The following is a 57,671-nucleotide window of genomic DNA, read 5'->3' as shown; positions in this document are numbered from 1 at the left end:
AATAAAAAAGCTTATAATGCAGGTTTAGCAGCATTGTTAATGAGTAGAGGAATTCCAAATATATACTATGGAACAGAGCAATATATTATACCTAGCGATGCAAGTGATGTATCCGGACGTGTATTCTTGGAAACTGAAAGCAGTTTTAATACAGATACTGAGGCTTATCAATTAATTAAAAAAGCGTCAGATTTGAGAATTCATAATGATGCTCTAGCATACGGGGAAACTAACGTTATGTATAGTGATAATGACGTTATTGTATTTGAAAGGAAATTTTTTGATAATATTGTCTTAGTAGCAATAAATAGGCAGCCAGACAAATCCTTTACGATTTCAAATATTCCGACAAACCTTCCGAATGGAGAATACCAAGATGAGTTAAACGGATTGTTGGGTGGTTCAAAAACTTTTGTTGAAGGTGGGGTAATTGGAAACATTGAATTAAGTGGGGGAGAAGTTAGTGTTTGGAGTAAAACAGTTGACAATTACGATACTGTGCAAATTGGTGATGTGACTTCTACAATGGGTAGAGTCGGAAATATGGTATATATCTACGGTAGTGGCTTTGATTCTGCTACATCTGTTCAATTTGATGATATTGAAACACCAATTATTAATAAAACAAATAATCAAATAACAGTAATGGTTCCAGAAGGTGTAGAGCCTGGTTATAATTCTATTACAGTTATAGGTCAGAATGGGATAAGTAATCCATTTGAATATAATGTGTTATCTGGTGATCAAAATCAAATAATTTTCCATGTAAAAGCTGAAACTAAACTTGGAGAAAATATTTATGTAGTCGGTAACATTCCTGAATTAGGAAACTGGGATGTTAATAAAGCTTCTGAGGCTTTTATGACACCAAACTATCCAGATTGGTATTTGCCAGTCAGTGTTCCTGTTGGAAAAGAAATAGAATTTAAATTTATTAAAAAAGATGCAAATGGAAATGTTGTATGGGAAGATAGCATACAAAATAGAAAAGTCACATCATCAGTGGACAGTACTGGTGTAGTTGATACGGACTATTATATTTGGAATCAATAAGAATAGGAGTAAAATAATGAGAAGAAATATTAAAAAAACTGCTACTGTTACATTAATGGCAGCAACTGTTTTATCACTTGTCGCTTGTAAATCAGAAGAAAAAAAAGTAGAGGAATCAACAGAGAATAGTGTATTAACTGTTGCTGTCGATAAACTTTATGTAGACTATATTAATGGAATTAAAGGAGATTTTGAAAAAGAACATAATGTTACTTTAGAAGTAAAAGAAGTTGACCAGAGTGATGTTCTAACTAACCTACCTATTGATGGACCTACTGGTACTTCACCAGATGTAATGATGGCACCATATGATAGAGTAGGAGGGTTAGGATCTGAAGGTCATATTGCAGAAGTTAGCTTGGGGAATGAAGATGAATTTGATGAAACTGTAAAAAGTTTAGTGGAACTTGACGGTGTAGCTTATGGTGAGCCATCTGTTATTGAAACACTTGTTTTGTACTATAACAAGGATAAGGTAAATGAGGAACCGAAAACGTTTGCAGATTTAGAGAAGTTACAAGACAACCCTGAGTTTGATTTTCCAACAGAAGAAGGAACCGCAACTGGTTTCTTGGCGAACTGGACTAATTTTTATTACGCATATGGTTTGACAGCAGGATATGGTGGATATGCATTTGGAAATAATGGAACTGATCCAAGTGATGTTGGTATTGCATCAGGAGATGCTCTTAAAGCCCTAGAATATGCTAAGTCATGGTATGCAATGTGGCCTAAAGGGATGCAAGACATGACCAAAGCAGGTAGTTTTGCATCGGATCAATTTATCCAAGGGAAAGTTGGTGCACTAATCGATGGTCCATGGGTTGCTGCTTCTTTTAAAGAAGCTGGAATTAACTACGGTGTTGCTAAAATCCCTACACTACCGAATGGCAATGAATATAGTCCGTTTGCAGGCGGTAAGGCTTGGGTAATTTCAAATTATTCAAAAAATAAAGAAGTGGCTCAAGATTTTCTTGATTATGTAACAAATAGCGAAAATCAAAAACAATTCTTTGAGGAAACTCAAGAAATACCTGCAAATACTGTTGCACGAGAATTTGCTTCTGAAAAAGGAAATGACTTAACAAAAGCTGTAATCAATCAATTTACTAGTTCAAAACCAATGCCAAATATTCCTCAAATGGCAGAAGTTTGGGAACCTTCAGCATCTATGTACTTTGATGTAGTATCTGGTTCTAAAACTCCTGAAGAAGCATCCGCTGATGCATTAAAAACAATCAAGGATGCAATTGAGCAAAAATACGGTGAATAATAATCGTAATCCTGGGCATTTGATATAAAAGTGCCCAGTTTTTTTATAAGTGTAAGGGGGTAATTATGGAGACTAGAAAAAAACAGAACGAAAAATTTGCATTGTTATTGTCAATAATACCCGGACTTGGTCAATTTTATAACAGGCAGTATGTAAAAGGGACAGCATTGCTTTTATTATTTGGTCTTGAGCTCTTTGAAATAATAACTTTTGGGATTCCGGCACTAATTGGGTTAGTAACATTAGGTTCGACTCCGATGGAAGACCATTCATTGTTTTTATTGATTGAAGGAGCAATTCAAATAATTGTAATTTTTTTAATGATAGCATTTCATTTTTTAAGTATGCTTGATGCAAAACATACTGCCAGTCAAATAAATTTGGGTATTAAAGTACCAACTACTTTAAAAGATACTATACTAAATCTTTATAATAAGGGGTTTGCATATTTATTGATCGTACCTTCTTATTTAGCTATGATATTTGCAATCGTTTTTCCTGTAATTGTCACTCTTTTGATTGCATTTACAAATTACGATTTCAGACATATACCACCAAATAAGTTACTGGACTGGATCGGATTTAAAAATTTTTTAAATATTGTCCAATTGAGCACTTTTAAAAGTGCGTTCACTTCTGTTTTGTCATGGACATTTATTTGGACTATAGTAGCGTCTAGCTTGCAAATAATCATTGGGGTAATAATTGCGATAGTTTACAATCAACCAAATATCAAATTTAAAAGGATTTTTGGAGTTATTTTCTTGTTGCCTTGGGCAGTACCGGGATTTGTTTCAATAATGAGTTTTAGTAATTTTTTTAATGATTCAATTGGTGCGATGAATATGCAAGTATTGCCATTTATAGAAAAAATACTACCATTCATTGATTTTGGATTAATTCCTTGGAAGACTGATCCATTTTGGACAAAAGTAGCAATCATCATGATTCAAGGATGGCTAGGGTTTCCATATATATATGTACTGACTTCAGGTATATTACAATCCATCCCGCAAGATTTGTATGAGGCGGCTACGGTTGATGGAGCAACAGCTTTGCAAAAGTTTAATAATATAACATTACCAATGATATTAACAGTAGCTGCTCCAACGTTTATTTCGCAGTATACTTTTAATTTTAATAATTTTTCAATCATTTATTTATTTAATAACGGAGGACCGAGCAGTGTAGGTGGGGGGGCAGGCTCTACTGATATTTTGATTTCTTGGATTTATAAACTAACGACTCAAAATGCTCCTCAATTCTCGATTGCTGCAGCTGTAACTTTGGTAATATCTTTCATTGTTATTTCTGTATCACTAATCACTTTTAAAAAGTTTAATGCTTTCAATATGGAGGAAAATTAAATGAATAAATCAACTTTTAGATTAGGTATGAAACGCAGGAAAGCATTATCGACAACAGCTACATATTTATTTTTAATACTAGTTTCCATAATAATTTTATTTCCAATTTTGGTTACAATTAGTTCAGCTTTTAAATTCGGAAATAATATTGCTTTCACATTAAATTTAAATTCAAACTGGACATTTAGTAACTTCAATAGACTTTTTCATGAGACAGACTATCTAAATTGGTACAAAAATACTTTAATAGTTGCTTTTTGGACTATGGTTGTACAAGTCTCAATCGTGACACTTACTGGCTATTCATATAGTAGATATCAATTTGTTGGTAAAAAAAATAGTTTACTATTCTTTTTAATCATCCAAATGGTGCCTACGACTGCATCATTAACAGCCTTTTTCGTTGTTGCGTGGCTATTTAATGCATTAAATCAATATTGGTTTTTAATCATGATTTATGTTGGTGCGGGAATTCCGATGAATGCATGGCTGATGAAGGGATATTTCGATACAGTTCCATATGATTTAGATGAATCAGCTAAACTAGATGGAGCTGGACATTTAAAAATATTTTATAGGGTTGTATTACCACTTGTCAAACCAATGATTGCTGTACAAGCGTTATGGGCTTTTATGGGGCCATTTGGTGACTTTATGTTAGCAAAATTTTTACTAAGGAAGCCAGAGTATTATACAGTTGCAATTGGTTTACAAACATTTATCTCTGATTCAAAAAAACAAGAAGTTACACTTTTTGCTTCAGGTGCTATTCTAGTGGCGATTCCAATCTCAATTTTATTCTTCTTTTTGCAAAAAAACTTTGTATCTGGTTTGACTGCAGGAGGAACAAAAGGTTAATTTTTGTTTTTATTTATTTTATGTCAATATTTTTTTGTTCATTAAACTCATTTTGGCTTCTAAGTTTAAGGGTAGATCGATATATAAGGATAATACGAATCACTAGAATGAAATTGAATTGAGAGGCGATTCACTGGCTAAATAATATACTAAGAGTACAAATGTAGCTGGCCACTGCATAAAAAAATTAATAATCCACTTTTAATATTAATTACTGTAAATGTGTGGAAGCATGACAATTCCATTAAATGTACCTTTTATGAATGAATCTATGATAAGATGGACATCAAATTTAATAAAGGTTTCAGTATTCTTCTTTTATCATAAAGAAACAACCACTCGAAAACATTTTTAAAATTGTTTTTGAGTGGTTGTTTAACATTATGTAGTAGAATTCTTTTTGGATAAGTATTGCTTGAGGCTGGGCAGAAAGTCCAGCCTCGCTTCTCAGAGTTTGTGCCAACATCTCAGCGCAGTGGTTGATTGGCAGATTTGTTCGTGTTTCACACTCCAAATCTGACCATTACGACTGTTGCGAACAAAGTTCGCTCCATTTCCAACCTCCAACAGTCACTACTCTGACTTAACGACTGATGCGAACTTTGTTCGCTATATCTCCAGCCTCCAAAGGTTCCCCGAACCTTTGGAGCTATGCGGGGGTGGGAGTTTAAAAGGTCTGGGAGACCTTTTAAAGTGGGAGATATAAGCTGACGGCAGTCAGCTCACATAAATTGAAGTCTGGGGATAGACTGTTTCAGCTCAACAACTAGAAATAAAGACTTGTTGACGAACTCTTTTTAGACTGGTTGAGTTCTTTCCCACTCCCATCGTTGTTTTTGAGAGTGTTGGAAATTCTCCTTTGTAAGAATATTTAATGTTATGATTTATTCATTTGATACCAATTCCCTTAAACAATATCTATTGACAAAAAATTACTACTGAATTTTTATGACAACTGTGTATGGAAAAATATAAAAATTTTGGTAAGTGTATTAACTTAGAAGAAAATCACTCAGTTCAGCTACATTCTTTACAATACAAGTAGCACCTGCTTTTTCAAACTCTTCGATACTTCCATAGCCGTAAAGAACTCCGATGGCAGGAAGTTGGTTCATGTGAGCACCTTCTATATCATGCTCTCTGTCACCGACCATGACTGCAGGTTGAGGAAAATTGCCTAATTGTTTCAGCGCATATGCAATCACATCTGCCTTAGTGATACGACTATTGTCCAGACTTGCTCCCGCAATCACATCAAAAAAATGATCAATTTCAAAATGTTTAAGGATTTGTTTTGCGAATAATTCGGGTTTCGAAGTAGCAATCACAAGGGTTTTGCCGGCAGTCTTTAACTTTTCAAGAAGTGGAACAATTCCAGGATAAAGTTGGTTTTCAAACATTCCCTTTTCTTTAAAATAAATGCGAAAAGCATCGACTGCAGCCTGTGTTTCTTCAGGGTTCAATTGATAGAACTGTGAAAAAGATTCATAGAGTGGTGGTCCGATGAACCGTCTCAAATGATCTGGCTTTGTTTCTTCAATCCCCATTTTTTCGAGTGCAAAGGCAACGGAATTTAAAATGCCTTGACCAGAATCTGTTAATGTTCCATCTAAATCAAATAATATAGTTTGATACATAGCTGCCTCCTTTCTTTCAGTATATCATACTCTTTTAAAATCTGATAAGACTTATTGAAAGCTTCTTTTGGGAATGGTATACTAATAATATAAAGGAGGTTGGTCCACTATGCATATTCTCATAGCGCCAGATTCGTTTAAAGAATCTCTTTCAGCAACACATGTCGCTGAAGCGATTAAACTTGGATTTTCAAAGGTTTATCCTCATGCAAGCTATGACTTACTTCCCTTGGGTGATGGTGGGGAAGGTACAGTTGAGAGTTTGACAGCTGCCTTATCGCTGGTTGTGAAACATACCTATGTTACTGGTCCATTTGGAGACAAAGTCAAGGTTTCCTATGCGATGAAAGATGACCTTGCAGTGTTTGAAATGGCTGCAATAGTTGGCCTTGGCAGTATTCCACACGAAAAAAGAAATCCGCTTTTGCTCAAAACAGAAGGAATTGGAGAGCTAATCGTTGAACTGGTGCAAAATGGAGCTCAGAGAATTTTAATTGGTGTTGGCGGATCTGCTAGTCATGATGGTGGCATTGGTATGGCATCAGGTCTTGGTGTTAGATTTTATGACCGTGATGGAGATGAGGTCGAGGCTATTGGGGCTCATTTGGGAAAGATAGTACGCTATTCAACAGACGAAATGTTGGTGGACTTATCCCAAGTTAGGATTGACTTGGTTACGGATGTGAATAATCCACTTTGTGGGCCTTTGGGTGCAACTTATGTTTTTGCGGGTCAGAAAGGTCTAGCGGCTGAAGAGTTTGAACGGATTGATGAGGAAATGGCTGGGTTTTATAGTAATGTGAATCCCGAAATACTTGCTGTAAGTGGAGCAGGTGCTGGTGGTGGTATGGCTGCAGGATTGGTCCAATTTGCTGGTGCACATATCCAAAAGGGTGTAGATTTTGTCATGGATCAATTGAATTTTGATCACCGAGTTGCTGAGGTTGATCTTGTCATTGTAGGTGAGGGTCGGATGGATGTCCAGAGTCTAGCAGGGAAAACTCCGATAGGAGTGGCTCGACGAACACCAGTTGGAGTTCCTATCATTGCGATATGTGGCAGTCTCAAAGATGACCTACCAGATTTTCCTTTTGAAAATATCTGCGCCGCATTTCCTATCATTGCAAGTGTTGACAGTTTAGAACACACGCTCCAAAATGCAGAAAAAAACCTGATCCGTACAGCAGAACAGGTGGCAAGAGTCATTCAATTAGGAGGAACTGTAAGATGGAATGGATGAAATCAATAGCAATTATCTTATTTATTCTAATTTGTCTTGCAAAGCTGCAAACCCTTGTAAGACTTTCTAAGAATGAAAGAGGGACGGAATCGAATGTATTGAAAGGAAATGGAACTATTTTCTTTTTCAATGAAAAAAATGATATAGGCAGATTGCTAGGAATTCTGTGTTTATTAAGTATAATTATTTGTCTTGTACTTATTTTAGTTCATTGGTAAATCAGTCTATCCAAATAATTTTTTCCAGAAGGAAGTTTTTGTATCTTCCTTTTTTTCTTTTATTAAGAAAATATTTGGAAATACTGATTCTAAGGTAACATCTTCATTATCTACAGCATGGTCAGTATGAAAAATCAAAGCATATGGTGATTGACCAACTTTCTCGTCGATAATAGCTGTAGTAATGCTGTGTGTTTGTGCCATTTTCATCAGCGAAATCTGTTGCTTATCCGATAGAGAGGGGGATAGTTTAAGAAAGAGCGGTTGGTAGTTACTAACTAATTTTTGGCAAATCTGATTAAAGTCTTGAGAGACCTGTTCCTTTGCCAATTCGTCAAAAGTAAGTAGGAGAACAACCCTCTCCCGGTAGGTTCCCATGTACAGACGTTGTTCATCCGGATTTAGACGAGTTTCCCCGGAAGCCTTTCTTAAAATGCTTGTATTTATATCGTTATTCATACTATTAGTATAACATAAAACTATGTAAGAAAAAAGGAAGACGTTTACATTACTTCTTTCTGTAAAAATACCGACTTTTTCTTGAAAAATAACGTATTTTAGGGTATGATAGCAATGTAACAATTTTAAACTCAAAGGAGAGTAATATAATGTCAATTATTACTGATGTTTACGCTCGCGAAGTCCTTGACTCACGCGGTAACCCTACACTTGAAGTTGAAGTTTATACTGAATCAGGTGCTTTCGGACGTGGTATGGTTCCTTCAGGAGCTTCTACTGGTGAGCACGAAGCAGTTGAGCTTCGCGACGGTGACAAATCTCGTTACCTTGGTCTTGGTACTCAAAAAGCTGTTGACAACGTGAACAACGTGATTGCTGACGCTATCATCGGTTTCGACGTTCGTGATCAACAAGCTATCGACCGCGCTATGATCGCTCTTGACGGTACTCCTAACAAAGGTAAATTGGGTGCAAACGCAATTCTTGGTGTTTCTATCGCTGTAGCTCGTGCTGCTGCTGACTACCTTGAAGTGCCACTTTACACTTACCTTGGCGGATTCAATACTAAAGTATTGCCAACTCCAATGATGAACATCATCAACGGTGGTTCTCACTCTGACGCTCCAATCGCATTCCAAGAATTCATGATCGTACCAGTTGGTGCTCCATCATTCAAAGAAGGTCTTCGTTGGGGTGCTGAAGTATTCCACGCTTTGAAAAAAATCTTGAAAGCTCGTGGTTTGGTAACAGCTGTTGGTGACGAAGGTGGTTTCGCTCCTAAATTTGAAGGTACTGAAGATGGCGTTGAAACAATCATCGAAGCTATCGAAGCTGCTGGATACGAAGCTGGCGAAAACGGCATCATGATCGGTTTCGACTGTGCATCATCTGAATTCTTCGACAAAGAACGTAAAGTTTACGATTACACTAAATTCGAAGGTGAAGGCGCTGCTGTTCGTACATCTGCTGAACAAATCGACTACCTTGAAGAATTGGTTAACAAATACCCAATCATCACTATCGAAGATGGTATGGATGAAAACGACTGGGATGGCTGGAAAGCTCTTACTGAGCGTCTTGGCAAACGCGTTCAATTGGTTGGTGACGACTTCTTCGTAACAAACACTGACTACCTTGCACGTGGTATCAAAGAAGGTGCTGCTAACTCAATCCTTATCAAAGTTAACCAAATCGGTACTCTTACTGAAACATTTGAAGCTATCGAAATGGCTAAAGAAGCTGGTTACACTGCCGTTGTATCACACCGTTCAGGTGAAACTGAAGATTCAACAATCGCTGACATCGCAGTTGCAACTAACGCTGGCCAAATCAAAACAGGTTCATTGTCACGTACAGACCGTATTGCTAAATACAACCAATTGCTTCGTATCGAAGATCAATTGGGTGAAGTTGCAGTCTACAAAGGCTTGAACTCATTCTACAACCTTAGAAAATAAATTAGTACAGTGTACTAATTTATCCCCGAGTTAGTATAACGAGGGTTATAGTTAGAACAAGTCCGAAAATATTCGGACTTGTTTTACAATGTCTGGGCGACTGTTTTATTCCCGAGCTAGCATAGCGAGGGTCATAGTAAGAACAAGTCTGGAAATATTAAGACTTGTTCTTCGCGAGGCTGGGCAAAAAGCCTAGCACCACTCTTCAGAGTTCGTGTCAACATCTCAGCGCAGTGGTTGATTGGCAGATTTGTTCGTGTTTTACACTCCAAATCTGACCATTACGACTGTTGCGAACAAAGTTCGCTCCATTTCCAACCTCAAACTGTCTCCCAGACAGTTTGAGCTGTGCGGGGGTGGGAGTGAAACAGTCTGGGAATAGACTGTTTCAGCTCAACAACTTGAAATAAAGACTTGTTGACGAACTCTTTTTTTACTAGTCGAGTTCTTTCTCACGCCCAATTTATCCTCGAGTTAGTATAACGAGGGTTATAATATGGTTCTTTTGGTTTTTCCTAGGGAGTTTTCTTTGCCTTGAAATTGATAAAATGATATTCTAAAAAGACTAATCAACTTAAGTATTCTCATGTTGAAAAGTGATGGAGAATGGAATGATAGAATGGATATTTTTTGATTTGGGTTCAACTCTTTTGGATGAAGAAGATGCTTATGTTCATTATATAAATCAATGTGTGAGGACATTAAACTTACTTGGTTTAAAGGTCACAGTAGAATCTTACAGCGAGAAAATGGAAGAATTTGCTAGTAAGGGGAAAGATCCAATTCGTGCAACTTGGCACTATTTTGCACCTACTGAGCTGCGACCTTTGTGGACAAATAAAGGTGTAAAACTTTATCCTGAAGCAAAGGTAGTTCTTGAAACCTTATCAAAACACTATCAATTAGGGATTATTGCCAATCAATCTGCTACGGTAAGGGCTTTGTTGGAGGAATGGGGAATTGAGTCATACTTTCAACTAATTATCCTCTCTGAAGAAGTCGGACTATCCAAGCCAGATTCAACTATTTTCAAACTTGCCTTGCAAAAAGCAAACACCACAGCAAATAGAGTTGTCTATGTTGGAGATAGGTACGATAATGACATTGTACCAGCTAAATCGCTAGGTATGAGGGCTGTTCGCATATTGACAGGAATGGGAAGATTTGCTGTTGAGGATATGGAGTGGAAGAGTGACTGGCAACTGCATTCAATCCAAGAACTTTCAACCATTTTCAAAGAAAAAAGAAAACTAGACTGAAAATCAGCCTAGTTTTTCCTATCTTAGAACAAGCCTTTTACCTTGTCCAAAATACCATTAACGCCTTCAGAACCTGATAACAAGCCTTTTGCTTGTTCCAAATATTCACCGAAGTTATCTTTGTTTTCCTCGATAAATTGTTTTGCACCGTCAAAGTCTTTGTTTGCGATTAAGTCTTTTACTTGGTTGAAAAGATCCACTGGATTCATGTTGAATTCACCTCCTATGGAACTATTAAACCAAAATTGACTCTATTTCACAACTAAAATGTCTTATTAAAATGTAACGCAGACAGCTTCAGGAACATAGAAATCATGAGATAGCTCTGTTAAACTACCAGTTTCTGTATCTCTCGCAAAGACTGTCGCATTGTCAGAGTCTTGGTGAACGACAATTAAGTGGTTTTCATCAGGACTAAGAGTGAAGTCACGAGGAGTTTTACCATTAGTTGGAACGATTTCAACCAACTCTAAGCTAGCGTCACCGAGGGTTTTGTATACTGCGATAGAGTCGTTGCCACGGTTTGAACCATATACAAATTGACCATCTTTCGTGATACGAATAGCAGCTGTACCATTGAAACCAGTGTGGTCCTCTGGAAGGGTTGAGATGGTTTGCATCAGTTCAAATTGACCCCAGCCATCATAGATGAGTACTTCAATAGTAGAGTTCAGTTCACAGATGAGATAGGCAATTTTTGCAACTGGATGGAAAACGATATGGCGTGGTCCGCTACCCGGTGTAGCTTGATAAGTTGCTACTTTTTCTAATTGTCCTTGATTGTCCACTTTATATGTAACCACTTGGTCACATCCCAAATCACAGGCTACTAGAAATTTATCTGGTGTTAAATCAGAGAAATGAACGTGAGCAGAAGCTTGGTTTTCATGTGGACCAGAGCCCTCGTGCTGTGCAACATCTGCAAGTTCAAGAGAACCATCAGTCAAACGCTTGTAGACCAGCAATTGCCCTTTGTGGTAATTTGAACCATAGACCAAGTCTTTTTCTTCATCAACGGAAACATAGCAAAGTGGTGCACCTTCAGCTACCACGTGATTTAGTGGAGTAAAGTCAGCAGAAAAGGCAGCGACACCACCTTGGCCATTTTCAGACCCTACTGAATAGAGATGACCAGCTTGATCAAAAGCTAGATAGGTAGGATTTGGTTCTTCCGCAACCAATTCTAAATTGCTAAGTTGACCTGAGGTTGCGTCAAATTGTGCTTTATAGATACCTTTTGATTCGCGTTTGGTATACGTACCGAAATAGATCGTCATGGGCTTCTCCTTTTGGAAATGATTGATAAAATTATACCACTTTTTTCTGATAAAGTCGCATAAATTCTGTAGTTGATTATTACAAAATTCTTTTCTACATGATACAATAGATAAAAAGAAAAGGAGTGAGTATCGTGGACGACAAAGATCAAAAATTTAGTTTTAGCTGGTTCTTCCGTTGGTTTTTGAATAATCAAGCCGTTACCATTTTGCTAGTAATCCTATTGACTTTTTTGACCATTCTAGTGTTTAGTAAGATTAGCTTTTTGTTTAGACCGATTGGAAGTTTTCTGGAAATTTTACTATTACCGATGATTCTGACGGGGCTCCTGTATTATTTATTAAATCCAATAGTTGATTGGATGGAGAAACATAATATTTCTCGAACAATCGGCATTTCGATACTGTTTGTATTGATTGCTCTTTTGATTGTTTGGGGACTTGCTGTAGCTATTCCAAGTATTCAAGTACAAGTTACATCATTTGCACAAAATCTTCCTTCAAATATTCAAAAAATCGAAGGGAGTGTAACGGGCTTATTACAAGATCAGCGGTTTGAACAATTCAGGCCAACTGCATTGGAAGTCTTAAATAAAGTGAATGATCAAATAGTGACTTTTGCGCAGAAATTTTCTTCAAGTGCTGTTAACTGGGCAAGTAACTTAATTTCGACAGCATCGCAGATTGTTGTAGCTGTACTGATTATGCCATTTATTCTCTTCTATCTTTTACGAGACGGACAATATCTGAAAAAACATATCACTCAATATCTACCGACTAAGTGGAGGGAGCCAATCGGAACAGTTTTATCCGATGTAAATAGTCAATTATCAAATTATGTTCGAGGTCAGGTGACCGTTGCGATTATCGTTGCAATTATGTTCTCTGTCATGTTTTCCATTATTGGGCTTAGCTACCCTATAACCTTAGGGGTGATGGCTGGATTCCTTAATTTAATTCCGTATTTGGGATCATTCTTAGCCATGATTCCAGCAATTATTTTAAGTTTGATTGCAGGTCCAATCATGTTGATTAAAGTCTTGGTTGTCTTTATGATTGAACAGACCATAGAGGGCCGTTTTGTGACTCCACTTATTATTGGTAGCTCACTCAGTATTCACCCGATAACTATTTTGTTTGTACTCCTAACTGCTGGTCAAATGTACGGTGTGCTTGGGGTGCTATTAGGGATTCCAATTTATGCTTCTATCAAGGTTTTGGTGAAAGCAATCTTTGAATGGTACAAAGACCATAGTGCTTTATATAATGAGGAATCTAATGAGGTAAAGAATGAACAATAGTGAAAAAATGGTGGCTTGTATCAGTCAGCAGGATTTAGAGAAAGCCAATAAGTATTTTAAACGAGCATTGGCTGAAGATGATGTAGAGACTTTGTTGTCTCTAGCGGAATATTTGGAGGGAATTGGTTTTTTCCCGCAGGCTAGTCAAATCTATGCTCAAGTGAAAGATGATTTTCCTGAAGTAGGCCTGAATTTGGCTCAAATTGCCTTTGAAGATGGTTTGGTTGAAGAAGCCTTTGCCTATTTGGAGGAAATTCCAGAGGATAGTCCTGTTTATGTGGAGGCTTTGTTGGTCAAGGCGGACCTGTATCAGGCAGAAGGCTTGTCGGATGTGGCGCGTGAAAAAATGTTGGAAGCAAGTTACTTGTCCGATGAGCCGATTATTCTTTTTGGATTGGCTGAATTGGATATGGAATTGGAATTGTTTGACGAGGCCATTTCTTATTATGCACAGCTAGACAATCGTGACATCTATGAACTAACTGGAGTTTCTACCTATCAGAGAATAGGTATTGCCTATGCCAGTTTAGGGAAATTTGAAGCGGCCATTGAATTTTTGGAAAAAGCTGTTGAGTTGGAATACGATGACCAGACTGTTTTTGAATTGGCTGCTCTGCTATTTGAAAGTGAAGAATACCAGAAGGCAAATCTCTACTTTAAGCAACTGGATACGATTAATCCTGATTTTGATGGCTACGAGTATGCCTATGGTCAGTCGCTTCATGCCGAGCATAAGATTGAAGAAGCCTTGGCTATGACGGAAAAAGGCTTGGCGAAAAATGATTTTGATGCCAATCTCTTACTTCAAGCTTCTCAGTATGCCTATGAATTACATGATGAGGCGAGAGCAGAAGACTATCTGCTCCGAGCAAAAGAGGTGGCAGACGACGGGAATGAGCTCGCTTTGCGCTTGTCTAATTTGTATCTTGAGCAGGAACGATTTGAAGAGGTTGTGGCTTTATTCGATGAAGAGGTTGAGAATGTCTTGGCTCGATGGAATATTGCAAAAGCTTACCAGGCATTGGAGCAGGAAGATGTGGCTATTCAATTGTATGATGAATTGGCCCTTGATCTAGTTGAGAACCCAGAATTTTTGGCTGATTATATAGAAGTGTTGCGCCAACTTGGTCGTTTGGATGAGGCAAAAGAGCAAGCTAGTCGGTATATCCAATTGGTTCCGGATGATTTGGCCATGCAAGAATTTTTGAATGAAGAGTAGGTTATGCAAGTAAATCGATTATTTCAATACAATACCTTAGGTGCCTTGATGGCGGGGCTGTATGGCGGTTCTTTAACGGTTGGTGAATTGTTGGAACATGGTGATTTGGGGTTGGGAACCCTGGATTCCATTGATGGAGAGCTGATTGTTTTAGATGGAAAGGCCTATCAGGCCAAGGGAGCAGGGGAAAAACCAGAAGTGGTTGAAGTTCCAGCTGATATGAAAGTTCCCTATGCGGCGGTTATTTTTCACGAAGCAGAAGTCATTTTCAAACAACGCTTTGAAATGACTAACGATGAATTGCATCAGCGGATTGAGTCATATTATGATGGTGAAAATCTCTTTCGTTCCATCAAAATAAAAGGGACGTTTTCGCATATGCATGTGCGTATGATTCCAAAGTCGGCCTCTGATGTTCGTTTTGCGGAGGTGGCAAGTCGCCAGCCTGAGTATACCGCTGAGAATATTTCAGGTACCATTGTTGGTATTTGGACGCCAGAGATTTTCCATGGTGTCAGTGTGGCTGGCTATCATTTGCATTTTATTTCGGATGATTTGGCCTTCGGTGGTCATGTTATGGATTATGTTATTTCAGAAGGAATGGTGGAAGTGGGACCAGTAGATCAACTAGACCAGCGTTTTCCAATCCAAGACCGCCAGTATCTTTTCGCTAAGTTCAATGCTAAGGAAGTTAGAGAAGATATTGATAAGGCAGAATAGATCTAGCAATTGAGCCTAAAAAGAGAGAAGTTTCTTATTGGAACTACTCTCTTTTTTTATATTTTCTTACAATTTTACAAAAACTTTACAAAAAATAGGCAATATATTTGATAAAGAATTTGTAAAATGTGTTCATAAAGAAAAGGAGTTATCTATGAAACACACATTTCGTTTTGCAAAAATTGCTGCAGTAGGTTTGGCTAGTTTGGGTCTTCTTGCTGCTTGTGGACAATCTTCAACTGATACAGCTGATCAACCAATCACGGTAGTTTCGCGTGAAGAAGGTTCAGGGACTCGTGGTGCCTTTATTGAATTGTTTGGAGTAGAATCCAAAGATGCAAATGGTGAAAAAGTTGATAACACAACAAATCAAGCTATTGTAACAAATTCAACAGCTGTTATGTTACAAACTGTAGCTGGGGACAATACTGCAATCGGTTATGCTTCACTTGGTGCCTTGGATGGAAATAGTAAAACACTTGAGATTGATGGCGTTGCTGCAAGTGTTGATACCATCAAATCTGGTGAATACAAAATTGCCCGTCCTTTCAATATTGTTACACAGGCAAGTGTCTCAGAAACAGCTCAAGACTTTATCAATTTCATTTTAAGTACAGAAGGTCAAGCAGTAGTTGAGAAAGCTGGCTATATTCCTGTCGATGCTCAAGGTGAATACAAGGCTAGTGTTACTTCTGGTAAGGTAACTGTTTCAGGTTCAAGTTCAGTCAACCCAGTGATGGAAAAACTGAAAGAAGCATATCAAAAAGTTAATGCTGGTGTAACTGTTGAAGTTCAGCAAAGTGATTCATCGACAGGTGTTACAAACGCTATTGAAGGTAGTGCAGACATCGGTATGGCTTCACGTGAATTAAAAGATTCTGAAACGTCGGCTGGTGTATCAGCAACAGCGATTGCTATCGATGGCATCGCAGTGATTGTGAACAAGGATAATCCAATTAATGGATTAACAAGTCAAGAAGTACAGGACATCTTTACTGGTAAAGAAACTAAGTGGTCAGCCTTTACTTCAAACTAAGGGGAGTTTCATGCGTCAATTCAGAGAAACCGGTATGCAAGCAGTCTTTTTTCTGGCTGCCTGCATTTCCGTTTTATCAGTTATTTTTATTTGTGCCTTTCTATTTTCAGCAGGTTTACCAGCTATTCAAGAAATTGGATGGGGCAATTTTCTATTTGGTCTAGAGTGGAGACCTTCTAATCAAATTTTTGGTATTTTGCCAATGATTATTGGGTCTGTTTATGTTACTTTTGGTGCCTTACTGATTGGGGTTCCAATTGGTATCTTAACAGCACTCTTTCTTGCTTTCTTTTGTAAGGAAAAATGGTACCCCATTTTTAAACGAGCAGTTAGTTTGATGGCAGGAATTCCCTCAGTTGTATATGGATTCTTCGGTTTGGTAGTTTTAGTGCCATTTGTTCGGAATTATGTTGGTGGGCATGGTATGGGAGTGTTGACGGCATCCATTCTCTTGGGCATCATGATTTTGCCAACCATTATCAGTGTATCCGAAGCATCGCTACGTGCTGTTCCAGAATCTTATTATCAAGGTGGGCTTGCTTTAGGTGCATCGCATGAACGGAGTATTTTTTTCGTCGTTCTACCTGCAGCACGTAGAGGCATTTTAGCCAGCGTCATTTTAGGTTTGGGTCGTGCTATGGGGGAAACAATGGCTGTCATTATGGTAGCCGGTAACCAAGCGTTGATTCCAACTTCCATTACATCAGGTGTACGGACATTGACAACAAACATCGTAATGGAAATGGGATATTCAACTGATTTACATCGTGAAGCCTTGATTGGTACGGCAGTCATCTTGTTTGTATTTATTTTAATCATCAATTTGGCTTTCTATCTCTTATATAAAAAGGAGGACTAAGTAGTGTCATTTTTTAAGAAACAAGATAGTGATGACCGCTTGTCGCTCTTTTTGAGACTGGTAGTCTATCTATCTGCTAGCCTTGCTGGATTAGCAACCGTATTTATTGTGGGCTATATTTTACTGAAAGGGATTCCTTTTCTTAGACCAGAATTATTTTCCTGGACCTATAATAGTGAAAATGTTTCAATGTTACCAGCCTTACTAAATACGATTTTAATGGCTATTTTAGCCTTGTTGATTGCCCTACCCATTGGTATCGGTGCTTCTGTTTACCTAACGGAATATGCTAAGTCAGGTAATCCACTTGTCACAGTTGTTCGGCTGGCAACAGAAACCTTATCCGGAATACCCTCTATTATTTATGGATTGTTTGGAGCGCTCTTCTTTGTAAAATTTTTAAATCTAGGCTTATCGATTATTGCTGGTGCAGCGACGTTAAGTATTATGATTTTACCTTTGATAATGCGTACAACAGAAGAAGCTTTATTATCAGTTGAAGATGGGTATCGTGAAGGTAGTTTCGCACTTGGGGCTGGAAAGTTACGTACAATTTTTCAAGTTGTTCTACCATCAGCCTTGCCTGGTATTTTTTCAGGTGTTGTTTTGGCCTTGGGGCGAGTGATTGGTGAGTCTGCAGCTCTTATCTTCACTGCAGGTACAGTGGCGGAAGTTGCTAAGAGTTTAACAAGTTCAGGACGAACATTGGCTGTACATATGTACTTGATTTCTGGCGAAGGTATTTATGTCAATCAAACCTACGCTACAGCAGTTATTCTCTTGATTCTCGTTATCGTGATGAACCTTTTATCCGAATGGATTGCAAATAAATTAGGAAGAAATAAGCATGAGTAAATTTAGCATTCAGGACTTGGATCTGTATTATGGAGAATTTCAAGCCTTGAAAAATATCAACTTGGATATTCCAAGTAATCAAATCACTGCCTTCATTGGCCCATCTGGTTGTGGTAAGTCAACACTCTTGAAAAGTCTGAACCGGATGAACGATTTAGTGAAAAATTGCCGTATCACTGGTAAAGTATTATTGGACCAGGAAGATATTTATACGGATATGAAAACAACAGTACTTCGTAAAAAAGTGGGAATGGTTTTCCAGAAACCAAATCCTTTCCCGATGAGCATTTATGATAACGTGGCTTACGGTCCTCGAACTCACGGAATTCACAATAAATTAGAGTTGGATAAAATTGTTGAAAAATCATTGCGTCAAGCAGCTATCTGGGATGAGGTAAAAGACCGTCTTAACAAGTCGGCTTTAGGTTTGTCTGGTGGCCAGCAGCAACGTCTCTGCATTGCGCGTGCGCTTGCTATTGAGCCAGAAGTTTTGTTGATGGATGAACCAACCAGTGCTCTTGACCCAATTTCTACAGCTAAAATTGAGGAATTAGTGCTGGAATTGAAAAAAGATTATACCATTATCATGGTGACGCACAACATGCAGCAGGCTTTGAGGGTTTCAGACCAAACAGCTTTCTTCTTGTTGGGTGAAGTTGTGGAATGCAATAAAACCAGCGCTCTCTTCAGTATGCCTGAAGATCCACGTACAGAAGACTACATTACAGGGAGGTTTGGCTAATGCGGTCACGATTCGAAAGTCAGTTAGAAGATTTGCAAAAAGATATGGTCTTTATGGGGGCCCTCTGCGAAGAGATTATCAATCGTTCACTCGAAGGGCTCAATGGTTCTGAAAGTCTCGATCAAGAGCGTATTCAGCAAACCTACCTGCAAATTGAGGAGTTAGAGCGAGATATTGAAGCACGTTGTATTAAATTGCTCTTGCGCCAACAGCCAGTTGCTAGAGACCTACGAACTGTTTCCTCAGCCCTAAAAATGGTGTATGATATGAAACGGATTGGAGCCCAATCCTCTGAAATTGCGGATCTAATCAGCCGTAACACAATTGATTTGGTGGATGAAATTCCTTTGGTTAAAAAAATGGCAGAGCAGGTTACCCAGATGGTTGTTGGTAGTTTGGATGCCTTTGTAAAGGAAAGCGATCGATTAGCACATGAAGTGATTGAAAAAGACGATACAGTTGACCAATATTTTGGTACAATAAAAGAAAAACTAGCCAATTATTTAGGGAACCATTCTGCAAATGGGGACCAGGCCATTGACCTGTTGATGATTGCTAAGTATTTAGAACGCATTGGGGATCACGCTGTAAATATCGCTAAATGGGTTCATTACGCTATCACAGGTCAATTAGAAGGGTAAAATAAATGATCTACTGTGTTGAAGATGATGATGCCATTCGTGAATTAATGATCTATAGCCTCAAGACCGCTGGTTTTGAGGCTAGAGGTTTTGCTGATGCTGAAGCTTTTTGGCCAGTCATTGAACAAGAATTACCAGACTTGGTTTTATTAGATGTAATGATGCCAGGGCAGGATGGAATTTCCATTTTACAGGAACTAAGAAGTCAGTCCTACACACGCGATCTCCCTGTTGTGATGGCAACGGCTAGAGGAACGGAAATCGATAAGGTTCAAAGCCTGGATCTTGGTGCTGATGATTACCTGGTCAAACCCTTTGGAATGATGGAAATGATTTCACGTATTAAGGCTGTTTTACGGCGAAGTCAGCGAAATCAACCATCGGATCTTTGTTGCTTTGGCGATATACAGATGGATGTAGAGCGACATAAAGTATCGGTTAGAAATCGGAAAGTTGAACTGACATTGAAGGAGTTTGAATTGCTCCATTTGCTCCTAAAAGCACCTCAGAAAGTATTTAGTCGTCAAGAATTATTGGACAGGGTTTGGGGACAGGACTTTCTCGGAGAAACCCGTACAGTTGATGTGCATGTTGGAACCTTACGTCAGAAACTGGGGAGTGCAGGTGGGTACATAAAGACTGTTAGAGGTGTTGGTTACCAACTGGAGGAAGAAGATGACTAAGAAAATTTTTCGAACAGTTTTGCTGTCTTCGATGTCCATCTTCTTAGGTACCATTATCCTTATCTTAGGGTATTTATATCACTACTTTACAAATTCACAGTTAGATCAATTAAGGCTCCAAACCAGTCTCATTACACAAGCAGTTGAGGAGGATGGACAGACCTATCTGGATCAAATTGATTTGCAAGATTTGCGTGTTACCTGGATTGCACATGACGGTCAAGTGCTTTATGATTCTGAAAAAGATGTCAAACAATTAGACAACCACAGCAATCGTGAAGAAGTGGTGGAAGCACTCGAAACTGGTTATGGTGAGAGTATTCGACAATCAGCCACTTTAACCCAGCGATTGCTCTATACTTCTCAACGCTTAAATGATGGTACAGTGATTCGCTTAGCTATCGCACAGAAAACGATTGTTGTTTTATTATGGAATTTAGCACCATGGGTTAGTCTACTATTTTTGATTTCTGTTTTTGCAGCAATCCTCCTAGCAAGACTAACCTCAAAAAAACTACTTGCACCTTTAGAAGCAATTGATTTGGATAAACCATTAGACAATGAAGTCTACGCGGAACTCCACCCTTTGCTGAAACGTCTGGATTACCATCAATCACAACTTGCTGAAAAAGAAACCTTATTGCAACAAAAGCAAGATGAGTTTGACACCATTATCTCCAAGATAAGAGAAGGAATGGTTATTGTGGATGCCAAGGGGCATTTGGTTAGTTACAATGGAGCAGCCAGCCAACTACTTGATTTTCAATCTGATGATTTTGGCCAATCCTTGCCTTTCTTTCAACGGAATCTTGGCCTGAAAAGTCTGATGGATACCGTTTTGAATGGGCAAAAAGTGGAGTCCATTTGTGAAATAAAAGATAGTCAGTACAAGGTTATTGCCAGACCTATTTTGACAGACAAACTCCAATCCGGAGCAGTTTTTCTATTTTTTGATGTGACTGAACAATATTATCTTGATAAGTTACGGAGAGAATTCACAGCAACAGTATCACACGAATTGCGGACGCCTTTGCATATTTTATCAGGCTATTCTGAAATTCTCAGGGCTAATGTGGTTTCTCCTGAAAATGTACAATTATTTTCTGAAAAAATTTATCAAGAGTCACAGCGGATGATCCAATTGGTTGAAGATATTCTTCAATTGACGCAACTAGACGAGGGGCGGACAATCAGTAAAGAACCGATCCACTTCAAAGGAGTGATCCAACAGGTGGTTGCTAGTCTACAAGAAAAAGCAGATCAGCGAGGGATCTCATTTCAATTTAATGGGGATGAGGTTGATTTTACCGGCAATCCCGCTCTCATACAATCCATTGTGTATAATTTATGTGACAATGCTATCAAATATAATAGAGATGGTGGTCAGGTCACAATTGATCTATATCAAGATCAAGAACACATTAATCTAGAGGTTCGAGATACCGGCATTGGTATTTCGCAAGCTGATCAGGAACGTATTTTTGAACGTTTTTATCGTGTGGATAAAAGTCGTTCAAAACAAGTGGGGGGGACAGGCCTTGGACTATCAATAGTGAAACATGCCTTACAGGTTCATGGTGCCAGTGTCCAAGTATCTAGTCAACTAGGTCAAGGCACCACAATGACTGTTCACTTTCCAAAAAATGGGTAAACGAAAAGATCCATGAAAATCAATTGATTTTCATGGTCTTTATTTTTTCTTCTGTTGGGGTGACGCGGAGGGTCTTCTGACCGCGGTAGGTCACAAAACCTGGCTTGCTACCTGTTGGTTTATGGAGTTTTTTGGCTTCAATCATATCGACTTGAACCAAGTTAGAATGCCTTGCCTTGGAGAAGTAGGCAGCCAGCTCGGCCGCGTCTGTCTTGACCTCGTCGCTTGGGTCCAAGTTGTCTGTGATGACCACGTGACTGCCTGGAATGTCTTTGGCATGGAACCAGAGTTCGCCTTTTTTGGCCATTTTGAAGGTCAACTCATCATTTTGCAGGTTATTTTTTCCGACCAGAATAATGGTTTTTCCGTCCGTCGCCAAGTAACGCTCAGGTTTTTGGCGTTTATGGATTTTCTCACGGTGGCGACGCTTGAGGTAACCTGTTTCAATCAATTCCTCGCGGATTTCGTCGATTTCAGGCAGACTAGCCTGCCCCAGCATGGTGTCAACGGACTCCAGATAGACAATGGTCGCCTTGGTCTCCTCAATCAAGTTGGTCAGGTGCTTGACCGCCTCCTTGAGTTTCTGATACTTCTTGAAGTAACGCTGGGCATTTTGGCTAGGAGTGAGAGCCACGTCCAACTCTATCACCAGCTCCTGGCCCGTATAGTAGTTGTCTAACCGCACGCTCGGCTGGTCGTTGGGTACCTGATGCAGATAGGTGGTCAGGAGCTCACCCTTTTGCCGCACCAACTCCGCCGTCTCCGTATCCGCCAATTCCTGCTCCTGCTTGACCAGCTTCTTGCGATTCTTCTCTAACTCACTCGCCACCCGCTTGATCAGCTCATTGGCCTGTTGGGCCACCCGATCCCGCTCCGCCTTGTCCTGATAGTAGAAGTCCAGCAGACTGCTCAGGCTCTCAAAGTGTGGCTGGTTTTCAGGGCTATTGGCAAATGGCAGAGCAGCATAGGACTTGTCTGTCAGGCTAGGCTGTGTAGCCTGGTCAAAAAAGGCACGGAAGTTCTTCAGGCGGTCTGTCTGCAAATGACTGGCCAGTTCAGAAGCCGTGTCCCGACCCAAACCTTGAAAGATTTGTTGCAGATTTTTCGGAGACAAATCTTGCGTGGACAAAATTTCAAACAATTTCTCATCAGACACCGTGTAAGGATTGAGAGAATGCATCTCCGGTGGACGAATGTAGGTCGAGCCAGGCAAGATAGTTCGGTAGGAATTTTGCGAGAAACCGACATGCTTGATAGCCTCGATAATCTTCTGTTCAGACTTATCTACCAAGATAATATTGCTATGTTTCCCCATAATTTCTACGATCAAGGTAGCTTGGATATGGTCTCCAATCTCATCTTTGTTGGACACCGAAAACTCTAAGATGCGATCGTTTTCTAACTGTTTAATTTCCTCGATAACCGCACCTTGTAAATACTTCCTCAGAATCATGGTAAAGGTATTAGGCACCTTAGGATTTGTAAATTCTGTTTGAGTGAGCTGGACACGGCCAAAAACTGAATGTGCAGACAAGAGTAATTTATGGCTCTGGCGGTTGCTTCGGATGTTCAGAACAATTTCCTGTTCAAAGGGCTGGTTGATTTTCTGAATCCGCCCACCTTCTAAATTGGCCCTTAACTCAGCCGTCATGTGATGTAAAAAAAATCCGTCAAAAGACATGGTTTTCCTCTTTCTAATCGCTATAACTCAGTCTAGTATATCATATTTCATAGATTTTTTGATGAGACCCAGCACGGAGCCGGAAGAAAAATTTTCAGAAAATTTAATCAAAAGTATTGACAAAGATTGATGGATGCCGTATAATCGTCTGTAATCAGAAGAAGTAGTAAAGCAGAAGTCTTCAGGGAGCCTGTGGTACTGGGAACGGGTGGCGGAGTTTTATGAAATGGGCTGATGTGCATTTATGTCTATTTTATGACCTCGTTAGTCGGTCTTGCCGTACCACCAGTACTGCCTTCACTCGACTGCCTAGTCCTAAAATGCCCTAAATTCACAAGGATTGTTTGGCATAACATACTTTGCGTAGACTGTTTTGGCTGAGTACGAGGCAGGTCGACGCAGCTTATACTAGCGGTATAGCAAGGAGAGCTAACGAAGTAATCAGCCAAAACAGTCACGCAAATGAACTTAAAACAATGATAGTTCGGTTGGCACACCTTACAGTGCAACTCCTTGTTAGAGGAGATGAGATATGGGAGGATTCTAGACAATTCCCATAAGTGAGGTGGCACCGTGTCATTGACGCCCTCGCAGGTTTTTCCTGCGGGGGCTTTTTCCTTTTAGTCATTCAGTTTATCTTTTATTACGTCGACGAATGAGGAAACTTCGTTTCCATATTTCCAACTTCAAATAATTTCATCATTATTTGAACTCGCTTTGCCGTACTTTGCAGGGGTGACTTGCTCCACAAGTGCTATTTCCAACCTTGTACAGTCACTCGACTGTACAAGCTGACTGCAGCTCGTTGCCTTGTACTAAAAGCAAACTGAAAGACTATTATCTAAACGAGGTATTTATGATGAAACGATGGCGATGGTGGAAAAGTATACTGATGGTGTAGGATTTGTTTATTAAAAAGGAGAATTAGAAATGATGAAAAATAAGAATTTGCTTGCTACAATTATTGCCCTTACTGTGATGGTGGTTGCTGCCTTGTTTTTGACGCAAAAAGAACAGAACAATTCAACGAATAGCACAGAAAAAGTTAAAATTGGGGTTCTCCAATTTGTCACACATGATTCACTAGACGAAATTTACAAGGGAATCAAAGCAGGACTTGAAGAAGGTGGCTATACAACAACTGAGAATCTCTCCATTGATTTTATGAATGCAGAAGGTGATCAGTCACAGGTTCAAACCATGAGTAAAAAATTGGTGGACAATGGCAATGAGCTATTGATTGGTATTGCGACACCTGCTGCACAGGGATTAGCAAACGCTACGACAGAATTACCTATCATCATGGGGGCTGTAACAGATCCTGTTGGGGCTAACTTGGTAACTGACTTGAAAAATCCTGGTGGAAATATTACAGGAGTATCTGACCAAACACCAGTAGCAGATACAGTTTCTCTCATTAAAGAAATTACACCAAATGCAAAAACAATCGGTGTTCTTTACTCCTCAAACGAAGACAATTCAAAAATTCAAGTTGCTGAATTTAAGGCAGCAGCAGAAGAGGCTGGCTATACAGTTCTTGAATATGCAGTTGCTTCAAGCAATGAATTGGCTTCTACTGTAGAGGTGGCAAGCAGCAAGGTAGACGCCCTCTTCACCCCTGTAGATAATACGGTTGCATCTGCCTTTTCAACTGTCGTATCTGTGGCAAATAAAACCAAAACACCGATTTTCACAAGCGTAGAAGACATGGTCGAAGGTGGCGGTATTGCATCTGTTACCCTCAGTCAATATGACTTGGGTGTTGCAACTGGTAAAATGGCTGCAAAAATTCTTGATGGTGCCAATCCAGCGGACACACCTGTGCAAATCTTTAACGAGGGTACCATTGTAGTCAACCAAAAAGTTGCTAAAGAATTAGGAATTACCTTGTCAGATGATGTGATCAATCAGGCAAGTAAAGTTATTGAATAAAACAAAGGATAGTTATGATTGTATCAACAGTTTCACAGGCTCTTTTATGGGCTGTACTTGGTATAGGAATATTCGTCACGTTTAGAATATTGAATTTTCCAGATATGACGACCGAAGGCTCTTTCCCTCTAGGTGGTGCAGTTGCTGTTACCTTGCTCACTCAGGGAGTTCATCCTGTTTTGGCAACTTTGGCAGCTGTATTGGCAGGGTGCATGGCAGGCTTGGTTACAGGCTTGTTATATACCAAGGGGAAAATCCCTACACTTTTGGCTGGTATTTTAGTGATGTCTTCCTGCCACTCTGTTATATTATTTATCATGGGTCGTGCTAATTTGGGCTTGTTGAATACGAATCGTTTACAAGATTTACTTCCTTTTTCTGATCAGGTCAATAGCTTGTTGTTAGGTTTGGGAAGTGTTGCCTTAGTGATTGCAGCCTTGATGTTCTTCCTATATACAAAACTTGGACAAGCTTTTATCGCGACAGGGGACAATCCAGATATGGCGCGTAGTTTTGGGATCCACACCAGCAGAATGGAATTGCTCGGTTTAGTACTTTCAAACGGGATTATTGCTCTTGCTGGCGCCTTAATTGCACAACAGGAAGGCTATGCGGATGTTTCTCGTGGTATTGGTGTCATTGTGGTCGGAATGGCAAGTCTAATCATCGGTGAAGTTCTTTATGGAAATCTGACCATGCTAGAGCGATTATTGGCCATTGCTGTAGGTGCTATCTTTTATCAATTCTTAATTCTCGGTGTTATTTCACTAGGAATCAATACTAGCTACCTTCGTATCTTCTCTGCTATGATTTTGGCAATCTGTCTCATGGTTCCCGAGTTGAAAAATAAAGTGTTGAAAGGAGCTAGTTTGTCAAGATGAAAGCAATTGTAGAATTAAAAAATGCTACTAAAGTAGTGACCAATGGATTTAATGAAGAGCGTGTCATCTTAGATAAGGTAAATCTGACCATCTACCAAGGGGATTTTATTACCATTTTAGGTGGTAATGGAGCTGGAAAGTCAACACTTTTTAATGTCATTGCAGGAACCTTGCCCTTGACCAGTGGTTCAGTTCATATTCTTGGTGAGGATGTAACCAATTGGCCTGCAGAGAAACGGGCAAAATACTTAGCTCGTGTCTTTCAAGATCCGAAAATGGGAACAGCTCCTCGTATGACGGTGGCTGAAAACTTGCTCATCGCAAAATACCGTGGCGAGGGACGGGGTTTGGTACCACGTAAATTATCTCAACAGATAGAGGAATTTGCTCAACTCTTACCGCGAGTTGGAAATGGTTTGGAAAAACATTTGGAAACGCCAGCAGGGCTTTTATCAGGTGGTCAACGTCAGGCATTGAGTCTCTTGATGGCGAGTTTGAAACAACCAGAATTATTGTTATTGGATGAGCATACTGCTGCACTTGACCCCAAAACCAGTCAATCCTTGATGCAGTTAACGGATGAATTGATTGCGACCAAGGGAATGACTGCGCTTATGGTCACTCATCAGATGGAAGATGCGTTGCGTCACGGCAATCGACTGATTGTCATGAAAAATGGTCAGATCATTCAGGATCAGACTGCTGAAGAAAAATCTAAGATGAAACTGGAAGATTATTATAAGTTGTTTGATTAAGAACCTGTAGTCATAGTTCAGTACTTCTAAGTCTAGTTTTAGCACAAAAATAGACTTAACTCAGTGCATTTCACTTGTGAATACAGGTCCCTATAGTCTGGAGCAATCCAGGCTTTTCTTTTCCTTTGAGCGGTATAAAAAAATGAAGTATACTATACTTATATAAAGTCATTTGAATTAGCTTTGATACATCGTCACTTTGGGTTTGTCATACTCTACGAAAGTGGCTTGTTTCGCAAGTCTTATTTCCAACCTAGAACAGCCCATTAGTCTGTTCTAGCTACCTGCATCTCAATTTCTTGTCTGAAAGCGAATTCATTCGACTATACATAGAGAGGTAGCGTCATGGAAAACCTTGTTTTTAATAAACTGGCAGAATTAGGAATTGATTACGAGTTTATTGAACATCCAGCTGCTTTGACCACAGAAGATGCGGACCGCTATATAGAAGGATTAGAAGGAGTCCGCACCAAGTCTATGTTTCTGACAAACAAAAAGAAAACAGCTTTCTATTTGTTGATTATGGATGACCAGAAGCAGTTGGATATGAACCATTTTCGTGATTTGGTGGGAGCCAACCGCATCCGGATGGCCTCCAGTGATAGTTTGATGGAAAAGATGCACTTGCCAGCTGGAGTGGTTTCTATTTTTGGTTTGTTGCATAATGTTGAAAAGGATATTCAAGTCTATTTTGACAAAGAAATTTTAGCTCAACCCATACTAACCTTCCATCCAAATGTGAATACCAAAACAATTTTTGTCAAGACTGAAGATGTTTTACGTTTTGTTGAGGAAATTGGTTTTTCAGTCCATATCGTTGAATTGTGATGTAGTATGAAATAGTTAGTTTTTCAATTTTGTAAGAATGTTTATGGACTTGGTTCGCATGGACGTCATCAAATGGAGACAAAAGTGATTTTGTTACAAATTTATTTATAGGAACTTCGTTGATTTTCAGCGGAGTTTTTGTAAATTTTCTTGAAAAAATGTATAATAGAAACGATAGCTAAAATATAGTCTTTTAGTTTACTTTTAGTACTCGCTCCAACTATCTGGGAGATAGTTGGAGGTTGGAAATAGAGCGAACAAAGTTCGCATCAAAAGCCGCAGGCATAACTCAATGCTTTCTTGTTTCTAGGTGACCAGCTGGTGTACTTCGCTTTTTTGTTTTCAGGCTCAGGTACGAATAGTCCACCGGACTATTCGTATCCCCCAGACTGTTTCAATCAGGCAAGGCGAGTTCAAATACTCCTGTGGAGTGTTTGAAGTTGGAAATAGGGAAACGAAGTTTCCTCGTACGTCGAAGTAATAAAAGAAAAACTAAATGACGATAAATAGCAGACTGTAATTCGACTTGGGCATCCCAAGGACCGTTGGTAAGAAAAATAAAATGGACACCTGTGGGATGTCCAAAAGGAGTAAAGATGAGCACAATTAAAATTATGGCTCTTGGTGGTGTTCGGGAAAATGGGAAAAACCTCTATATTGCCGAAGTAAATGAGCATATTTTTGTTTTGGATGCGGGTGCAAAGTATCCAGAAAATGAACAACTTGGTGTGGATGTTGTCGTTCCGAACTTTGAATATTTGGAAGAAAATAAGCACCGTGTAGCAGGAGTCTTTTTATCGCATGGGCATGCGGATGCTATTGGGGCGCTTCCTTACCTTCTGGAAAAAGTGAAGGTACCGGTATTTGGTTCGCATTTGACGATTGAATTAGCAAAATTGATTGTTAAAAATAATAATGCAACGAAAAAATTCAATGATTTTCATGTAATCAATGAGAAGACTGAAATAGATTTTGGGGATTCGGTTGTTTCTTTCTTCCAAACAACTCACTCCATTCCTGAAAGCTTGGGAGTGGTGATTAAAACGGATCAAGGTAATATTGTTTATACAGGTGATTTTAAATTTGACCAAGCGGCAGATAAATTCTACAAGACTGATTTTAGTCGCTTAGCTGAGATTGGTAATGAGGGAGTTTTAGCGCTCTTGTCTGATTCTGCCAATGCTGACAGCAGTGAACAGGGTGCAAGTATGCATGAAGCAAGGGAAGAAATTCTAAATACAATTGCCGATTGGGATGGCCGTGTCATTGTTGCAGCAGTTGCCAGCAATATTGTCCGTATCCAACAAATTTTTGATGCAGCGGAAAAAACAGGTCGCCGTATTGTCCTAACGGGTCATGACGTGGAGAACATTGTCCGTACAGCAATTCAACTGAAGAAGTTGCATCTTGTCAGTGAAAAATTACTTGTGAAGCCGAAAGACATTGCGAAGTATGAGGACCATGAGCTCATTATTCTTGAAACAGGTCGTATGGGTGAGCCTTTGAATGGCTTGAGAAAAATGGCTATCGGTAGACACAGGTATGTTGAAATCAAAGATGGAGATCTAGTTTATATTGTTACGACTCCAAGTATTTCAAAAGAAGCGGTGGTAGCCCGTGTTGAAAACTTAGTGTATAAAGCTGGTGGGATTGTACAGTCTATAGCGAAGAAGTTGCGCGTGTCAGGTCATGGGAATTCTAGAGATCTTCAATTGATGATGAATATCATGAAGCCCAAATATCTTTTCCCTATCCAAGGGGAATACCGTCAATTAGAAGCTCATGCAAAAGCTGCTCTTGAAATCGGTATGTACCCAGAGAATATTATCATCGTCAAACGCGGTGATGTGATGTCCTTCGAAGATGGAGACTTTGTTCACAATGGTGCCGTACCTTCTGGTGATGTGATGATTGATGGTAATGCAATCGGTGATGTTGGAAATATTGTTCTGCGTGATCGTAAAATTCTCTCTGAAGATGGCATCTTTATTGTAGCTATCACAGTCAATCGTCGTGAAAAGAAAATTATTTCTAAGGCTAAAGTCAATACCCGAGGATTTGTCTATGTCAAGAAGAGTAAGGATATCTTGCGTGAGTCCTCAGAGTTAGTGAATGCAACAGTTGAAAATTACTTTACAAAAGATAGTTTTGACTGGACAGAGTTGAAAACTGCTGTTCGCGACGACCTCGCTAAATTCCTATTTGAACAGACTAAACGTCGCCCAGCTATTTTGCCAGTGATTATGGAAGTTAAATGAAATTAATAAATTTGTGAAGAGCCGAGGATAACTCAGGCTCTTTCCAATAAGGAGAAATATATGGCTATTATGAAAATAGAATATCACTCGGAAGTATTGGATATGTCTAGGCAGGTCAATGTCCTTTATCCAGACCGGAATCGGGTTGAAAATCCAGATGATAAAGACATTCCTGTTTTGTATCTCCTACATGGAATGGGAGGGAACCACGACTCTTGGCTCAATCGGTCGACAATTGAACGACTGGTTCGCTATACCAATCTCATTGTTGTTATGGTCAATACAGATAAGGGCTGGTATACCAATACTACTTATGGTATGAATTACTATGACGCCTTTGCGATTGAATTGCCTCAGATTTTGAAACGCTTCTTCCCAAATATGTCTAATCAGCGCGAAAAGAACTTTATAGCTGGTTTGTCAATGGGTGGTTATGGTGCTTTTAAATTGGCACTGGGGACAAATCGTTTTTCTTACGCAGCATCTTTGTCAGGAGCTCTCCAGTTTGATTTTGACAATCCCGCCTCAGCGTCCTTGGGAAATATGGCCTACTGGCAGGGAGTCTTTGGGGATATTTCTGACACAAAAAATCCAAATAGCTTGCTAGAAATGGTCAAACAATCGGATAAAAAAACAAAGTTCTATGCCTGGTGTGGGGAAGAAGATTTTCTCTTTGATGGCCATCAAAAGGCGGTTGATGCTTTAAAAAATGCGGGTCTGGATATTGAAGCAAGTGTTGGTCCTGGCAAACACGAATGGTATTATTGGAACCAGCAGATTGAAAAGGTTTTATCTTGGTTACCAATTGATTTTGAATTAGAAGAAAGATTATCTTAAGTTTTAAGAAAAGATTTAGAAAATTTAGCTATACTGAAGCCTATTTCCAGGTAGAGGTGTAGTATATGAATATTATTAAAAGTATTTTTCGGTGGATTTGGCGAACGTTTTGGGGCTTAGTTTGGTTATCAATGGTGGTCATCACCTGTGGTTTGGGATTGCTGTTCTATTTTCAAAAAGATGCGGCCCCTCAAATGCTTCAAACATTGGCACAAGAAGTTCAATTGATGGTCAATGGACAATCAGAGGTATCTTTAGAAGAAGGTGTTGATACCATTAAACACCTCACAACTGATACGGTGAATACAGCCGATCATGGCCGTTGGGAAAGTAATACTGCGACGGTCTATATTGAAACCCAAAACCCGACTTTTATGGCTGCCTATGAGACAGCCATTGCTAATTGGAATGCGACAGGTGCCTTTACCCTTGTCCTTACTACTGACCCCAGTCAGGCCGATATTATTGCAACAGAGATGAATGATGGAAATACGCAGGCAGCAGGCGAAGCCAATTCAACAACGAACTTACTTACGAATTATTATAGTTCAGTAACGGTTCGCTTAAATAGTTATTATTTGTTAAAAGAACAATATGGTTATGATATGGATCGGATTGTTCACACAGCTGAACACGAATTAGGACACGCGATTGGTCTAGACCATGAAGATAATCAGACCTCTGTCATGGAGTCAGCGGGTTCCAATCATGGTATTCAGCAGGCAGATATTGATGCAGTTGTCCAGCTTTATACTACGTATTGACTGATATACGAATCATAAAATAAATAAAGGAGTCTATCTTAACATGTTTCGCAATTTATTAAAGCGGTATCCTGAGCAAGCTCTGCTATTTCTCTATAATGCCGGCATTTTTGCATGGCTGAAGACAAGTGGGCAGTCAATTATGAATCAATTGGGTGTATCATCGGACTGGGTGGAAAAAATTCCTGCCCCGGTGCGTGATTTGGCGGGGAACAGTCTTGCTGGAATGGAATCATTATTGAATTCCTCTGCATGGGGATGGTTGATTGTCTCGATGATATTGCTAGTCATCATTCGATTTGTGAAAGGCTTGATTAAGTTTATGATCATGGTCATCATTATTGTTGGTGGACTTTACCTGCTTTGGCAGAATAAGGAACTACTGAATGGCTTAGGTTAGAAAATGTGAAAATCACATGAAAAACAGCAACTGAAAAGTCGCTGTTTTTTGTTGAAATCAGAAAAAGGATTCCGCACTGTTACCCTAAATTATGGTACAATATTGCTATGATTATTCTAAGTGGAAACAAGATTGAACGCTCTTTTGCGGGCGAAGTTTTATTTAACAATATCAACATTCAAGTAGATGAACGGGATCGGATTGCCCTTGTCGGAAAAAATGGCGCAGGCAAGTCTACTCTGCTCAAAATCCTTGTCGGAGAAGAAGCAGCGACTAGCGGTGAGATTTCTACCAAACGGGATCTATCCCTTTCTTATCTGGCGCAGGACAGTCGATTCCAGTCGGAAAATACCATTTACGATGAAATGCTCCATGTCTTTGACGACTTGCGGACGACAGAAAAACGTCTACGTGGTATGGAAGAGCAAATGGGCAGTCTTTCTGGTAATGAACTCGACCAGCTGATGAAGACCTATGATAGTCTGTCGGAAGAATATCGTCTGGCCGGTGGTTTTAACTATGAGGCAGATATTCGTGCTATTTTGAATGGTTTTAAGTTTGACCAGACCATGTGGGATATGAAAATCTCTGAGCTCTCTGGTGGGCAGAATACTCGTCTTGCACTGGCAAAAATGTTGCTTGAAAACCCGGAATTATTGGTGCTGGATGAGCCAACCAACCACCTGGACATTGACACGATTGCCTGGCTGGAAAACTACCTAGTACATTACAAAGGAGCCTTGATCATTGTTAGCCATGACCGCTATTTCTTGGATAAGGTAGCAACGGTCACTCTGGATTTGACCAAGCATTCCTTGGATCGCTATGTGGGTAATTATTCTCAGTTTGTTGAGCTCAAAGAACAGAAGCTGCAGACCGAGTTGCAAAACTATGAAAAGCAACAGAAGGAGATTGCCAAGTTAGAAGACTTTGTCCAGAAAAATATCGTCCGAGCTTCGACCACCAAGCGTGCCCAGGCTAGACGCAAGCAGTTGGAGAAGATGGAGCGACTGGACAAGCCAACAACTGGTCAGAAGTCTGCCAACATGACTTTCCAGTCGGACAAGACTTCTGGCAATATTGTCTTGACAGTGGAAAATGCTGCGGTGGGTTACGATGGAGACATTCTCTCTCAGCCTATTTCCATTGACCAACGAAAGCTGGATGCCATTGCTATAGTTGGTCCCAATGGAATCGGAAAAACAACCCTGCTCAAATCCATCATCGGAGCTCTGCCATTTATCAAAGGGGAAGCTAAGCTAGGTGCCAATGTGGAAGTGGGCTACTATGACCAGACCCAGTCGGCACTGACGCCCTCCAACACGGTCTTGGAGGAGCTCTGGTCAGCCTTTCCGACCACACCTGAAGTGGAAATCCGCAACCGCCTTGGAGCCTTCCTCTTCTCAGGCGATGATGTCAAAAAGTCCGTCTCCATGCTGTCTGGTGGGGAAAAAGCCCGCCTGCTCCTCGCCAAGCTGTCCATGGAAAACAACAACTTCCTCATCCTTGATGAGCCGACCAACCACTTGGATATCGACAGCAAGGAGGTCTTGGAAAATGCCCTCATCGACTTTGATGGCACCCTCCTCTTTGTCAGCCACGATCGTTATTTCATCAACCGCGTCGCCACCAAGGTACTGGAAATCTCGGAAACGGGCTCCACGCTCTATTTGGGCGACTATGATTATTATTTGGAGAAAAAGGCAGAGCTGGAAGCAGAAGCCTTGCCTGAACAGATAGAAACGGCTAACCAATCAACCGGAGCCATGGACTACCAAGCCCAAAAGGAAAATCTAAAAGAGCAACGCAAATTGGCCCGCCGCATCGAGCAAATCGAGGTAGAAATCGAGACTATTGAGAACCGCTTGAGTGAGCTCAACCAAGCCATGCTAGAAACCAATGACATTGGTTCGTTGACCGATTACCAAAAAGAAATCGACCAACTGACAAACCAACAAGATAGCCTCATGGAAGAATGGGAAGACTTATCGGAACAGCTTGGCTAGGTTGACAGGAAGTTGATACTAACCTAATACCTTGATAGGACAGGCTTGCAAGCAGGACTTGCGCTGGAAAAAGTCTGCCGCAATATGACCTTGCGGTCAAAAATGTTATTTGCAAGCCAGCCTTTCTTGGCAAAGATCGACCGACAAGCTAAGATAAAGTCAGGGCCTGCAAGCCAGGTCCTGAAAGGAGAAGGAAGTGAACTTTGGACAACAAATCAAAGACTTACGCAAGAAAAATGGTTTGACTCAGGAACAGTTTGCCCTCAAACTCAATGTGACGCGGCAGGCTGTTTCCAACTGGGAAAATGACAAAAACCTACCCGATTTGGAACTCTTGATTCTCATGTCCTCTGTCTTTTCAATCTCCCTAGATCAACTTATCTTAGGAGGAACTGACATGAACAACATGACAGAAAAACTAGTCAAGGACGGTCGCGAAGGCCGTCGTACCCAGATGCACCTGACCATTACCATTATTGGAAGCTTTCTCATGGTTTTAGGCCTTGTCTGCTTTCTCATCAAGGCCAATTCCGTCGAATATGTCGATGCCAACGGCATCCTGCATGAAAACTTCTACCTGCTCCCAATTGGCTACTTGCTAGTTTTTACAGGAGCCATTGCCACGCTCCTATCAGGACTAGCCCTGCACCGCTTTAGAAAAGAAAATACCTAACATGACCAAACATCCACGTTTTAGCAATAGCGACCAATTTTTCGCCTGTCCACATTGTGGGCAGGCTCTTGGTCTTGACCTCAACAGCCTCCGCTGCCCCAACCGCCATACCTTCGACATCGCCAAGCAAGGCTACGTCAATCTGGCACCCCAGGTCAAGCAGTCTGCCAAGTACCACAAGTCTAGCTTTGAAAATCGTCAGGCCTTTTTAGAGGCAGGCTATTACGATCATCTCTACGAGGCTTTGGAGGGGAAAATAGCAGAGCTGGGTTTGCAGTCAGTCTTGGACATCGGCTGTGGAGAGGGCTTTTATTCCCGCAAATTAGCCGAGAAAATGGACTTGGACATTCTTGCTTTTGATATTTCTAAGGATTCCATACTCCTAGCAGCCAGATCTGACAGTACCAAGTCAGTCAAATGGTTTGTTGGAGACTTGACCAAGTTACCGATTCAAGACAAGACCATTGACGGCATCTTGGACATCTTTTCCCCAGCCAATTATCAGGAGTTCGCCAGAGTACTAAAAGACGGTGGGGCTATTCTCAAACTGGTCCCAGGACCCAATCACCTCAAGGAGCTCCGCCATTTAGCCAAAGACCAACTCCGAAAGGAGTCCTATGATAATCGTGATATAGTGGAGCATTTTAAGGCTTATGTGGGACAGGTTGAGGAGGTCTTTGTCAGTCGTACCCTGCCGATTTCTGCCGATCATGCTCAAGTATTGGCAGATATGACCCCCCTCTTTTTCCAAGTGGACCAGTCTAGGCTGGACTTAAAGCAGTTGACTGAAATTACCATTGAAGGTGTGCTTTTAGTTGGCTGGAAGTGAAAGAAAGGATGATTGTGAGGTTATATGATAACAGTTGAAGAGATTTTAACTCAATTATCGCCAAATCAAAAGGTCAATTATGACAAGGTTTTTCAGAAAATGGCAGCATCATGGCAGTCATCTGGAATTCGTCCCAAGGTTCTCATGCATGTTTGTTGCGCACCATGTTCTACCTATACACTGGAATATTTGACACAATATGCGGATGTTACTATCTATTTTGCCAATTCCAATATTCATCCAAAGGCGGAATACCAACGGCGAGCAGCTGTGACTGCCCAGTTTGTCAGTGATTTCAACCAGAAAACAGGTCAAACTGTGGGGTATTTGGAAGCTGACTATAGCCCTCAGGAATTTTTCAAAAAAACCCAGCATCTGGCAAATGAGCCAGAGGGAGGAGACCGTTGCAAGGTATGTTATGATTATCGTTTGGACAAGACCGCTGAAAATGCGGTTGAACTTGGTTTTGACTACTTTGGTTCGGCATTGACAATTAGTCCACATAAGAATGCGCAAACCATCAATGCTGTTGGAATTGAGGTGCAGAAGCTGTACGATACCCAATATCTTCCGAGTGATTTCAAGAAAAATAGTGGTTACCAGCGATCGGTTCAGATGTGTGAAGAATATGATATTTATCGCCAGTGTTACTGTGGCTGTGTTTATGGGGCACATGCCCAAGGTGTCAATCTCGTACAGGTAAAAAAAGAAGCCTTGGAATTTTTAAAAGAGCATAGAGACTACTCCCATATCCCATTTAAGGTGTTGGAGAAGGAGTGAAAATATCATTTCTTTTTAGGTAGAGGTGTGGTAAAATATACGTAACAATCCATTGTAAATTTTAGGGGAAAACTATGAAACTTCTATACATGTTTGCACACACACATATATATATATATATATATATATATATATATCTTGGCAATTTAAATTTCCTTTCCAATCCATCAATACCCAAAACCTGCCCAAATCGGCAGGCTTTTTGCGTTGTCGAAAGGTGGGGATTTAGATGAATTGGAATCAAATTTTAGTGGAAATTCCAGTATATGCACCAGAACTACTCGAAGAAATTAACCTTATTAATGACTATCAGACTGGACTGATCGAGAAGTTAGAGAGGCAGGATAATGCTCAAGAACTAGAGGCGGTTTATCAGATAGAACAGGATCGCTTGATTGACATTCTTAAGGGTTATCTTGATATAAAACGTAAACCAAGTCACTATGCAGAAGCTGAACAAAAATTGACAGCTGCCTTTGGTCAATTAATTGGTTTTCGAAAGCATCTTCATAATTTATTGCAAAAAGTGAATGAAGAGGACTTGAAAGATTTTCAGATCAGCATGCGCTTATTGCCAGGGAAACGAGAATTGGTTGACCCTCAAGCTCTTTATCAGACCCCAAAACCTTCTAAGGAACTCCAGCTTGAAGATGAACTTATTCGTCATTTGACTAGTGGTGAAAGCCAGTGGGTTTATCGTCCTGAATTAAACACTGAGGAACTTCTCTGGGCGAATTTTTTTGCTAAATTGGAAGAAAATAATGTACGCTATTTATCCGATCACCCTCTGACCGAACAAGAGAAACATCAAATTAGAAATCAGCTAAATTTTGTAAATTTCTACGAGGCTGCCAAGTGGTTAGCAGGAGAAAATGGTATTGCCAAAGTTCAAGTTCAACGGGAAGATGCTAGTCTGGGAACCATTCGATTGGAGGTCATCTGGCGACACAATGTTGCGGGAGGCAAGTCGAGCTATGAAGTCGTCAACCAAGTTGTAACAAAGGGTGACGCTGCAAGACAAAGACGTGGTGATGTGACGTTATTGATTAATGGTCTTCCAATGATACAGATTGAGCTTAAAAGTCGTTCACATCCTTATATGGATGCCTTTCGTCAAATTCGTAAATATGAGCAAGAAGGGCAATTTAAGGGTATTTTCTCAAGTCTGCAAATGTTTGTGGTTTCAAATATTACGGAGACACGCTATATCGCGGCTGCCAAGGAATCTAAACTCAACGACCGCTTTTTGACCAAATGGGTAGATAAGAATAACCAACCGCAACCTCATCTTTTTGACTTTGCTAGAGAGGTCCTTTCTATTCCTATGGCCCATCAAATGGTTATGCAATATAGCGTGATTGACGACGATAAAAAAGCTCTTATCTTACTTCGACCATATCAGGTACATGCTATTGAGGCAATCAAAGATGCTAGTCGGCTTCGTCAGTCAGGCTATATCTGGCATACGACTGGTTCAGGTAAGACATTGACATCGTATAAAGTAGCTCGAAATCTATTACAAATCCCATCTATTGAAAAGACGATTTTTGTCATTGACAGGACGGATCTTGATCAGCAGACTACCTCGGCCTTTTTGTCCTACGCTGAAAACGACATGATTGATATCGATCAGACGGATAATACACAGCACTTACTCAAAAATCTGTTTTCCGAAGACCGACGTGTTATTGTCACGACTATCCAGAAACTCAATACACTATTGCGTCAATTTGAAGAGGGCTTGCATGAGAAATTTTTCCAACGAGTCAAAAATCTTAAATTAGCTTTTGTAGTGGATGAGTGCCACCGTGCTGTCACACCAGAACGCCAACGAATTTTAGAACAGTTCTTTGTCAACTCTCTTTGGTATGGTTTTACTGGGACACCTATTTTTAAAGAAAATAAGCGGGAACAAAAAGGGGATTTAGCTCAGACTACAGAAGAACAGTATGGGCCATGTCTTCATGAGTATACTGTAAAAGAAGCCATCCATGACCGAGCAGTATTAGGATTCCAAGTAGAGTATAAGACCACTATGCCAGGTTGGTATGAAGATGAGATTGAGGACGAATTTTATGATGACGAGCGTCATATGTTATCTGTCTTGGATTCAATACTAAACAAATCCAAGAGAAAACTTGGTTTCCAAAATGGTGTTGGAAAAACCTACGAGGGCTTGCTGACTGTCAAATCTATCGCTCGTGCCCAAGCCTATTATGATTTGATACAAGAAGTGAAGGCTGGTCATAAGAGCTTGACAATTTCTGAATCTGTAAAAAAAGTACTGCCAGACTTTCCAAAAGTTGCTATCACTTACTCAGTGACCGAGAATGACGAGTCATCTTTTGCCAATCAAGATTACATGAGCAAAAGTTTGGACGATTACAATGCCATGTTCGGGACTCATTTTACACTTGCGACACTTGGTTCTTATAATACTGACCTCAATGAACGCTTAGCACGGAAAAAAGATAAGTATGCCTTCCGTGAGGAGCAGTTGGACTTGGTTATCGTGGTGGATCGCCTGCTAACGGGATTTGATGCTCCATGCTTGTCTACCATTTTCATGGACAGGCAACCTATGAAACCCCAACACATCATCCAAGCCTTTTCCCGCACCAATCGCCTCTTTGACGAGGGCAAGAAGTTTGGGCAAATCGTGACATTTCAGACTCCAGAACGCTTCAAGGAAAAGGTTGACGAGGCCCTCAGTCTTTACTCAAATGGTGGTGAGTTTGCGGTGCTAGCTCCGACTTGGTTGGAAGAAAAAGCAAAATTTTTGGAGAAAGTTCACCAATTGTTAGCCATTTCTCCAAGTCCTGAAATGGTACCAGACTTGGATGCCAGCAGTGATGTCGAATTGAAACGATTTGCAAAAGCTTTTCAGGAATTTGATAAACTGTTTGCTTCTATTCAAGTTTATTCTAAGTATGATCAAGAAGAAATTCTTAAGGAAATTGGTCTAAGCTTAGAGGATATTGAAAATTTTTCAGGTCAGTACCAAAACGTTATTGAAGAACTCCGTAGACGCCGTAAAGAAGATGAAGGCGTTGATGAAACACCTTTTGACATTGAGTACGAGCTGGAGTCTGTCCGTACAGATGAAATCAACTATCACTACATCATCTCCCTCATCCAAAACCTGATTGATAGTAAAAATCAAGTCATCCCTGACAAGGAGAAAAAATTGGTGGACAACTACATCGCCGACTTGGACAAGACCAATCCAAAACTTTCCCAACTCATCTCTAAAATCTGGCAGGAAGCTCAGACCAATACTCAAGAATTCAAAGGTCAGTCTATCTCTCACAAGCTAGATGAAATGATTGACCTGACCATCCGTGAACAAGTCATATCCACAGCGCGTGATTGGTGTGTTGGTGAAGACGAACTCCAGTTTATCGTGGACAATTATCGCGTCGGTAAGGACAAGCAAATCGGGGAAAAAGCTTTAGTTGACACCTACGACTATACAAGCTATAAGGAAAACAAGGGCGACAAAGCCCTCAATAAGCTCAAATACAAAAAAGCCCTCAAAGAGGACTATATGAACATGATTGCGGAAGACATCCTACCATTGAGGGGGAGGTAGGAAGATGGATAAACTATTTATTATTGGAAATGGGTTTGATATAGCACATGGATTAAAATCAGACTATCTATATTTCAAAAAGTTTGTTTATGAAAAAGCTTTTGGAGAAAATCAAATTTTATCCTCCATAGACGATACAAAACAAATTGAAGATTTTTTCTTGGAAGAAGACGAAAAGATTGAACTAGAGTTGGATAGCATTGAGTTGCCGGCTTCAATTAACTTTGAATATTCAATAGATAATAATTTTTATCGCTATTTCTACCAAATTCTATTAAAGTTATGCAAGATAGAAGAATTTTGGAGAGATTTTGAAAAATCTTTGGTTAATATTGGTGGATTGCTTGTCGAAACGTTTCCATCAAGCCCAGAATATGCTCCACATATAGCAGAAGATACAGCGGATAGCATTAAAGAGTTTATATCTTATGCAATTCCACAGTTATTAAGAAAGTGGATTTCTAATGTGTATCAGGATTGGGAAAACGAGTTAGAAGAGAGAACAATTTCAAAGCATATTTCAAAAGATACGATTATGCTTTCAAAGGATGCCTACTTCTTGACTTTTAACTATACACCTGTTTTGGAAGAATACTATGGTATTTTTCCAAAACAAATTTGCCATATTCATGGAGAGTTAGATAAAACAAAACTTTTAATGGGGCATGGTGATTACTATTCGAAGCCACAAGAAGACCCAACTGCAACTCCATACTATTTAGATGTGGCTGTTGAAGCGACTAGGAAACCTGTTCAAAAGCAATTGCAAAAACACGCTGAGTTTTTCGATGGATTGAAAGATGTTAAAGAACTCTATGTAATTGGTTTTAACTTGACCGATAGTCATATAGTGGATAGACCATACTTTGAGGAACTTTTTGAAAAAGTCCCTAATATAGATATCTATATTGATGCATTTGCCAAGGATGATGAGTATAAAATCAAGAGAACTTTGAATGATTGGGGAGCGAAGAAAGCTTATCAACTGAGGTTTATTGATACTAATTCAAATACAATAGTGTAAGGAGATTAAATGAAAACAAACAATAATATCCCCGCCTATCGTTTTCAAGGCTACACTGACGCTTGGGAACTGCGGAAGTTGGGGGAGGTGGCGGAGATAGTCATGGGGCAATCTCCTGACTCTAAGAATTATACAGATAATCCATTAGATAATATTTTGGTTCAAGGAAATGCTGACTTGAGAGATGGTTTTGTTGTTCCAAGAGTTTGGACGACACAGGTAACAAAAACCGCAGAAAAAGGTGATTTGATTTTATCAGTTAGAGCACCTGTTGGAGATGTTGGAAGAACAAATTATAATGTTGTTCTTGGTAGAGGAGTTGCGGGATTAAAAGGGAATGAATTTATTTATCATTTATTAGTTAAAATGAAATTATTTGGTTATTGGACAAAGTTGAGTACAGGTTCAACTTTCGAATCAATAAATTCTGATGATATTAAAAATTCAATAATTCTGTTCCCCTCCCTCCCCGAACAAGAAGCCATCGGCACTTTCTTCTCCACCCTTGACCAATACATCACCCTTCATCAGCGTAAGTTGGACATGCTCAAGGAGCAGAAGAAGACCTATCTCAAACTCCTCTTTCCAGCCAAGGGACAAACCAAACCAGCCCTCCGTTTCCAAGGCTTTGAAGACGACTGGGAAGAAGTCAAGTTGGGGGAGATTTTAAAAGAGCGTAATGAACAAATTGCAGAAAATGAAGAGTATCCGTTAATGTCATTTGTTCAAGGAGTTGGTGTTACACCTAAAGGGGAAAGATATGATAGGAGCTTTCTTGTAAAAGAAGATAATAAAAAATATAAAAAAACAGAACTTGGTGATTTCATTTATAGTTCAAATAATTTAGAAACAGGATCAATTGGGTTTAATAAAACAGGGAAGGCTGTTATCTCTCCAGTATATAGTATTTTTTATAGTAAGGATGAATTTGAAAGCTCCTTTATAGGAATCTTATCTCAAAGAAAAGATTTTATTGCAAAAATGATTAAATTTCGACAAGGAGTAGTTTATGGACAATGGAGAATTCATGAAAATGATTTCTTACAAATCCTTTTGCGTATTCCTACTAAAGCTGAGATGGAGAAAATTATTATTTTCTTCCAAACCCTTGACCAAGAGATTGCTCAGGTGGAGGACAAGTTGGCTAGCTTGAAAGAAATGAAAAAGACCTTACTCCGTAAATTATTTGTATAATTCAGCCTGTCTGGGAGACAGGTTCGTCCTCATAATTCCCATTTTATTTCTTGACGAACGGTTGTTATTCTGATAGAATGAGCATAGAAAAAGAGTTGGACGGCAATCCAACTCTCAGTAGAACCGTTTAAGACGGTGGCTCATATTTACAGAAATAATCCGTTCAACTTGCCGAAAGTGGGGACGGATTATTTTTTGTTTTCATCTTTGAAGAGTTTGTAGCACAAGCTAATCAAGGCTATGACAAAACTTGCAAAGCCTAGAATAGTTTGCACAACCTCAAAAGCTGTCAAAAAACTAGCTCATCCTTTCTAAATAGATTTGTTCAGTTATGCCCATAGGCATCACCTCCCTTTTTAGAAATGAGAGCCACCGTCTCATGTTACTTCAACTATGAAAGTAACAACACTTTTCTACCAAGTTAGTATAACATAAATATATGATTTAGAAAATAAGTTTAGAAAGAATCACAGACATGAACAATTCAAACAACTCCCAATCCCTCTACCAGTCCCTTTGGAATGCGGCGGATATTCTCCGTGGCAAGATGGACGCTAACGAATACAAGTCCTATCTTTTGGGCTTGATTTTCTACAAATACCTGTCAGATAAGTTGCTTCTGGCAGTGTGTGACAACCTTGATGAATCCTTTGACGGTTTGTCACAGGCACAAGCGCTCTATGAAGAAAACTTTGCGGATCCAGATGTCAAGGAAGACTTGCTGGATGTCCTTGATGATGAGCTGGGCTACTTTATCGAGCCTGGTTTGACCTTTACTGCCTTGGTGGCAAAAGTCCACTCTAGCAATTTCCAGCTGGAAGACTTGGCCCAGGGCTTCCGTGACATTGAGCAGTCAAATGAGATTTTTGACAACCTTTTTGAAGACATTGACCTCTATTCTAAAAAGTTGGGTCCAACACCACAAAAGCAGAATCAGGTTATTTCAGCCCTGATTAAAGAACTCAATGAACTCAATCTCAGCAACCATGATGGAGATGTCTTGGGGGATGCCTATGAATACCTGATTGGTCAGTTTGCCAGCGACTCAGGTAAGAAAGCAGGTGAATTCTACACGCCTCAAGCGGTATCCCACCTCATGACCCAGATAGTTTTCCTCGGACGTGAGCATCAAAAGGGCATGACCCTCTACGACCCAACCATGGGTTCTGGCTCTCTCCTTCTTAACGCTAAGCGTTACAGTAAAGAGGCTTCGACCGTTTCCTATTTCGGTCAGGAGATTAACACCTCAACCTACAACCTGGCCCGCATGAACATGATGCTCCACGGTGTTGCCATTGAAAACCAAAAACTTCATGTCGGTGATACTCTTGATGCGGACTGGCCAACGACCGAGCCGACAGACTTTGACGGTGTTCTCATGAACCCACCTTATTCTCAGAAGTGGAGTGGGGATGCTGGTTTCCTGCAAGATGCACGTTTCTCTAGCTACGGTGTCTTAGCACCTAAGTCCAAGGCTGACTTCGCCTTTCTCTTGCATGGTTTCTACCATCTCAAGCACTCAGGAGTTATGGCCATTGTCCTTCCTCACGGGGTTCTCTTTAGGGGAAATGCAGAGCAGAAAATCCGTCAGCATCTTCTAGAAGAAGGGGCCATTGACACCGTGATTGGTCTGCCAGCCAACATCTTCTATAATACCTCTATTCCAACAACGGTCATCATTCTCAAGAAAAACCGCACCAGTAAAGATGTCCTCTTTATTGATGCCTCAAAAGAGTTTGACAAGGGTAAAAACCAAAATATCATGACCGATGACCATATCGCTAAGATTTTGAAAGCTTATGAAGACCGTCAAGATGTGGACAAGTTTGCCCACCTAGCTAGCTTTGATGAGATTGTGGAAAATGACTACAACCTCAACATTCCTCGCTATGTCGATACCTTTGAAGAAGAGCCTATTGTTCCACTGACAGAGCTTGCGGATAAGCTTGCCCAGACCGATAAGGAAATTGCAGAAACTACAGCCCGTCTCGAAGCCATGCTAGGTCAGCTTGTCGGCACCACGCCAGAAGCACAGGCAGAGCTGACAGCTTTTCTTGAAAAGTGGAAATAGTGGTTTTAAATAGTAATCGATACATTTTTCTTCAATTCAATTTGAGGTAAATTCAAAGAAGTCTTTCTTGCTATGTTTTGATTCTTATGCTAGACTGTCATAGTAGAAAAGGAGTTATGATGAAACAGAGATTATCACTTATTGGTTTATTGCTCGTGATTATTTTGACAGTTGTTCTTTCATTAGCCAACCGTCAAGAGGTTATTGTCCATTATTTGTTCGGTCAATTTCGTATGCCTTTGATTTTGGTTATTATTGGTTCGCTTCTCATTGGAATCGTCATCCAATACTTAATAGACTTGACCAAAAATCTTTCATTAAAGAGTGAAATCAAGAATCTGAAAAAAGAGCTATCAGAATTACCTGCTCTACAAAACAAAGAAAAAACAGACTCACAAAAATAGAGTGAATCAAATGTGGCCAGTTTATCAGCTTGCATTTGAATTTAGTTTAAGGAGAATTCATGTTTACAAAAGAATTTGGTTTGATGTTGTACGTAGAAGACGTTGCTGCTGAGAAGGCTTTTTGGAAAGCAGCTGGCTTTACGATTTTGAATGAAGCTGAAATGATGGGCTTTGAAACATTCGACATGAAACCCCATGCTGAAGCATCTACAACCATTACAGTCTATGCAAAAGAGTTCATTCGTCAAGTATCGCCTGAAGTTATTGATATGACACCAAGTGTGCTGTTTGAGTCAAATGACATTCAAGCACTGCAAGAGCGCATTGCTGCTTTGACGGATACATGTAGCCCAGTGAATGCTGAGCCATTCCCTAACTTTAATTTCGCTAGCCCAAGCGGACACTATTTTGCTGTAAAAGGCTAATCGTGTTCATATGATTTGTGTACAAATACTTCTAGAGGAGAAGGTGGATTCTATCCACTCTCATTTCTAGGAGTGTTTTTTTGTTTGAATAGGAGTGTGAAAATTTCCTGAAAATATCAGAATCATCATTCAATTACAGTTAATATGAAACCCCGAATGTTCATCCTTAAACAATTTTTTGTATTTTTATGCAATAAAATGTTGACAAGTGTATAAAAATGCGATAAACTAGTCAGCATAATTACTATCGGAGGTATGGAATGAAGGTTTCGATTGTTGGTGTTACTGGATATAGTGGACTGGAATTGCTTAGAATATTGAAAAATCATCCGCATGTCGAAGTTGTTTCGGTCCATGCCAGTAAAGAAGTTGGCCAAAGTTTATCGTATATTTATCCACATTTAACAGATGGTTTTGATCACCTCATCGAGGAGTTTAATGCAGAACGCATCATGGAAATTGCTGATTTAGTATTTTTTGCAACTCCCAGTGGGATTGCCAAAGATTTAGCTGCTGTCTTTGTTCAAAATCAATTTCCAGTCATCGATCTATCAGGGGATCATCGTTTACCTGCAGAAACCTATAAACAATGGTATGGAAAGGAACCAGCTAGTGAGGATGTGATTGCACAGTTTTCTTATGGATTGGCAGAATTTTCTAATTTGACCTCACAAAAATTTGTGGCAAATCCAGGTTGTTATGCGACTGCCACGGAGTTGGCATTGATTCCTTTATTACAGAAGAAAATGGTGGATCCAAATAGTGTGATTGTTGATGCCAAGAGCGGTTTGAGCGGTGCTGGTAAAGTTCCAACCTCAGCAAGTCATTTTGTTCATATTCAGGGGAATTATGTGACTTATAAACTCAATAAGCACCAGCATATTCCTGAAATTGTTCAAATGCTTCAACAATTCGATGAGCGAGTGGAGCATATTCAATTTTCAACGTCACTTTTGCCTCTTTCTCGTGGAATTGTTGTTACTGCATATTTGAAATTGGAAAATGAGTTGAGTGAGGAAGACTTGTTTGAGATCTATCAAGAGGCATATCATGATAAACCCTTTGTACGTGTCCGACGACACTTACCTGATTTACATCATGTGATTGGATCCAATTATACAGACATTGGTTTTGCTTACAATCCCACAACAGGAATTTTAACGGTTGTAGCAGTCTTGGATAATTTGATAAAAGGTGCAGCTGGACAAGCTGTTCAAAATATGAATCAATTATTTGGCTTTGAAGAAACAGCTGGTCTGCTCAATTTACCAACGTTTATCTAGAAAGGTTTGAAAATGAAGATTATTGATGGCACGATTGCGAGTCCCAAAGGTTTTACAGCTGATGGAGTCCACGCAGGTTTTAAAAAAGAAAAACTAGATTTTGGCTGGATTGTTTCCAACGTTCCTGCCAGCGTTGCAGGTGTTTATACAACCAATCAAGTTATAGCAGCCCCACTACTTGTTACCAAACAATCAATAGCGACAAAGCAACAGATGCAAGCAATTGTAGTAAACTCTGGGGTTGCAAATTCCTGTACAGGTCAAAAAGGATATGAAGATGCCTTGTTTATGCAAGAAGCAAGTGCAAACCAACTGGGGATTGAGAAAGATTTAGTTGGGATTGCTTCAACTGGTGTGATTGGGGAATTTTTACCTCTCCAGACTGTTGCATCAGGTTTAAAGCAACTAGACCTAGATGGTCATGCGGAACAGTTTGCTCAAGCTATTTTAACGACAGATACTGGAACCAAAACCATCACCGTTCAAGAAGAGATTTTTGGTTCTACAGTGACCATGTCTGGTGTTGCCAAGGGATCAGGTATGATTCACCCCAATATGGCAACCATGTTAGCCTTTATTACTTGCGATGCAACTATTTCAAGTTCGCTTCTGCAAAAAGCTCTGAGTGAAGAGGTCGAAACGAGTTTTAACCAGATTACAGTGGACGGGGATACTTCTACCAATGACATGGTCTTGGTCCTTTCGAATGGTTGTGCTACGTCCGCAGAAATTCAGGAAGGCTCACAAGAGTATGCACAGTTTGTTTCCATGTTGCATCTTGTGATGACAGAATTAGCTAAAATGATTGCCAAAGATGGCGAGGGAGCAACCAAATTAATTCAAGTAGATGTGACTGGAGCCACGACCCCACTTGCTGCACGGATGGTGGCTAAAAGTATAGTTGGCTCAAGTTTAGTCAAAACAGCCATATTTGGTGAGGATGCTAACTGGGGCAGGATTATTGCTGCAATTGGCTATGCAGGTGTTGAGATTGATCCTACCGCAATTGATATTGAGCTATGTGGTATTCCAGTCATGGCTGACTCAAGTCCTTTGTCGTTTGATAGCCAGCAAATGCAAGAGTTTCTCAAAGGAAGCACCATTGACATCCAAGTTCATCTAAAGATGGGATCGGCCAGCGGATGTGCCTGGGGATGCGATTTATCCTATGACTATGTAAAAATTAATGCTTTGTATCGGACCTAATTAGTGAGGTGTAATATGAAAAACAGTATCGTTATAAAAATTGGTGGATTGGCGAGCCAACAATTATCTCAGAGTTGCGTGAAGCAAATCAAACAATGGCACAAAGAAGGCAAACAGATTGTTGTTGTTCACGGTGGTGGCTTTGCGATCGATAAATTAATGGCAGAGCAACATCTCTCAGTTGAGAAGATTGATGGTCTACGTGTGACGAGCAAAGATGTCATGAAATTAGTGGAATATAGCCTATTTCAAATCGTTGGTCCAAGCATCACCAGTAGCTTGAACAATGCAGGATGCGATAGTATTCAAATCAAATCAAGTCTTGGAAAAATAATCGAGGCTGATTATTTGAATCAAGAAAAGTATGGCCTTGTGGGTCAGATTAAAAAGGTCCATACACAGCCATTAGAAGCGATTTTGGCAGAAGGTATGATACCAGTGATTGGCTCAATGGGTGTTTGTGATGAACAATTGTTAAATATCAATGCAGACTACGTAGCCACAGCAATAGCGGTTGCCTTAAAAGCAGAACGTTTGATATTAATGACAGATGTACCTGGTGTGAAAGAAGATGGTGCAATCCTACCAACTTTAAATACTACTCAAATTGAAGAAAAAATCCAATCGGGGATAATTACTGGTGGAATGATTCCAAAAATAAAAGGAGCCAGTCAAACGGTTCAAGCGGGGGTTGAAACGGTACTCATCAGTGACAATCTGAGCAGGGGCACCTTGATTTGTCTAGCCTAGGAGGTCCTATGACAAAACTATTTCAAAATTACAAACGTGAATCCATTGAATTTATCAAAGCAGCTGGCAATTACTTGGTGGATCAGGAAGGAAATTTCTATCTAGACTTCTCTTCTGGAATTGGGGTCACAAATTTAGGTTTCCATAAGCAAGTCAAGCAAGCAGTTTCGGAGCAATTGGAAGCCATTTGGCATAGTCCAAATCTCTATCAAAATAGTCTTCAAGAACAAGTTGCAGGCTTATTGATTGGGGATGAAGATTATTTGGCATTTTTCTGCAATAGTGGAGCAGAGAGCAATGAAGCAGCCATAAAGTTAGCTCGAAAATTCTCAGGTAAATCGGATATTATTACTTTTAAACAATCCTTCCATGGAAGAACCTTTGGTGCGATGTCAGCTACAGGGCAAGAAAAAATACAACTAGGTTTTGGACCACTTGTTGAAGGATTTCACTATGCGATTTACAATGATCTAGAGTCTGTAAAACAATTGGTCACCGAAAACACTGCAGCTGTTATGTTGGAATTGGTTCAAGGTGAGGGAGGTGTCATTCCAGCTGACAAGGATTTTGTTGCGGAATTAGCCCACTATTGTAAAGAGCAAGGCCTCCTCCTTATTATCGATGAAGTACAAACAGGAATTGGGCGGACTGGAACGCTTTTTGCATATCAGCAATACGGTATTTCACCAGATATTATTACCTTAGCCAAAGGCTTGGCCAATGGTCTACCCATTGGAGCCATGCTTGGAAAGTCAGCTCTAGGAACGGCCTTTACCTATGGTAGTCATGGTACGACTTTTGGGGGTAATAAACTAGTATTATCCAGTAGTAAGGCAGTATTGGAAATCCTGACCGAAGATTTTCTAGCCAAAGTTCGTGTCAAGGCTAGCTACTTACAAGATCAATTGGTAAACCAGCTTGGTAACTTACCAACAGTAGTAGCCATCCGTGGGCTTGGTTTGATGCTGGGAATCCAAGTTACTGGTGATTTGGGCACAATAGTCACACAGGCACGAAAGAATGGTCTAATCGTCTTGACGGCTGGAAGTGATGTGATTCGTCTCTTACCCCCATTAACCATTACAGAAGAGGAGATAGAGAAGGCCGTTTCTATTTTAGCCGAGTGTTTATCCTGAAAATCGTCTGGAAGGTTGAGAAAAGAAAACACGAAGTATTTTCAATTATTTTTACAAAACATTGAAATCGTTTTCGCTTTTGTGTTATAATGAATCCATAAGAAACTAAGGAGGGTATCTCATGTCTGTTAAAGATTTTATGACTCGAAAGGTTGTTTACATTTCTCCAGATACAACGATTGCTCATGCTGCTGATCTCATGCGTGAACAGGATTTGCACCGTCTGCCTGTCATTGAAAATGATAAATTGGTCGGCTTGGTGACTGAGGGAACTATTGCAGAGGCAAGTCCTTCTAAAGCTACTAGTTTATCTATCTATGAGATGAACTATCTACTCAATAAAACCAAGGTCAAGGATGTCATGATTAAGGATGTGATCACTGTTTCAGGTTATGCCAGTCTTGAAGATGCTACCTATTTGATGTACAAAAATAAAGTGGGTATTCTTCCTGTCGTTGACAATGACCAATTATATGGTGTGATTACCGATCGCGATATATTTGCCGCATTTTTACAAGTCTCTGGTTACGGTGAAGAAGGAGTTCGTGCTCGTTTCATCGTCGACAATAAAGCTGGGGAATTGGAAAAAATTATTCGTCTGGTTTCGGACAAAGAATATAATATCGTCTCAACTGTACAAATTGCTACTAAATCAGGAAAAGTAGTCATTGAAGTACAAATTGAAGGAAAGGTTGATTTAGAAGAAGTTCGGTCACTCTTTGAAGATGCAGGAATTGAAGTTGACAGCCTCGTTCCAACTGTCGCAAAAAATATCTAAGGTCAAGATTTTTCTTGGCTTTTTCTTTTGGTCAACGATATAAAATCAATGGATTAATTATTGATATCCGAATGATAATTAGCTTTTTGTGTCTTATATTATGAGATTGATTGCTAAGATAGATAGCCTAAAAAAGAATAGAGATGAGTTCTAATTTAATAGAATTCACCTCCATTCAATGATTCACAATTTAAAATGGTAGAAGTAGACAATATTGAATGTCTTTCTAGATTTCTACAGAATGATGTTGCCGGAATTCAATCGGTGACAAACCGGTATTTTTTTTAAATGTTTTAGAAAAATATGAATAATTATCATATCCTACTTGATCTGCAATAATATATACTGTTGCATTGCTATTTAATAAAAGTTTTTTAGCTTCTTCAATTCGCTTATCTGTAATATAATTAATAAGAGTTTTACCTGTTTCATGTTTAAATAATCTTGCAAGATGATCTGGGCTGATGAAAACCAAATCGGCAAGCACTTTACGATTTAATTCTTCGGAATAGTGATGGTCTATATAGTCGATAATAATTTGTGAAAGAGATTGTTGTGATTCAAGTAGTTTAATATAATCACCAGCTGTATTACTATAAAACTCAATGTATTTCAGCCAATCTTCAATGCTGTTAAAACACCGTTCTTGATAATAATCATGCATTTTAGTCTGAAATAGTTTATGTGCTGAGATTCCTTTTTGATCTAATATGACACTGATTTTTTGTAAGATATCTAATTGCATTCTCTTTAACCATGAAGTCGGAAACAATCGATTGTTTTTTAAACTAGGGTATTGTTCAAATAAAAACGATGATAATTTACTGTAAGATAATAATGTAGAATCCGCAGGTAATATACTAATATCTGAATGAATGGTTTCTGCCTTATTATCAACTGTATATATGGTGTTCTGATGTCCAATGTATTCATAACTAAACATTTTATGGTTCTTTCGGTATTGGTACTGAGAAAACTGAAACTGGTTATGCAGTACTTCCACCTCAAGATGGAAAATCTGCGGATGAGTGGGCATGGGTCAATTCACTTAGAGACTTTGGTCCTAAGTATGTAGCAGATGGTTTTAATGATAAAGTTGAAATTGATGAAAGTCAGGGAGATGGTCTTAAATTGAAACTTGATTCAGAAATCAATCAGTATGCACTACCAGCATTCCCAAATGTTTCTTATTCACAAGAAGAATTAACAAGACTTTCTGCTATCTATGTTGATATTAATTCTTATGCGACTCAAATGGCCTCTAAGTGGGTTGTCGAAGGCGGAATTGACAAAGAGTGGGATGACTATATTAAACAATTAAAAGCTATGGGACTAGATGAATTTATGCAAATTCAAGAAGCTGCCTTTGAACGTTATCAGTCCGTAGCTCAATAAAGAGTAATTACTGTAAATGCCATAAGGGGAGAAATTCTCCCCTTACTTTAAAATAGGACTGTAAGATGAGAAAAATTTTTTCAATTGAATCTAGGTATTTTCGTATTTTTTCAAGAATAACAGATATATTTATGCTAAATTTGTTATTTATTTTAACCAGTCTGCCACTCGTAACCATTGGTGCATCGATGGTTGCATTGAATGACAGTTGGCAGCGTATCTTAAGAGGAGAAGAGAATGAGATTATAAAATCCTATTTTCATTATTTTATATCAAATTTTCGTCAGTCTACGATTATTTGGGTTGGGCTACTGTCAACTGCTTGGTTGATATTGGTCGAATTGATTTTTTTTCTCAATCAAATAGGACCAATTAGATGGGTTGGTTTGACTTCCTTGATTGTGATTTCAATCATGTGGTTTATAATAGTATTAGTGAGTCTAACATATATTTGTCTATATGAGGATAGGATAGTACGAGCAATAAAAAATAGCTTTTTGCTGATAGTAAAGAAACCATTTTATAGTCTCGTTTTAATCTGGATAAATATCTTAGTTGTATATTTTTCAATTAGTAATATTGTTGGTCTTTTTACAGCTCTATATGTGTTTACATTTGGCGGAATATCTGCTCTTGCAGGATTAAATGCTTGGTTAACGAAACATATTTTGAGTATTACAGAATAGGAGAAGTTATGCAAACAGTTTTTGAAGGAAAAAAATACAGAATTTCAGTATTAACTAATCAGTTAATTCGATTGGAGTATTCAGAGAATGGTTATTTTGAAGATAGGTTGACCAGAGTCGTACAAAATAGAGAATTTACGTCAGAGTTATCTCTTAATGTAATAGAAGATGAAAATCGATTGGAAATTATTACGGATTCTTTACACCTACACTATGATAAAAGTCTTTTTAGTAATAGTGGATTATTCATTGATGTAAAAAACAATCTGTCCGCATATGGGAATCGTTGGTATTTTGGGAACCAATATTCAAATTTGGGCGGGACTACGCGAACATTAGATTTCGTTGATGGTTCGATAGAACTAGAAGATGGAATAATGAGCAAAAATGGTTTTGCAATTTTAGATGACTCAGATAGCTTTGTTTTTGATAATAAGAACAATCCTGTAGAAAGACCAGAAAAGGTCATTGACATTTACTTTTTCGGTTATGGACGAGATTACTTTACGGCCTTAAAAGATTTTTATCACTTAACAGGTTCGACACCTTTGCTACCTCGTTTTGCACTTGGAAATTGGTGGAGTAGATATTGGGCTTATTCAGAAAAAGGATACCTTGGTCTTATGGATAAGTTTGAAGCTGAGAATGTGCCTCTTTCGGTAAGTGTCATCGATATGGATTGGCATTTAACAAATGATGTACCAGAAAGATTTGGTAGCGGATGGACAGGTTATTCTTGGAATAAAAAATTATTCCCTGATCCAGAGAGATTTTTGAATGAGTTGCATCATCGTGGGTTGAAGACAACTTTAAATGTACATCCAGCTGATGGAATACGTGCCTTTGAGGATGCATATCCGGCGGTAGCGAAACGACTTTCACTCAATACTACAATTGAAGAACCTGCGCTATTTGATATGTCAAACGAGGATTTTAGAAAGGCATATTTTGAAGATGTCCATCATCCATTAGAAAAACAAGGTGTTGACTTTTGGTGGATTGACTGGCAACAAGGGACTGAGGGACAGATAGATCCCCTTTGGTTATTGAATTATTATCATTTTAAAGATATTACGCGAGAGGGTGATAACAATATCATTTTATCTCGGTATGCAGGTCCTGGAAGTCATAGATTTCCCATTGGTTTTTCAGGAGATACAGTGACAACATGGGCTTCTTTAGCTTTTCAACCTTACTTTACTAGTACAGCTTCAAATATTGGCTATTCTTGGTGGAGTCATGATATTGGAGGCCATATGCTCGGTTATCATGATGAAGAACTTGCCTTGCGCTGGTTACAATTTGGGGTCTTTAGTCCGATAAATCGCCTCCATAGTTCAAATAGTCCGTTTCAGAGTAAGGAGCCTTGGGGCTACAGCTTAGAAATTGCTGAGAGTATGAAAGAATATCTTCGACTTCGACATAAATTTATCCCATACCTTTATACAATGAATGTGCGGACCCATGAAAATGGTATGCCACTAATTACCCCAATGTACTATAATTATCCTTATAGCGATGAAAGTTATTCAGTTCCGAATCAGTATTTTTTTGGTTCAGAATTAATGGTGGCTCCAATCACTGAAAAATCAAACCCTTCAGATAAAAAAGGACGTGTTGAAGTCTGGTTTCCTGAAGGTAAATGGTATAATTTTTTCACGGATGACGAATATGCTGGACCAATCAAACTTCCTATTTATAGAAAAAAAGAAGAGATTCCAGTGTTTGCTAAAGAAGGGGCAATAATCCCCTTGGATGCAAAACCAGCTAAGACAGGTGTGGAATTGCCGGAATTAATTGAATGGCATATTTTCCCAGGAGCCTCGAATTCATTTGACTTAGTTGAAGACCTCAATGGGAAGCGGTTCGTTACTAAATGTGAATTACGATGGGATGAAAGAGTGGTTCAATTTTCTTATTCAGGTGATGCTACGATCATTCCGGCCAACCGGAAACATCGTCTCATTTTTCATGCAATAAGACAGGAAGACGTGATAGTGGAGAATGGGGATACTATGGTACCATTTGATGCTACACAACTTGAAAAAAATAGTACATTTATTGACAGAGTTTACTCTTGTTTACAAGAATTGGAAATTGATTATGATACAAAGCACATTGTAGTTCGAGAATTGGAAAATAGTCAAAATATATTGCATAAGATAGCTTCATTAAATCGGTTAGAACCTAGACTTCGTGAACAACTGACGGAATTATTATTTATTAGCTGATTTTTTCTCCTCCAAGAATAAAAAAATTAAATGTAAAAATAATTCACGGATTGATGAATTTCAATAAGTTTTGTTTATAGAAGACTCGGTTTTCCGATAAGGATAAACGTAGTGAAGATTATTTAAAGGTCAAGATTTTTCTTGGCTTTTTCTTTTGGTATATTTCAAGTATTTTAGAGGAATGTGATATAATAATGTATATCATGTATGAGGAGGCTCTATGGGGCACAAATATAGAAATTACCATAGACATGGGAAGAAGAATTCGGGCATTACGATATTATTGGTCTTACTTGCTATCAGTTTTATCATGAGTTTTTGGTATATATTACTGCCACTTGGACTCTTGATTGGCTATGTATATAAACGAGATGCCATTCACCGATTCTTGAATAGTGACCAAATAAAACGAATCCAAACCTTGATTTTTTCCATTCGTTCTGGCTATGAAAAACACCAAGAGTTGCTAGCAGAACAGGGAGAGAATCAGTCAGTCCTGCAGTTGCGTAAACGCTTGTTAGGTCAATTGTTCGAACTGGATCAACTGTATCAAAAGGTTGGAAAATACCTTGACGCTTATGCAAGCAAAGAAGCTTTTGATACGTTGCAACTGAAATACCAGTTGAAATTACCAGAAACTAAGGTAGAAAAAGAAACGAGTGAACAGGTTTCACCTAGTGGTGGTAAGGTAATGGATGAACAAGCAATGATTGCAGAAATTGCGCCAGAGATTTTAGAAACCTATTGCAATATCCAAAGAGACAATCTTGTTATTCTTGAAAAGCTAGAAAATACAAGCGATAAAAAGGAAGAGTTGACAGCTATTCATGAGGCTAATATGCAACGGTTTAACGATATTCTACAAGGATATGTGAAAATAAAACGATCTCCAAAGGATTTTTTCAACGCTGAAGAACGCTTGGCACAGGCAAAATTGGCCATGGAAAGTTTCGATAAGGATTTGGACGATACCATTAAGCAATTTAATGAAGCTGATATGAAAGACTTTGAAGTCAGTCTACGTATGATGAAAAGGGAAGAGGAGTAAAGAAGATGTCAGGATTTAATTTTGATATTGATCAGATTGCAAGCAATAGTTTGAATGTAAAAGACAAGACGACAGAAATCATCCAAGCTACGCCTGCAGGAGATAGTCAAAAAGTATCGTTTTTGGCTCAATTAACGCCAGAGCAGCAAACTGGTATTCGTGCAAAAGCACCTCAGTTGGTTGACAATTTCTTGGCTAATCAAAATGCGCTCTTGGATTTTGGTAAGGAAGCAGTAGAAGAAGTCAACGCGACGGTCAATCACATTTTGTCAGAACAGAAGAAGATTGAAATTCCACAGGTAGATGAACTGTTGGCCAATACCAATCGTGAATTGAATGGATTTGTAGCGAAATATAAAGATATTTCCACATCGGTGGAATTGGAAAAGAAACCTGGTTTCTTCCAACGCTTGTTCAAACAAGCCAAGAATGATTTACAGGAATTCTACTTTGATTCTCAGACCATTGAAAAGAAAATGGATAGCATGGCAGCCAGTGTGGTCAAACAGGAAGAAGTGTTGGCACGTAATATTGTCTCTGCTGAGCTTTTGATTGAAAATAATACCAAATCGATTGAGAATTTAGTCGGAGTTATCGCCTTTATTGAAGCGACTGGTCAGGAAGCGGCTGAGCGCGCGAGACAAGCACAAGAACAGATTTCGAACTTGGCACCGACAACTGTTGAGTATCAAGTTGCTTCTGAGAAATTGGCGCGCGTGACCGAAGTGGCAAATATCCTTGAACAGCAGCATTCTGAATATATGAGCCGTTTGTATGTTGCTTGGACAACAACTCCCCAAATGCGTAACCTAGTAAAAGTATCGTCGGATATGAAACAGCGCTTGGGAATGTTGCGTCGCAATACCATTCCTACAATGAAACTGTCCATCGCACAGTTGGGTATCTTGCAACAATCTATCAAGTCAAGTCAGACGGCAGATGCGATTGTCAATGCTAATAATGCGGCACTTCAAATGCTAGCGGATACATCAAAAGAAGCTATTCCAATGATGGAACGCACAGCCCAAAATCCGACCCTTTCAGTAGCATCGGTTACAAAGTTGGCAGAAAGTTTGGTTGCCCAAAATAATGGCATCATTGCAGCAATAGATGAAGGACGTCAGAAACGTCGTGAGTTGGAGGCAGCTATCGTACGTTCTGCTGAGACCATCAATGACTCAGTGAAATTACGAGACCAAAAAATTATTGCAGCCTTGTTAGACCAAGGTAAAGAAGCACAAACTGAGGCAGAACAACCGTTGGAAAATCCACAATAAGAATTAAATATCGTTTGTGTGATTGCTCAACTGTTATTCACCAATATGTAGATTCTCTAGATACTATTAAACACATAGCATGATATAGTAGTGCCGTGTGTTTTTATTTGTAGTAAAACGACTGGAAAGAATGATGTTGTGTCCAAATGTTGACAAAAGTTACCTCTTTTTGATTGACTTATACTCAGTTAAAATCAAAAATAGCGGAAGTCCAATCTCTATGTACAATTGATTTGAGTTGATAAGAAGTTAAGGTTTGAATAACCTCTTCAAGTTTATCGATTACCTCATTTAAAGTCCTAAATACTTTATTCTTGAAACCAAGTTTACGAATCTCGGCCCAGACTTGCTCAATAGGATTCATTTCAGGGGTATAGGGTGGAATGAATGTAAATTCAATATTCTTAGGAATATTTAAGGTCTGAGATTTATGCCAGATGGCATTATCCATGACTAAAATAATATAATCTTCTGGATAAGCTGCCGATAGTTGGCGTAAAAATTCATTCATCCAATCACTATTGCATCCACCTGCTATGATGAAAAATGAGTCACCTGTATGGGCATCTACAGCTCCATAACAATAACGGTACTCACGAATGTGGTGACTAGCTACGTGAGGACGATAACCTTTTGGAGACCAACACGAACCAAGTTTACTGATACGCCCAAAACCCGCCTCATCTTGATACATAAGGCGGATTTTTTGATATTCTTTCTCATCAATAAAGCGCTTACTCGT

General features: G+C 39.4%; 53 protein-coding genes and 1 pseudogene (1 of these 54 running past the window's edge). 46 read left to right on the top strand and 8 right to left on the bottom strand.

What is annotated here, in order from left to right:
• The 4 genes from K6V43_RS03210 to K6V43_RS03195 all read left to right on the top strand — a co-directional run.
• Window positions 1–1,053, top strand: the final stretch of a protein-coding gene (locus K6V43_RS03210; protein WP_222381618.1) for an alpha-amylase family glycosyl hydrolase. Its footprint begins 1,206 nt before the window's first position; only the last 1,053 of its 2,259 coding nucleotides appear in the window; the start codon falls outside the window, past its left edge; the stop codon is at window positions 1,051–1,053.
• 16 nt (window positions 1,054–1,069) lie between these two features.
• Complete coding sequence (locus K6V43_RS03205; RefSeq protein WP_222381615.1) at window positions 1,070–2,326, top strand: extracellular solute-binding protein; 1,257 nt, start codon at window positions 1,070–1,072, stop codon at window positions 2,324–2,326.
• Between the two features lie 65 nt (window positions 2,327–2,391).
• On the top strand, window positions 2,392–3,693 hold the full coding sequence (locus K6V43_RS03200; RefSeq protein WP_172016281.1) for a carbohydrate ABC transporter permease: 1,302 nt from the start codon (window positions 2,392–2,394) through the stop codon (window positions 3,691–3,693).
• Window positions 3,694–4,551: a sugar ABC transporter permease gene (locus tag K6V43_RS03195; RefSeq protein ID WP_105126599.1), complete on the top strand. Its 858-nt coding sequence runs from the start codon at window positions 3,694–3,696 to the stop codon at window positions 4,549–4,551.
• A 992-nt stretch (window positions 4,552–5,543) separates the two neighbouring features.
• On the opposite strand, the gene K6V43_RS03190 is transcribed toward K6V43_RS03195, so the two are convergent.
• Window positions 5,544–6,188 (bottom strand): HAD family hydrolase, encoded by a 645-nt coding sequence (locus tag K6V43_RS03190; protein WP_172055202.1) that lies wholly within the window; start codon window positions 6,186–6,188, stop codon window positions 5,544–5,546.
• Window positions 6,189–6,297: 109 nt separating this feature from the next.
• Here K6V43_RS03190 and K6V43_RS03185 point away from each other — a divergent pair, with 109 nt between their 5' ends.
• Window positions 6,298–7,428, top strand: a complete 1,131-nt coding sequence (locus tag K6V43_RS03185; protein WP_222381613.1) for a glycerate kinase family protein — start codon at window positions 6,298–6,300, stop codon at window positions 7,426–7,428.
• Window positions 7,416–7,646 carry a hypothetical protein gene (locus K6V43_RS03180; protein ID WP_222381611.1) on the top strand — a complete coding sequence of 77 codons (231 nt, stop codon included), beginning with the start codon at window positions 7,416–7,418 and terminating at the stop codon, window positions 7,644–7,646. The genes K6V43_RS03185 and K6V43_RS03180 overlap by 13 nt, the downstream gene beginning before the upstream one ends.
• A 6-nt stretch (window positions 7,647–7,652) precedes the next feature.
• Here K6V43_RS03180 and K6V43_RS03175 read toward each other — a convergent pair whose 3' ends face one another.
• Window positions 7,653–8,105: a DUF1694 domain-containing protein gene (locus K6V43_RS03175; protein WP_222381609.1), complete on the bottom strand. Its 453-nt coding sequence runs from the start codon at window positions 8,103–8,105 to the stop codon at window positions 7,653–7,655.
• Between the two features lie 149 nt (window positions 8,106–8,254).
• On the opposite strand from K6V43_RS03175, the gene eno reads away from it, so the two are divergent.
• A complete protein-coding gene (eno, locus tag K6V43_RS03170) occupies window positions 8,255–9,562 on the top strand; it encodes a surface-displayed alpha-enolase (RefSeq protein ID WP_024391935.1) in 1,308 nt (435 codons plus the stop codon).
• A gap of 611 nt (window positions 9,563–10,173) precedes the next feature.
• A complete protein-coding gene (locus K6V43_RS03165; protein ID WP_222381607.1) occupies window positions 10,174–10,821 on the top strand; it encodes an HAD family hydrolase in 648 nt (215 codons plus the stop codon).
• 23 nt (window positions 10,822–10,844) lie between these two features.
• Here the strand turns inward: K6V43_RS03165 and K6V43_RS03160 are convergent, their stop codons facing one another.
• Both K6V43_RS03160 and K6V43_RS03155 read right to left on the bottom strand, forming a co-directional pair.
• A complete protein-coding gene (locus K6V43_RS03160; protein WP_024404861.1) occupies window positions 10,845–11,030 on the bottom strand; it encodes a hypothetical protein in 186 nt (61 codons plus the stop codon).
• A 66-nt stretch (window positions 11,031–11,096) separates the two neighbouring features.
• Window positions 11,097–12,098: a lactonase family protein gene (locus K6V43_RS03155; RefSeq protein ID WP_222381605.1), complete on the bottom strand. Its 1,002-nt coding sequence runs from the start codon at window positions 12,096–12,098 to the stop codon at window positions 11,097–11,099.
• A 134-nt stretch (window positions 12,099–12,232) separates the two neighbouring features.
• On the opposite strand from K6V43_RS03155, the gene K6V43_RS03150 reads away from it, so the two are divergent.
• The 10 genes from K6V43_RS03150 to K6V43_RS03105 all read left to right on the top strand — a co-directional run bounded on the left by K6V43_RS03150 (window position 12,233) and on the right by K6V43_RS03105 (window position 21,805).
• Window positions 12,233–13,399: an AI-2E family transporter gene (locus K6V43_RS03150; RefSeq protein ID WP_024404863.1), complete on the top strand. Its 1,167-nt coding sequence runs from the start codon at window positions 12,233–12,235 to the stop codon at window positions 13,397–13,399.
• The gene (locus tag K6V43_RS03145; protein ID WP_222381603.1) at window positions 13,389–14,618 is read left to right on the top strand and encodes a tetratricopeptide repeat protein; all 1,230 of its coding nucleotides are present in this window, start codon (window positions 13,389–13,391) and stop codon (window positions 14,616–14,618) included. Before K6V43_RS03150 ends, K6V43_RS03145 begins: the two co-directional genes overlap by 11 nt.
• 3 nt (window positions 14,619–14,621) lie before the next feature.
• On the top strand, window positions 14,622–15,338 hold the full coding sequence (budA, locus tag K6V43_RS03140) for an acetolactate decarboxylase (RefSeq protein WP_222381601.1): 717 nt from the start codon (window positions 14,622–14,624) through the stop codon (window positions 15,336–15,338).
• Between the two features lie 154 nt (window positions 15,339–15,492).
• Window positions 15,493–16,374: a substrate-binding domain-containing protein gene (locus K6V43_RS03135; protein ID WP_222381598.1), complete on the top strand. Its 882-nt coding sequence runs from the start codon at window positions 15,493–15,495 to the stop codon at window positions 16,372–16,374.
• 10 nt (window positions 16,375–16,384) lie between these two features.
• Complete coding sequence (pstC, locus tag K6V43_RS03130; protein WP_023370889.1) at window positions 16,385–17,233, top strand: phosphate ABC transporter permease subunit PstC; 849 nt, start codon at window positions 16,385–16,387, stop codon at window positions 17,231–17,233.
• 3 nt (window positions 17,234–17,236) lie between these two features.
• A complete protein-coding gene (pstA, locus tag K6V43_RS03125) occupies window positions 17,237–18,088 on the top strand; it encodes a phosphate ABC transporter permease PstA (RefSeq protein WP_023370888.1) in 852 nt (283 codons plus the stop codon).
• On the top strand, window positions 18,081–18,830 hold the full coding sequence (pstB, locus tag K6V43_RS03120) for a phosphate ABC transporter ATP-binding protein PstB (RefSeq protein ID WP_023370886.1): 750 nt from the start codon (window positions 18,081–18,083) through the stop codon (window positions 18,828–18,830). The genes pstA and pstB overlap by 8 nt, the downstream gene beginning before the upstream one ends.
• Complete coding sequence (phoU, locus tag K6V43_RS03115) at window positions 18,830–19,471, top strand: phosphate signaling complex protein PhoU (RefSeq protein WP_172006789.1); 642 nt, start codon at window positions 18,830–18,832, stop codon at window positions 19,469–19,471. Before pstB ends, phoU begins: the two co-directional genes overlap by 1 nt.
• 5 nt (window positions 19,472–19,476) lie before the next feature.
• Window positions 19,477–20,154, top strand: a complete 678-nt coding sequence (locus tag K6V43_RS03110; protein ID WP_024391925.1) for a winged helix-turn-helix domain-containing protein — start codon at window positions 19,477–19,479, stop codon at window positions 20,152–20,154.
• Complete coding sequence (locus tag K6V43_RS03105) at window positions 20,147–21,805, top strand: ATP-binding protein (RefSeq protein WP_024404870.1); 1,659 nt, start codon at window positions 20,147–20,149, stop codon at window positions 21,803–21,805. The genes K6V43_RS03110 and K6V43_RS03105 overlap by 8 nt, the downstream gene beginning before the upstream one ends.
• Before the next feature lie 19 nt (window positions 21,806–21,824).
• On the opposite strand, the gene K6V43_RS03100 is transcribed toward K6V43_RS03105, so the two are convergent.
• On the bottom strand, window positions 21,825–23,486 hold the full coding sequence (locus K6V43_RS03100; protein ID WP_222381596.1) for an NFACT RNA binding domain-containing protein: 1,662 nt from the start codon (window positions 23,484–23,486) through the stop codon (window positions 21,825–21,827).
• 933 nt (window positions 23,487–24,419) lie between these two features.
• Between K6V43_RS03100 and trpX the strand changes: the two genes are divergently transcribed.
• The 15 genes from trpX to K6V43_RS03025 all read left to right on the top strand — a co-directional run bounded on the left by trpX (window position 24,420) and on the right by K6V43_RS03025 (window position 42,239).
• Entirely contained in the window at window positions 24,420–25,418 is a 999-nt protein-coding gene (trpX, locus tag K6V43_RS03095; RefSeq protein WP_337250525.1) for a tryptophan ABC transporter substrate-binding protein, read from the top strand.
• A 14-nt stretch (window positions 25,419–25,432) separates the two neighbouring features.
• Window positions 25,433–26,299 (top strand): ABC transporter permease, encoded by an 867-nt coding sequence (locus tag K6V43_RS03090; protein WP_222381593.1) that lies wholly within the window; start codon window positions 25,433–25,435, stop codon window positions 26,297–26,299.
• Window positions 26,296–27,054, top strand: a complete 759-nt coding sequence (locus K6V43_RS03085) for an ABC transporter ATP-binding protein (RefSeq protein ID WP_024404873.1) — start codon at window positions 26,296–26,298, stop codon at window positions 27,052–27,054. Before K6V43_RS03090 ends, K6V43_RS03085 begins: the two co-directional genes overlap by 4 nt.
• A 345-nt stretch (window positions 27,055–27,399) precedes the next feature.
• Complete coding sequence (locus K6V43_RS03080; RefSeq protein ID WP_222381592.1) at window positions 27,400–27,882, top strand: prolyl-tRNA synthetase associated domain-containing protein; 483 nt, start codon at window positions 27,400–27,402, stop codon at window positions 27,880–27,882.
• Between the two features lie 596 nt (window positions 27,883–28,478).
• Window positions 28,479–30,140 carry a ribonuclease J gene (locus K6V43_RS03075; RefSeq protein ID WP_024397401.1) on the top strand — a complete coding sequence of 554 codons (1,662 nt, stop codon included), beginning with the start codon at window positions 28,479–28,481 and terminating at the stop codon, window positions 30,138–30,140.
• Window positions 30,141–30,200: 60 nt separating this feature from the next.
• Entirely contained in the window at window positions 30,201–30,977 is a 777-nt protein-coding gene (locus K6V43_RS03070) for an alpha/beta hydrolase (RefSeq protein WP_024397400.1), read from the top strand.
• Between the two features lie 65 nt (window positions 30,978–31,042).
• On the top strand, window positions 31,043–31,741 hold the full coding sequence (locus K6V43_RS03065) for a M57 family metalloprotease (protein ID WP_222381591.1): 699 nt from the start codon (window positions 31,043–31,045) through the stop codon (window positions 31,739–31,741).
• A gap of 43 nt (window positions 31,742–31,784) precedes the next feature.
• Window positions 31,785–32,141 carry a hypothetical protein gene (locus K6V43_RS03060; RefSeq protein WP_024391915.1) on the top strand — a complete coding sequence of 119 codons (357 nt, stop codon included), beginning with the start codon at window positions 31,785–31,787 and terminating at the stop codon, window positions 32,139–32,141.
• A 107-nt stretch (window positions 32,142–32,248) separates the two neighbouring features.
• Entirely contained in the window at window positions 32,249–34,147 is a 1,899-nt protein-coding gene (locus K6V43_RS03055; RefSeq protein ID WP_222381589.1) for an ABC-F family ATP-binding cassette domain-containing protein, read from the top strand.
• Window positions 34,148–34,343: 196 nt separating this feature from the next.
• Window positions 34,344–34,820 carry a helix-turn-helix domain-containing protein gene (locus K6V43_RS03050; RefSeq protein WP_024404880.1) on the top strand — a complete coding sequence of 159 codons (477 nt, stop codon included), beginning with the start codon at window positions 34,344–34,346 and terminating at the stop codon, window positions 34,818–34,820.
• Window position 34,821: 1 nt separating this feature from the next.
• On the top strand, window positions 34,822–35,649 hold the full coding sequence (locus tag K6V43_RS03045; RefSeq protein WP_222381588.1) for a putative RNA methyltransferase: 828 nt from the start codon (window positions 34,822–34,824) through the stop codon (window positions 35,647–35,649).
• A 24-nt stretch (window positions 35,650–35,673) separates the two neighbouring features.
• Window positions 35,674–36,429 carry an epoxyqueuosine reductase QueH gene (locus K6V43_RS03040; protein ID WP_222381586.1) on the top strand — a complete coding sequence of 252 codons (756 nt, stop codon included), beginning with the start codon at window positions 35,674–35,676 and terminating at the stop codon, window positions 36,427–36,429.
• Window positions 36,430–36,658: 229 nt separating this feature from the next.
• Window positions 36,659–40,021 carry a type I restriction endonuclease subunit R gene (locus K6V43_RS03035; RefSeq protein WP_261311763.1) on the top strand — a complete coding sequence of 1,121 codons (3,363 nt, stop codon included), beginning with the start codon at window positions 36,659–36,661 and terminating at the stop codon, window positions 40,019–40,021.
• A gap of 4 nt (window positions 40,022–40,025) precedes the next feature.
• The gene (locus K6V43_RS03030) at window positions 40,026–41,045 is read left to right on the top strand and encodes an AbiH family protein (protein ID WP_222381584.1); all 1,020 of its coding nucleotides are present in this window, start codon (window positions 40,026–40,028) and stop codon (window positions 41,043–41,045) included.
• 9 nt (window positions 41,046–41,054) lie between these two features.
• Window positions 41,055–42,239 carry a restriction endonuclease subunit S gene (locus K6V43_RS03025; protein WP_222381582.1) on the top strand — a complete coding sequence of 395 codons (1,185 nt, stop codon included), beginning with the start codon at window positions 41,055–41,057 and terminating at the stop codon, window positions 42,237–42,239.
• 188 nt (window positions 42,240–42,427) lie between these two features.
• Here the strand turns inward: K6V43_RS03025 and K6V43_RS03020 are convergent, their stop codons facing one another.
• A complete protein-coding gene (locus K6V43_RS03020) occupies window positions 42,428–42,532 on the bottom strand; it encodes a putative holin-like toxin (protein ID WP_105097084.1) in 105 nt (34 codons plus the stop codon).
• Between the two features lie 182 nt (window positions 42,533–42,714).
• Between K6V43_RS03020 and K6V43_RS03015 the strand changes: the two genes are divergently transcribed.
• From K6V43_RS03015 to K6V43_RS02980, 8 genes are all read left to right on the top strand, one after another.
• Window positions 42,715–44,310, top strand: coding sequence for a type I restriction-modification system subunit M (locus K6V43_RS03015; RefSeq protein ID WP_222381581.1), 1,596 nt, complete (start codon window positions 42,715–42,717; stop codon window positions 44,308–44,310).
• A 116-nt stretch (window positions 44,311–44,426) separates the two neighbouring features.
• Window positions 44,427–44,714, top strand: a complete 288-nt coding sequence (locus K6V43_RS03010; protein WP_222381579.1) for a LapA family protein — start codon at window positions 44,427–44,429, stop codon at window positions 44,712–44,714.
• A gap of 59 nt (window positions 44,715–44,773) precedes the next feature.
• Entirely contained in the window at window positions 44,774–45,139 is a 366-nt protein-coding gene (locus K6V43_RS03005) for a VOC family protein (protein ID WP_024404883.1), read from the top strand.
• A gap of 260 nt (window positions 45,140–45,399) precedes the next feature.
• Complete coding sequence (gene argC / locus K6V43_RS03000; protein ID WP_222381578.1) at window positions 45,400–46,422, top strand: N-acetyl-gamma-glutamyl-phosphate reductase; 1,023 nt, start codon at window positions 45,400–45,402, stop codon at window positions 46,420–46,422.
• Between the two features lie 12 nt (window positions 46,423–46,434).
• A complete protein-coding gene (gene argJ / locus K6V43_RS02995; RefSeq protein WP_222381577.1) occupies window positions 46,435–47,628 on the top strand; it encodes a bifunctional glutamate N-acetyltransferase/amino-acid acetyltransferase ArgJ in 1,194 nt (397 codons plus the stop codon).
• 15 nt (window positions 47,629–47,643) lie between these two features.
• Complete coding sequence (argB, locus tag K6V43_RS02990) at window positions 47,644–48,378, top strand: acetylglutamate kinase (RefSeq protein ID WP_222381576.1); 735 nt, start codon at window positions 47,644–47,646, stop codon at window positions 48,376–48,378.
• Between the two features lie 8 nt (window positions 48,379–48,386).
• The gene (locus tag K6V43_RS02985) at window positions 48,387–49,514 is read left to right on the top strand and encodes an acetylornithine transaminase (protein WP_222381575.1); all 1,128 of its coding nucleotides are present in this window, start codon (window positions 48,387–48,389) and stop codon (window positions 49,512–49,514) included.
• Window positions 49,515–49,635: 121 nt separating this feature from the next.
• The gene (locus K6V43_RS02980; protein ID WP_024391904.1) at window positions 49,636–50,292 is read left to right on the top strand and encodes a CBS domain-containing protein; all 657 of its coding nucleotides are present in this window, start codon (window positions 49,636–49,638) and stop codon (window positions 50,290–50,292) included.
• A gap of 226 nt (window positions 50,293–50,518) precedes the next feature.
• Here K6V43_RS02980 and K6V43_RS02975 read toward each other — a convergent pair whose 3' ends face one another.
• Complete coding sequence (locus K6V43_RS02975; RefSeq protein WP_222381573.1) at window positions 50,519–51,235, bottom strand: helix-turn-helix domain-containing protein; 717 nt, start codon at window positions 51,233–51,235, stop codon at window positions 50,519–50,521.
• Here K6V43_RS02975 and K6V43_RS02970 point away from each other — a divergent pair.
• The 5 genes and pseudogenes from K6V43_RS02970 to K6V43_RS02950 form a co-directional block, all read left to right on the top strand.
• A pseudogene (locus K6V43_RS02970) lies at window positions 51,235–51,687 on the top strand (type 2 periplasmic-binding domain-containing protein); the annotation flags it as partial. The gene K6V43_RS02975 and the pseudogene K6V43_RS02970 overlap by 1 nt on opposite strands.
• 65 nt (window positions 51,688–51,752) lie before the next feature.
• On the top strand, window positions 51,753–52,373 hold the full coding sequence (locus tag K6V43_RS02965) for a YesL family protein (RefSeq protein ID WP_222381571.1): 621 nt from the start codon (window positions 51,753–51,755) through the stop codon (window positions 52,371–52,373).
• A gap of 8 nt (window positions 52,374–52,381) precedes the next feature.
• Window positions 52,382–54,604: a TIM-barrel domain-containing protein gene (locus tag K6V43_RS02960; protein ID WP_222381569.1), complete on the top strand. Its 2,223-nt coding sequence runs from the start codon at window positions 52,382–52,384 to the stop codon at window positions 54,602–54,604.
• 220 nt (window positions 54,605–54,824) lie between these two features.
• Window positions 54,825–55,652: a hypothetical protein gene (locus K6V43_RS02955; protein ID WP_222381567.1), complete on the top strand. Its 828-nt coding sequence runs from the start codon at window positions 54,825–54,827 to the stop codon at window positions 55,650–55,652.
• A 5-nt stretch (window positions 55,653–55,657) separates the two neighbouring features.
• Window positions 55,658–56,929, top strand: coding sequence for a toxic anion resistance protein (locus tag K6V43_RS02950; RefSeq protein WP_024397382.1), 1,272 nt, complete (start codon window positions 55,658–55,660; stop codon window positions 56,927–56,929).
• A gap of 184 nt (window positions 56,930–57,113) precedes the next feature.
• Here the strand turns inward: K6V43_RS02950 and K6V43_RS02945 are convergent.
• The coding region (locus K6V43_RS02945) for an IS630 family transposase (protein WP_222381565.1) at window positions 57,114–57,671 on the bottom strand (558 nt) is incomplete at its 5' end.

It is taken from the genome of Streptococcus suis (genome assembly GCF_019794615.1).
In the GTDB taxonomy this organism is placed as follows: domain Bacteria; phylum Bacillota; class Bacilli; order Lactobacillales; family Streptococcaceae; genus Streptococcus; species Streptococcus suis_AI.
This window is presented reverse-complemented; position numbering and strand designations above follow the sequence as displayed.

Bases quoted from the DNA above. Each gene is read 5' to 3' on its own strand.
- trpX (WP_337250525.1), top strand. From the start codon at position 24,420: ATGAAAAATAAGAATTTGCTTGCTACAATTATTGCCCTTACTGTGATG.
- K6V43_RS03160 (WP_024404861.1), bottom strand. From the start codon at position 11,030: ATGAATCCAGTGGATCTTTTCAACCAAGTAAAAGACTTAATCGCAAAC.
- K6V43_RS03045 (WP_222381588.1), top strand. From the start codon at position 34,822: ATGACCAAACATCCACGTTTTAGCAATAGCGACCAATTTTTCGCCTGT.
- K6V43_RS03155 (WP_222381605.1), bottom strand. From the start codon at position 12,098: ATGACGATCTATTTCGGTACGTATACCAAACGCGAATCAAAAGGTATC.
- K6V43_RS03025 (WP_222381582.1), top strand. From the start codon at position 41,055: ATGAAAACAAACAATAATATCCCCGCCTATCGTTTTCAAGGCTACACT.
- pstB (WP_023370886.1), top strand. From the start codon at position 18,081: ATGAGTAAATTTAGCATTCAGGACTTGGATCTGTATTATGGAGAATTT.
- K6V43_RS02950 (WP_024397382.1), top strand. From the start codon at position 55,658: ATGTCAGGATTTAATTTTGATATTGATCAGATTGCAAGCAATAGTTTG.
- K6V43_RS03055 (WP_222381589.1), top strand. From the start codon at position 32,249: ATGATTATTCTAAGTGGAAACAAGATTGAACGCTCTTTTGCGGGCGAA.
- K6V43_RS03085 (WP_024404873.1), top strand. From the start codon at position 26,296: ATGAAAGCAATTGTAGAATTAAAAAATGCTACTAAAGTAGTGACCAAT.
- pstC (WP_023370889.1), top strand. From the start codon at position 16,385: ATGCGTCAATTCAGAGAAACCGGTATGCAAGCAGTCTTTTTTCTGGCT.
- K6V43_RS02975 (WP_222381573.1), bottom strand. From the start codon at position 51,235: ATGTTTAGTTATGAATACATTGGACATCAGAACACCATATATACAGTT.
- K6V43_RS03075 (WP_024397401.1), top strand. From the start codon at position 28,479: ATGAGCACAATTAAAATTATGGCTCTTGGTGGTGTTCGGGAAAATGGG.
- K6V43_RS03195 (WP_105126599.1), top strand. From the start codon at position 3,694: ATGAATAAATCAACTTTTAGATTAGGTATGAAACGCAGGAAAGCATTA.
- K6V43_RS03100 (WP_222381596.1), bottom strand. From the start codon at position 23,486: ATGTCTTTTGACGGATTTTTTTTACATCACATGACGGCTGAGTTAAGG.
- argC (WP_222381578.1), top strand. From the start codon at position 45,400: ATGAAGGTTTCGATTGTTGGTGTTACTGGATATAGTGGACTGGAATTG.
- K6V43_RS03065 (WP_222381591.1), top strand. From the start codon at position 31,043: ATGAATATTATTAAAAGTATTTTTCGGTGGATTTGGCGAACGTTTTGG.
- K6V43_RS03185 (WP_222381613.1), top strand. From the start codon at position 6,298: ATGCATATTCTCATAGCGCCAGATTCGTTTAAAGAATCTCTTTCAGCA.
- K6V43_RS03110 (WP_024391925.1), top strand. From the start codon at position 19,477: ATGATCTACTGTGTTGAAGATGATGATGCCATTCGTGAATTAATGATC.
- K6V43_RS03070 (WP_024397400.1), top strand. From the start codon at position 30,201: ATGGCTATTATGAAAATAGAATATCACTCGGAAGTATTGGATATGTCT.
- K6V43_RS03040 (WP_222381586.1), top strand. From the start codon at position 35,674: ATGATAACAGTTGAAGAGATTTTAACTCAATTATCGCCAAATCAAAAG.
- K6V43_RS03175 (WP_222381609.1), bottom strand. From the start codon at position 8,105: ATGAATAACGATATAAATACAAGCATTTTAAGAAAGGCTTCCGGGGAA.
- K6V43_RS03135 (WP_222381598.1), top strand. From the start codon at position 15,493: ATGAAACACACATTTCGTTTTGCAAAAATTGCTGCAGTAGGTTTGGCT.
- K6V43_RS02980 (WP_024391904.1), top strand. From the start codon at position 49,636: ATGTCTGTTAAAGATTTTATGACTCGAAAGGTTGTTTACATTTCTCCA.
- K6V43_RS03190 (WP_172055202.1), bottom strand. From the start codon at position 6,188: ATGTATCAAACTATATTATTTGATTTAGATGGAACATTAACAGATTCT.
- argB (WP_222381576.1), top strand. From the start codon at position 47,644: ATGAAAAACAGTATCGTTATAAAAATTGGTGGATTGGCGAGCCAACAA.
- K6V43_RS03015 (WP_222381581.1), top strand. From the start codon at position 42,715: ATGAACAATTCAAACAACTCCCAATCCCTCTACCAGTCCCTTTGGAAT.
- budA (WP_222381601.1), top strand. From the start codon at position 14,622: ATGCAAGTAAATCGATTATTTCAATACAATACCTTAGGTGCCTTGATG.
- K6V43_RS02955 (WP_222381567.1), top strand. From the start codon at position 54,825: ATGGGGCACAAATATAGAAATTACCATAGACATGGGAAGAAGAATTCG.
- K6V43_RS03010 (WP_222381579.1), top strand. From the start codon at position 44,427: ATGATGAAACAGAGATTATCACTTATTGGTTTATTGCTCGTGATTATT.
- K6V43_RS02965 (WP_222381571.1), top strand. From the start codon at position 51,753: ATGAGAAAAATTTTTTCAATTGAATCTAGGTATTTTCGTATTTTTTCA.
- K6V43_RS03205 (WP_222381615.1), top strand. From the start codon at position 1,070: ATGAGAAGAAATATTAAAAAAACTGCTACTGTTACATTAATGGCAGCA.
- K6V43_RS02960 (WP_222381569.1), top strand. From the start codon at position 52,382: ATGCAAACAGTTTTTGAAGGAAAAAAATACAGAATTTCAGTATTAACT.
- K6V43_RS03035 (WP_261311763.1), top strand. From the start codon at position 36,659: ATGAATTGGAATCAAATTTTAGTGGAAATTCCAGTATATGCACCAGAA.
- K6V43_RS03180 (WP_222381611.1), top strand. From the start codon at position 7,416: ATGGAATGGATGAAATCAATAGCAATTATCTTATTTATTCTAATTTGT.
- eno (WP_024391935.1), top strand. From the start codon at position 8,255: ATGTCAATTATTACTGATGTTTACGCTCGCGAAGTCCTTGACTCACGC.
- K6V43_RS03165 (WP_222381607.1), top strand. From the start codon at position 10,174: ATGATAGAATGGATATTTTTTGATTTGGGTTCAACTCTTTTGGATGAA.
- K6V43_RS03060 (WP_024391915.1), top strand. From the start codon at position 31,785: ATGTTTCGCAATTTATTAAAGCGGTATCCTGAGCAAGCTCTGCTATTT.
- K6V43_RS03005 (WP_024404883.1), top strand. From the start codon at position 44,774: ATGTTTACAAAAGAATTTGGTTTGATGTTGTACGTAGAAGACGTTGCT.
- K6V43_RS03145 (WP_222381603.1), top strand. From the start codon at position 13,389: ATGAACAATAGTGAAAAAATGGTGGCTTGTATCAGTCAGCAGGATTTA.
- K6V43_RS03105 (WP_024404870.1), top strand. From the start codon at position 20,147: ATGACTAAGAAAATTTTTCGAACAGTTTTGCTGTCTTCGATGTCCATC.
- K6V43_RS03090 (WP_222381593.1), top strand. From the start codon at position 25,433: ATGATTGTATCAACAGTTTCACAGGCTCTTTTATGGGCTGTACTTGGT.
- K6V43_RS02985 (WP_222381575.1), top strand. From the start codon at position 48,387: ATGACAAAACTATTTCAAAATTACAAACGTGAATCCATTGAATTTATC.
- phoU (WP_172006789.1), top strand. From the start codon at position 18,830: ATGCGGTCACGATTCGAAAGTCAGTTAGAAGATTTGCAAAAAGATATG.
- K6V43_RS03200 (WP_172016281.1), top strand. From the start codon at position 2,392: ATGGAGACTAGAAAAAAACAGAACGAAAAATTTGCATTGTTATTGTCA.
- argJ (WP_222381577.1), top strand. From the start codon at position 46,435: ATGAAGATTATTGATGGCACGATTGCGAGTCCCAAAGGTTTTACAGCT.
- K6V43_RS03080 (WP_222381592.1), top strand. From the start codon at position 27,400: ATGGAAAACCTTGTTTTTAATAAACTGGCAGAATTAGGAATTGATTAC.
- K6V43_RS03030 (WP_222381584.1), top strand. From the start codon at position 40,026: ATGGATAAACTATTTATTATTGGAAATGGGTTTGATATAGCACATGGA.